At 47.6% G+C, this 57,671-nt stretch carries 51 protein-coding genes and 1 tRNA gene (2 of these 52 only partly in view); 35 read left to right on the forward strand and 17 right to left on the reverse strand.

Translation table 11 applies throughout. The features are described from left to right. The 6 genes from ASG34_RS07690 to ASG34_RS07715 form a co-directional block, all read left to right on the forward strand. A protein-coding gene (locus tag ASG34_RS07690; RefSeq protein WP_055828891.1) for a S1 family peptidase crosses the window boundary here: on the forward strand, positions 1–682 show its 3' portion. Its footprint begins 335 nt before the window's first position; the window shows 682 of its 1,017 coding nt (coding positions 336–1,017); its start codon lies off the left edge, out of view; it ends in the stop codon at positions 680–682. A 71-nt stretch (positions 683–753) separates the two neighbouring features. Beyond that, on the forward strand, positions 754–2,034 hold the full coding sequence (gene hemL / locus ASG34_RS07695) for a glutamate-1-semialdehyde 2,1-aminomutase (RefSeq protein WP_055828894.1): 1,281 nt from the start codon (positions 754–756) through the stop codon (positions 2,032–2,034). A gap of 411 nt (positions 2,035–2,445) precedes the next feature. Continuing rightward, positions 2,446–7,116: a glutamate synthase-related protein gene (locus tag ASG34_RS07700; RefSeq protein ID WP_055828897.1), complete on the forward strand. Its 4,671-nt coding sequence runs from the start codon at positions 2,446–2,448 to the stop codon at positions 7,114–7,116. 87 nt (positions 7,117–7,203) lie between these two features. After that, the gene (locus tag ASG34_RS07705; RefSeq protein WP_055828900.1) at positions 7,204–8,631 is read left to right on the forward strand and encodes a glutamate synthase subunit beta; all 1,428 of its coding nucleotides are present in this window, start codon (positions 7,204–7,206) and stop codon (positions 8,629–8,631) included. A gap of 202 nt (positions 8,632–8,833) precedes the next feature. After that, positions 8,834–9,898 (forward strand): uroporphyrinogen decarboxylase, encoded by a 1,065-nt coding sequence (gene hemE / locus ASG34_RS07710; RefSeq protein WP_055828903.1) that lies wholly within the window; start codon positions 8,834–8,836, stop codon positions 9,896–9,898. A gap of 112 nt (positions 9,899–10,010) precedes the next feature. Beyond that, complete coding sequence (locus ASG34_RS07715) at positions 10,011–11,771, forward strand: IS1/IS1595 family N-terminal zinc-binding domain-containing protein (RefSeq protein ID WP_156376468.1); 1,761 nt, start codon at positions 10,011–10,013, stop codon at positions 11,769–11,771. Here the strand turns inward: ASG34_RS07715 and ASG34_RS07720 are convergent. Then, a complete protein-coding gene (locus ASG34_RS07720) occupies positions 11,768–12,640 on the reverse strand; it encodes a helix-turn-helix transcriptional regulator (protein ID WP_055828908.1) in 873 nt (290 codons plus the stop codon). The two genes, ASG34_RS07715 and ASG34_RS07720, sit on opposite strands and share 4 nt — an antisense overlap. 134 nt (positions 12,641–12,774) lie before the next feature. Here ASG34_RS07720 and ASG34_RS07725 point away from each other — a divergent pair, with 134 nt between their 5' ends. The 5 genes from ASG34_RS07725 (at position 12,775) to ASG34_RS07750 (ending at position 18,938) form a co-directional block, all read left to right on the forward strand. Further along, on the forward strand, positions 12,775–15,831 hold the full coding sequence (locus ASG34_RS07725; protein WP_055828911.1) for an HsdM family class I SAM-dependent methyltransferase: 3,057 nt from the start codon (positions 12,775–12,777) through the stop codon (positions 15,829–15,831). Beyond that, the gene (locus tag ASG34_RS07730) at positions 15,824–16,537 is read left to right on the forward strand and encodes a hypothetical protein (RefSeq protein WP_055828913.1); all 714 of its coding nucleotides are present in this window, start codon (positions 15,824–15,826) and stop codon (positions 16,535–16,537) included. The genes ASG34_RS07725 and ASG34_RS07730 overlap by 8 nt, the downstream gene beginning before the upstream one ends. 449 nt (positions 16,538–16,986) lie before the next feature. Further along, a complete protein-coding gene (locus ASG34_RS07740; RefSeq protein ID WP_055828919.1) occupies positions 16,987–18,045 on the forward strand; it encodes a hypothetical protein in 1,059 nt (352 codons plus the stop codon). Next, on the forward strand, positions 18,023–18,430 hold the full coding sequence (locus ASG34_RS07745) for a hypothetical protein (protein WP_055828922.1): 408 nt from the start codon (positions 18,023–18,025) through the stop codon (positions 18,428–18,430). Before ASG34_RS07740 ends, ASG34_RS07745 begins: the two co-directional genes overlap by 23 nt. A 10-nt stretch (positions 18,431–18,440) precedes the next feature. Continuing rightward, a complete protein-coding gene (locus tag ASG34_RS07750; protein WP_082504838.1) occupies positions 18,441–18,938 on the forward strand; it encodes a hypothetical protein in 498 nt (165 codons plus the stop codon). Here ASG34_RS07750 and ASG34_RS07755 read toward each other — a convergent pair. Together ASG34_RS07755 and ASG34_RS07760 are read right to left on the reverse strand one after the other, a co-directional pair. After that, positions 18,930–20,126 (reverse strand): hypothetical protein, encoded by a 1,197-nt coding sequence (locus ASG34_RS07755; protein WP_055828925.1) that lies wholly within the window; start codon positions 20,124–20,126, stop codon positions 18,930–18,932. The genes ASG34_RS07750 and ASG34_RS07755 overlap by 9 nt on opposite strands. 5 nt (positions 20,127–20,131) lie before the next feature. Further along, positions 20,132–20,659 (reverse strand): ATP-binding protein, encoded by a 528-nt coding sequence (locus ASG34_RS07760; protein ID WP_055828928.1) that lies wholly within the window; start codon positions 20,657–20,659, stop codon positions 20,132–20,134. Positions 20,660–20,794: 135 nt separating this feature from the next. On the opposite strand from ASG34_RS07760, the gene ASG34_RS07765 reads away from it, so the two are divergent. Next, the gene (locus ASG34_RS07765) at positions 20,795–21,304 is read left to right on the forward strand and encodes a hypothetical protein (protein ID WP_055828931.1); all 510 of its coding nucleotides are present in this window, start codon (positions 20,795–20,797) and stop codon (positions 21,302–21,304) included. A 92-nt stretch (positions 21,305–21,396) separates the two neighbouring features. After that, positions 21,397–21,603, forward strand: coding sequence for an MbcA/ParS/Xre antitoxin family protein (locus ASG34_RS07770; protein ID WP_055828935.1), 207 nt, complete (start codon positions 21,397–21,399; stop codon positions 21,601–21,603). A 306-nt stretch (positions 21,604–21,909) separates the two neighbouring features. On the opposite strand, the gene ASG34_RS07780 is transcribed toward ASG34_RS07770, so the two are convergent. Together ASG34_RS07780 and ASG34_RS07785 are read right to left on the reverse strand one after the other, a co-directional pair. Then, the gene (locus tag ASG34_RS07780; protein ID WP_055828940.1) at positions 21,910–23,673 is read right to left on the reverse strand and encodes a hypothetical protein; all 1,764 of its coding nucleotides are present in this window, start codon (positions 23,671–23,673) and stop codon (positions 21,910–21,912) included. 315 nt (positions 23,674–23,988) lie between these two features. Then, on the reverse strand, positions 23,989–24,585 hold the full coding sequence (locus tag ASG34_RS07785; RefSeq protein ID WP_055828943.1) for a cytochrome b: 597 nt from the start codon (positions 24,583–24,585) through the stop codon (positions 23,989–23,991). Between the two features lie 91 nt (positions 24,586–24,676). Here ASG34_RS07785 and ASG34_RS07790 point away from each other — a divergent pair, with 91 nt between their 5' ends. The 4 genes from ASG34_RS07790 (at position 24,677) to ASG34_RS07805 (ending at position 30,093) form a co-directional block, all read left to right on the forward strand. After that, positions 24,677–25,606 carry a quinoprotein relay system zinc metallohydrolase 2 gene (locus ASG34_RS07790; RefSeq protein WP_055828946.1) on the forward strand — a complete coding sequence of 310 codons (930 nt, stop codon included), beginning with the start codon at positions 24,677–24,679 and terminating at the stop codon, positions 25,604–25,606. Positions 25,607–25,865: 259 nt separating this feature from the next. After that, entirely contained in the window at positions 25,866–27,572 is a 1,707-nt protein-coding gene (gene cptA / locus ASG34_RS07795; protein ID WP_055828948.1) for a phosphoethanolamine transferase CptA, read from the forward strand. Further along, positions 27,542–28,282, forward strand: coding sequence for a phosphatase PAP2 family protein (locus ASG34_RS07800; RefSeq protein WP_055828952.1), 741 nt, complete (start codon positions 27,542–27,544; stop codon positions 28,280–28,282). The genes cptA and ASG34_RS07800 overlap by 31 nt, the downstream gene beginning before the upstream one ends. Then, positions 28,279–30,093 carry a phosphoethanolamine transferase gene (locus ASG34_RS07805; RefSeq protein ID WP_055828954.1) on the forward strand — a complete coding sequence of 605 codons (1,815 nt, stop codon included), beginning with the start codon at positions 28,279–28,281 and terminating at the stop codon, positions 30,091–30,093. Before ASG34_RS07800 ends, ASG34_RS07805 begins: the two co-directional genes overlap by 4 nt. Here the strand turns inward: ASG34_RS07805 and ASG34_RS07810 are convergent. Together ASG34_RS07810 and ASG34_RS07815 are read right to left on the reverse strand one after the other, a co-directional pair. Further along, complete coding sequence (locus ASG34_RS07810) at positions 30,067–30,555, reverse strand: hypothetical protein (protein WP_055828957.1); 489 nt, start codon at positions 30,553–30,555, stop codon at positions 30,067–30,069. The two genes, ASG34_RS07805 and ASG34_RS07810, sit on opposite strands and share 27 nt — an antisense overlap. Further along, the gene (locus tag ASG34_RS07815) at positions 30,555–31,577 is read right to left on the reverse strand and encodes a hypothetical protein (RefSeq protein ID WP_055828959.1); all 1,023 of its coding nucleotides are present in this window, start codon (positions 31,575–31,577) and stop codon (positions 30,555–30,557) included. Before ASG34_RS07815 ends, ASG34_RS07810 begins: the two co-directional genes overlap by 1 nt. A 61-nt stretch (positions 31,578–31,638) precedes the next feature. Here ASG34_RS07815 and ASG34_RS07820 point away from each other — a divergent pair, with 61 nt between their 5' ends. Both ASG34_RS07820 and ASG34_RS07825 read left to right on the forward strand, forming a co-directional pair. After that, positions 31,639–33,294, forward strand: a complete 1,656-nt coding sequence (locus ASG34_RS07820; RefSeq protein ID WP_235559704.1) for a sensor histidine kinase — start codon at positions 31,639–31,641, stop codon at positions 33,292–33,294. Between the two features lie 28 nt (positions 33,295–33,322). Continuing rightward, on the forward strand, positions 33,323–34,669 hold the full coding sequence (locus ASG34_RS07825; protein ID WP_055828962.1) for a sigma-54-dependent transcriptional regulator: 1,347 nt from the start codon (positions 33,323–33,325) through the stop codon (positions 34,667–34,669). A gap of 31 nt (positions 34,670–34,700) precedes the next feature. On the opposite strand, the gene ASG34_RS07830 is transcribed toward ASG34_RS07825, so the two are convergent. Both ASG34_RS07830 and ASG34_RS07835 read right to left on the reverse strand, forming a co-directional pair. After that, the gene (locus tag ASG34_RS07830) at positions 34,701–35,471 is read right to left on the reverse strand and encodes a DODA-type extradiol aromatic ring-opening family dioxygenase (RefSeq protein ID WP_055828964.1); all 771 of its coding nucleotides are present in this window, start codon (positions 35,469–35,471) and stop codon (positions 34,701–34,703) included. 24 nt (positions 35,472–35,495) lie between these two features. Beyond that, entirely contained in the window at positions 35,496–35,888 is a 393-nt protein-coding gene (locus ASG34_RS07835) for a DoxX family protein (RefSeq protein ID WP_055828966.1), read from the reverse strand. A 147-nt stretch (positions 35,889–36,035) separates the two neighbouring features. Here ASG34_RS07835 and ASG34_RS07840 point away from each other — a divergent pair, with 147 nt between their 5' ends. Beyond that, entirely contained in the window at positions 36,036–36,944 is a 909-nt protein-coding gene (locus tag ASG34_RS07840) for a LysR family transcriptional regulator (protein ID WP_235559705.1), read from the forward strand. Here the strand turns inward: ASG34_RS07840 and ASG34_RS07845 are convergent. Then, positions 36,938–37,342, reverse strand: a complete 405-nt coding sequence (locus ASG34_RS07845) for a DoxX family protein (RefSeq protein ID WP_055828968.1) — start codon at positions 37,340–37,342, stop codon at positions 36,938–36,940. The genes ASG34_RS07840 and ASG34_RS07845 overlap by 7 nt on opposite strands. 217 nt (positions 37,343–37,559) lie before the next feature. Between ASG34_RS07845 and ASG34_RS07850 the strand changes: the two genes are divergently transcribed. The 9 genes from ASG34_RS07850 to ASG34_RS07890 all read left to right on the forward strand — a co-directional run bounded on the left by ASG34_RS07850 (position 37,560) and on the right by ASG34_RS07890 (position 46,412). Further along, positions 37,560–38,228 carry a TetR/AcrR family transcriptional regulator gene (locus ASG34_RS07850; protein ID WP_235559706.1) on the forward strand — a complete coding sequence of 223 codons (669 nt, stop codon included), beginning with the start codon at positions 37,560–37,562 and terminating at the stop codon, positions 38,226–38,228. Next, positions 38,221–39,300 (forward strand): efflux RND transporter periplasmic adaptor subunit, encoded by a 1,080-nt coding sequence (locus tag ASG34_RS07855; protein ID WP_055828971.1) that lies wholly within the window; start codon positions 38,221–38,223, stop codon positions 39,298–39,300. The genes ASG34_RS07850 and ASG34_RS07855 overlap by 8 nt, the downstream gene beginning before the upstream one ends. Next, positions 39,301–42,489 carry an efflux RND transporter permease subunit gene (locus tag ASG34_RS07860; RefSeq protein ID WP_055828973.1) on the forward strand — a complete coding sequence of 1,063 codons (3,189 nt, stop codon included), beginning with the start codon at positions 39,301–39,303 and terminating at the stop codon, positions 42,487–42,489. A 120-nt stretch (positions 42,490–42,609) separates the two neighbouring features. Beyond that, complete coding sequence (locus ASG34_RS07865) at positions 42,610–43,266, forward strand: protein-L-isoaspartate O-methyltransferase family protein (protein ID WP_055828975.1); 657 nt, start codon at positions 42,610–42,612, stop codon at positions 43,264–43,266. Between the two features lie 16 nt (positions 43,267–43,282). Further along, a complete protein-coding gene (locus ASG34_RS07870; protein WP_055828977.1) occupies positions 43,283–44,620 on the forward strand; it encodes a TolC family outer membrane protein in 1,338 nt (445 codons plus the stop codon). A gap of 1 nt (position 44,621) precedes the next feature. Then, positions 44,622–45,176 carry an isochorismatase family protein gene (locus ASG34_RS07875; RefSeq protein WP_055828980.1) on the forward strand — a complete coding sequence of 185 codons (555 nt, stop codon included), beginning with the start codon at positions 44,622–44,624 and terminating at the stop codon, positions 45,174–45,176. Positions 45,177–45,193: 17 nt separating this feature from the next. Further along, positions 45,194–45,532, forward strand: a complete 339-nt coding sequence (locus tag ASG34_RS07880) for a tRNA-binding protein (protein ID WP_055828982.1) — start codon at positions 45,194–45,196, stop codon at positions 45,530–45,532. 27 nt (positions 45,533–45,559) lie between these two features. Continuing rightward, entirely contained in the window at positions 45,560–46,051 is a 492-nt protein-coding gene (locus tag ASG34_RS07885; RefSeq protein WP_055828985.1) for a GNAT family N-acetyltransferase, read from the forward strand. A 13-nt stretch (positions 46,052–46,064) separates the two neighbouring features. After that, complete coding sequence (locus ASG34_RS07890) at positions 46,065–46,412, forward strand: GFA family protein (protein WP_055828988.1); 348 nt, start codon at positions 46,065–46,067, stop codon at positions 46,410–46,412. Between the two features lie 163 nt (positions 46,413–46,575). Here the strand turns inward: ASG34_RS07890 and pnp are convergent, their stop codons facing one another. The 3 genes from pnp to ASG34_RS07905 all read right to left on the reverse strand — a co-directional run bounded on the left by pnp (position 46,576) and on the right by ASG34_RS07905 (position 50,325). Beyond that, complete coding sequence (pnp, locus tag ASG34_RS07895) at positions 46,576–48,696, reverse strand: polyribonucleotide nucleotidyltransferase (RefSeq protein ID WP_055828991.1); 2,121 nt, start codon at positions 48,694–48,696, stop codon at positions 46,576–46,578. A 288-nt stretch (positions 48,697–48,984) separates the two neighbouring features. Then, positions 48,985–49,254 (reverse strand): 30S ribosomal protein S15, encoded by a 270-nt coding sequence (gene rpsO, locus ASG34_RS07900; RefSeq protein ID WP_055828993.1) that lies wholly within the window; start codon positions 49,252–49,254, stop codon positions 48,985–48,987. Between the two features lie 177 nt (positions 49,255–49,431). Continuing rightward, positions 49,432–50,325 (reverse strand): PfkB family carbohydrate kinase, encoded by an 894-nt coding sequence (locus ASG34_RS07905; RefSeq protein ID WP_055828995.1) that lies wholly within the window; start codon positions 50,323–50,325, stop codon positions 49,432–49,434. Between the two features lie 331 nt (positions 50,326–50,656). Between ASG34_RS07905 and ASG34_RS07910 the strand changes: the two genes are divergently transcribed. The 3 genes from ASG34_RS07910 to ASG34_RS07920 all read left to right on the forward strand — a co-directional run bounded on the left by ASG34_RS07910 (position 50,657) and on the right by ASG34_RS07920 (position 51,351). Beyond that, positions 50,657–50,732: transfer RNA gene (locus ASG34_RS07910), tRNA-Phe, on the forward strand. Between the two features lie 41 nt (positions 50,733–50,773). Further along, complete coding sequence (locus tag ASG34_RS07915) at positions 50,774–51,091, forward strand: rhodanese-like domain-containing protein (RefSeq protein WP_157256770.1); 318 nt, start codon at positions 50,774–50,776, stop codon at positions 51,089–51,091. 26 nt (positions 51,092–51,117) lie between these two features. Beyond that, positions 51,118–51,351, forward strand: a complete 234-nt coding sequence (locus ASG34_RS07920; protein WP_055829000.1) for a sulfurtransferase TusA family protein — start codon at positions 51,118–51,120, stop codon at positions 51,349–51,351. 78 nt (positions 51,352–51,429) lie between these two features. Here ASG34_RS07920 and ASG34_RS07925 read toward each other — a convergent pair whose 3' ends face one another. Next, the gene (locus ASG34_RS07925) at positions 51,430–52,548 is read right to left on the reverse strand and encodes a YVTN family beta-propeller repeat protein (protein WP_055829003.1); all 1,119 of its coding nucleotides are present in this window, start codon (positions 52,546–52,548) and stop codon (positions 51,430–51,432) included. A gap of 152 nt (positions 52,549–52,700) precedes the next feature. Then, positions 52,701–54,212, reverse strand: a complete 1,512-nt coding sequence (ilvA, locus tag ASG34_RS07930; RefSeq protein WP_055829005.1) for a threonine ammonia-lyase, biosynthetic — start codon at positions 54,210–54,212, stop codon at positions 52,701–52,703. An 89-nt stretch (positions 54,213–54,301) separates the two neighbouring features. Between ilvA and rpiA the strand changes: the two genes are divergently transcribed. Beyond that, the gene (gene rpiA / locus ASG34_RS07935; RefSeq protein WP_055829007.1) at positions 54,302–54,970 is read left to right on the forward strand and encodes a ribose-5-phosphate isomerase RpiA; all 669 of its coding nucleotides are present in this window, start codon (positions 54,302–54,304) and stop codon (positions 54,968–54,970) included. 85 nt (positions 54,971–55,055) lie between these two features. After that, complete coding sequence (phoU, locus tag ASG34_RS07940) at positions 55,056–55,760, forward strand: phosphate signaling complex protein PhoU (protein ID WP_055829012.1); 705 nt, start codon at positions 55,056–55,058, stop codon at positions 55,758–55,760. A gap of 50 nt (positions 55,761–55,810) precedes the next feature. Here phoU and ASG34_RS07945 read toward each other — a convergent pair whose 3' ends face one another. Beyond that, entirely contained in the window at positions 55,811–56,083 is a 273-nt protein-coding gene (locus ASG34_RS07945) for an oxidative damage protection protein (protein ID WP_055829014.1), read from the reverse strand. 76 nt (positions 56,084–56,159) lie between these two features. On the opposite strand from ASG34_RS07945, the gene ASG34_RS07950 reads away from it, so the two are divergent. Continuing rightward, positions 56,160–56,555 carry a diacylglycerol kinase gene (locus ASG34_RS07950; RefSeq protein ID WP_055829016.1) on the forward strand — a complete coding sequence of 132 codons (396 nt, stop codon included), beginning with the start codon at positions 56,160–56,162 and terminating at the stop codon, positions 56,553–56,555. Between the two features lie 94 nt (positions 56,556–56,649). Here the strand turns inward: ASG34_RS07950 and ASG34_RS07955 are convergent, their stop codons facing one another. Continuing rightward, a protein-coding gene (locus ASG34_RS07955; RefSeq protein WP_055829019.1) for a TonB-dependent receptor crosses the window boundary here: on the reverse strand, positions 56,650–57,671 show its 3' portion. Its footprint extends 1,018 nt past the window's final position; 1,022 of the gene's 2,040 nt are visible here — the last part of the coding sequence; the start codon falls outside the window, past its right edge; it ends in the stop codon at positions 56,650–56,652.

Consider the following 57,671-nt stretch of genomic DNA (forward strand, 5'->3'; position numbering starts at 1 on the left):
CTCGGCTGACTCACTAAATTATGGAGATGATGTCTTCACCATAGGTTTTCCCGGCGGACCACCCAAACCACAAACCATCGCCGGCAAAGTACGTGCGCTCTATCCTTATGATGGCGGCACCATAGTGCGCTCAGATGCCGCATTCATCATGGGTTCCAGCGGTAGCCCGACTTTCAACCAGGCCGGTGAACTGGTCTCACTGAGTACTTTTAAAAGCCCGGGCAAACACGCGTATTTCTACAGCATTCCGGTCGAGTGGGTACAAGCCCTGATGCAGAAGAATAGTGTGTCTACGCCTGCTCCCGATGGCACGCCGTTCTGGGATTTACCACCGCTTGAGCGCCCTTACTGGATGCAAGTGGTGCAACCCTACCAAAACAGTGACTGGAAAGAACTGGAAGCCATTTCACGCGTCTGGTCCAGCCAGCAGCCCAACTCGGCGGAGGCGGCTTTTTACCTGGCAAGCGCGCTACACGGGCAAGGGCAACTCGATGCTGCCCAGCAAGCTTATCAGCAGTCCGTTGCACTACAACCCGCCCATATTGATGCCTGGATAGGTTTAGCTATCCTCGCCCAGCAGAAGCAGCAAACTCAGGTATCAGCTGATGCCGAAAATCACATCCGGCAACTGGATCCGCAGGCGTTTGCCGATTTGCAGCAGCGCTTGCAAGAGAATCGCTAGTTCCACATCTGCCATCTGGCAACATGCCTCTGATAGAATAACGTTTTTGACGTTTTGATATCCTCAGGCTTATGACTTCTCGCAATCAGCAACTGTTCGAACAATCCCAAAAACTGATCCCGGGCGGCGTCAACTCGCCAGTCCGCGCTTTCCGCAGTGTTGGTGGGACGCCGATTTTCTTTATAAAAGGTGTGGGTTCCAGATTATGGGATGCCGATGGCAAGGAATATATCGATTACATCAACTCATGGGGACCGATGATTCTCGGCCACGCACATCCTGAAGTGGTGGCAGCCGTGCAACAAGCCGCCGCTAACAGCCTGAGCTTTGGCGCCCCTACCGGCCTTGAGCTGGAAATGGCCGAACTGATTAATAAGTTAGTGCCAAGCATGGAGCAAGTACGACTGGTCAGCAGCGGTACTGAAGCCACCATGAGCGCCATCCGCGTAGCGCGCGGTTTTACCAAACGCAATAAAATCATCAAGTTTGAAGGTTGTTACCACGGTCACGCCGATGCGTTACTAGTAAAAGCTGGTTCCGGCTTGCTGACCTTTGGCGAACCAAGCTCAGCTGGCGTACCTGCCGAAGTTGCGGCGCACACACTGACGCTGGATTACAACAATACTCAAATGTTGAAAGACACTTTTGCCAGCATTGGCGATGAAATTGCCTGTGTGATTCTGGAACCTGTGGTTGGCAATATGAACCTGATTGTGCCACATCAGGAATTCTTGCAAACGCTACGCGACCTGTGTACTCAGCATGGCACGGTACTGATTTTTGATGAAGTAATGACTGGCTTCCGTGTGGCACTTGGTGGTGCGCAGGCGTTGTATAACATCACGCCGGATATGACCACATTAGGCAAAGTGATTGGCGGCGGCTTGCCTGTGGGTGCTTTTGGCGGTCGCAAAGATATCATGAGCGTACTGGCACCGTTAGGCCCGGTTTACCAGGCAGGCACATTGTCAGGCAACCCGGTAGCTGTCAGCGCGGGCTTGACCACCTTGAAACTGGTGCAGGCACGCGGCTTTTATGAAAAACTGACTGCGCAAACAACCAAGCTAATGGAAGGCTTCAAAGCTGCAGCGAAAAAAGCGGGTATTACTTTCAACGCACAAAATGTAGGCGGCATGTTTGGACTCTATTTCAGCGAAAACAACCCAACCAGTTTCGCCGAAATCATGCAATCAGATAAAAATGCATTTAATAAATTCTTCCATAGCATGCTGGATAGCGGCATTTATCTGGGACCTTCAGCTTTTGAAGCTGGTTTTGTCTCTGCAGCGCATACTGATCAGGATATTGCTGAAACAATTGCCGCCGCAGAAAAAGCGTTTGCGGCTTTGTAATCCACCTTAGCCTAATCAAATTGAAGTAATTAAATAGTTTTTAAAAAAATATGTTTAGCCCCGCTTCAATGGCGGGGCTAAACATATCTAGCGCCTGAGTGTGTTTAAAGACTTCCCAAGTGATTGGGTAGGTATGCTGAAATGATTTTAGCTAGCAGAAAGGAAGAAGTTAAGTCTTCTTAAGTTTTAAGAAGTACGATCAATTTCCCGACTGTTCATAACCATTTATTTTGAATATTTGACTGAATTTTCATACACACCATTGAACAAATGAAAATCATTCTCAACTGAGAATTAAAAATGCATGCCTGCGTTATTTAACGCAGGCTAAACGATTGAAATTGCTAAACTTTAACGGTATCATTGAAGGTTCCTCCAAATGTTTTGTAAGTGAAGAATCTGGCAATGGATATGCAGCCCGACAACAACCTGATGAGTGCTTCTCAAGATTCCGCAACCGCCCTGGATAGCCAGCTCGGTTTAGCCCCGCAATCGCAGGGTCTATATGACAGACGTCATGAGAAAGATAGCTGTGGCGTGGGCTTTGTTGCCCACATTAAAGGCCAAAAGAGCCATGACATTGTCGCCAAAGGTTTGCAGCTCCTCGACAACCTGACCCACCGCGGTGCAACGGGCTATGACCCGAAACTGGGTGATGGTGCCGGTTTGTTGATGCAAATGCCAGATACCTTTATGCGTGAAGAAGCTACCAAACTGGGCATGACTTTGCCGGTGGCTGGTCAATACGCAGTGGGCCAGGCATTTTTGCCACAAAATGCAGAGAACCGTGCTAAATGCGAAGCCATTTTTGCGCAGATTATTGCAGAAGAAAATCAAACATTATTGGGCTGGCGAGATGTGCCAGTCGACAACAGCAATATTGCTGATGCAGCGCGCGCTGTTGAGCCGGTAATGCGCCAGGTATTTATTGCCAGCACAGTGTCTGACAATAATGCTTTTGAGCGCAAATGTTTTGTGATCCGTAAACGTATCGAGCATGCGATTCGCGCGCTTGCGTTACAGGATAACGCTCAGTTCTACATGCCTTCTTTTTCTTCACGGACAATTGTCTACAAAGGCATGTTGCTTGCGAACGAGGTAGGCGTCTATTACAAAGACCTGAAAGACGCTCGCGTTGTGTCAGCGCTAGCATTGGTACACCAACGCTTCTCTACCAACACTTTCCCTGCCTGGGACTTGGCACATCCATTCCGCATGATTGCGCACAATGGCGAAATCAATACCGTGCAGGGCAACGTCAACTGGATGACTGCACGTCATGAAACGATTAAATCTGTTGTGCTTGGTGAAGACCTGGAAAAACTGTGGCCATTGATTGTTGAAGGCCAGTCTGACTCAGCCTGCTTCGATAACTGTCTGGAATTGCTGGTTGCCGGCGGGTACAGCCTGCCACACGCGATGATGATGCTGATTCCGGAAGCCTGGAACAACAATCCACTCATGGATGAAGACCGTCGTGCATTCTACGAATACCACGCCAACATCATGGAGCCATGGGATGGCCCGGCCGCGGTGGCATTTACCGATGGCAAAATGATTGGTGCAACTTTGGACCGCAATGGTCTGCGCCCTGCACGTTACCTGGTGACTGAAGATGACATCGTCATGATGGCGTCTGAAATGGGTGTAATCACTTTCCCGCAAGAAAAAATTGTCAAAAAATGGCGCCTGCAACCTGGAAAAATGTTGTTGATCGACATGGAGCAAGGCCGCATTATCGATGACGAAGAAGTCAAAAAAGAACTGGCACAAGCCAAACCTTACCGCCAGTGGATTGAACAAACCCGTTTCCACGTGACTGAATTGCCTAACGTAGGTTCCGGTGAAGTCACATTGCAAGCCAGCCTGCTGGATACTCAGCAAGCGTTTGGCTACTCACAGGAAGACCTCAAATTTGTCCTGCAACCAATGCTGGACAACGGTGAAGAAGGTGCTGGCTCCATGGGTAACGATGCGGCTTTGCCGGTGTTATCCAACAAGGCCAAAACTTTATACAACTACTTCAAGCAGTTGTTTGCACAAGTGACCAACCCGCCAATTGACCCGATTCGTGAAGAATTGGTGATGTCACTGGTCACCTTTATTGGCCCTAAGCCTAACCTGCTGGCGGTGGATGAAACTAACCCGCCATTGCGTCTGGAAGGTAGCCAGCCCGTATTGAGTTTGGATGGCCTGGAAATACTGAAACAAATTGATACTTTAACCAAAGGCCAGTTCAAATCCATCGTGTTGGACCTGACATACGATGCGTCCTTGGGTAAAAATGGCATGAAACAAGCGCTGGACACGCTGCATGACCAGGCTGAAAAAGCGGTACATGATGGTTACAACATATTGATCCTGTCAGACCGCACGGTATCAGCTACGCGCGTTGCAATTCCTGCATTACTGGCCTGTTCGGCAACACATGAATTCCTGGTGAAAGCTGGTTTGCGTACCAGCACTGGCTTGGTGATTGATACCGGTTCTGCACGTGAAGTGCATCACTTTGCCTTATTAGCCGGTTACGGTGCTGAAGCAGTATGCCCATGGCTGGTGTATGAAACCATGAAGACCATGACCGGCGATGCGGAAAAAGCTGGCAAAAACTTTATGAAAGCAATAGGCAAAGGCTTGTATAAAGTCATGTCCAAAATGGGTATTTCTACCTATCAGTCTTATTGCGGCGCGCAGATTTTTGAAGCGATTGGTTTGAACAGCCAGTTCGTGAATGACTACTTCACCGGCACAGTCAGCCAGATCGAAGGTATAGGCCTGGAGCAAGTGGCTGAAGAAACCATGCGCATGCATGATCAGGCATTCGGCAATGACCCCACCTTATCCAACTCACTGGAAGCGGGTGGTGAATATGCCTTCCGTGTGCGTGGTGAAGAGCACTTGTGGACTCCGCAATCTATCAGCAAACTGCAAAGCGCTACCCGTACCGGCCAGTACGACACCTATAAAGAATATGCAGCGCTTATCAATGACCAAAGCCGCCGTCATATGACACTGCGTGGCCTGTTCGAGATCAAACCGGCTGCGGCAGCGATTCCGCTTGAGCAAGTTGAATCTGCGAAAGAGATTGTTAAACGCTTCGCTACCGGCGCGATGTCACTGGGCTCTATCTCTACAGAAGCACATGCGACTTTGGCAGTAGCGATGAACCGCATTGGCGGTAAATCCAATACTGGTGAAGGTGGTGAAGACGTTAAACGCTTTATCCCGGTGCAAATCGATTCCAGCATTGCCAAAGTATTGGGCAGCGAATTGATTGAGGCAGATGTGCCATTGAAAGCCGGCGATTCTATGCGTTCACGCATCAAGCAAGTGGCTTCCGGCCGCTTCGGTGTGACGGCTGAATACCTGAGTAGCGCCGACCAGATCCAGATCAAGATGGCGCAAGGTGCCAAGCCTGGCGAAGGTGGCCAGTTACCTGGTCACAAAGTATCTCCATACATTGCGAAACTGCGTTTCTCAGTGCCTGGCGTAGGTTTAATTTCACCGCCACCGCACCATGATATTTATTCGATTGAAGATTTGGCTCAGCTGATTCATGACCTGAAAAATGCGAATCCACAAGCCTCAATTTCGGTAAAACTGGTATCAGAAACCGGGATTGGTACTGTGGCAGCGGGTGTGGCAAAAGCCAAATCTGACCATATTGTGGTCGCTGGCCATGACGGTGGTACTGGTGCATCCCCATTATCTTCAGTTAAACATGCTGGTACTCCTTGGGAGCTCGGTCTGGCTGAAACACAGCAGACTTTAGTTTTGAACCAGTTGCGTGGCCGAGTCGTACTGCAAGTCGATGGCCAGATGAAAACTGGCCGTGACGTACTGATTGGTGCCTTGCTGGGTGCGGATGAGTTTGGTTTTGCCACCGCGCCACTGGTGGTTGAAGGCTGTATCATGATGCGCAAGTGTCATTTGAATACCTGCCCGGTTGGCGTAGCGACACAAGACCCTGAATTGCGCAAGAAATTCACCGGCCAGCCAGAACACGTGGTGAACTACTTCTTCTTTGTAGCTGAAGAGTTGCGTGAGTTGATGGCAAGTATTGGTATCGCCAAGTTTGAAGACCTGATTGGCCGCGCTGACTTGCTGGATATGAAAGCCGGTATCGAGCACTGGAAAATCAATGGCCTGGATTTCAGCAAAATTTTCCATCTGCCAGACATGCCAGCCAGCGTATCGCGTAAAAACAATGACATTCAAGACCATGGCATTGCCAAGGCGCTTGATAATCAACTGATTGCCCTGTCGCAAGCGGCCCTGGAAAAAGGTGAAAAAGTTATCCTGGACCTGCCGATCATGAATACCAACCGTACTGCCGGCACCATGCTATCGCATGAAGTTGCACGCCGTTACGGTAATGATGGCCTGCCACATGACACCATCCACGTTAACTTTACCGGTACGTCAGGCCAGAGCTTTGCTGCTTTCCTGGCTAAAGGCATCACCTTTGAATTGACTGGTGAAGGCAATGACTACGTTGGTAAAGGTCTGTGTGGTGGTCGCATCATTATCAAACCACCAACCACCTTCCGTGGCCTGTCTTACGAAAACATCATTGTCGGTAACACTGTGATGTATGGTGCAACCACCGGCGAAAGCTTCTTGAGTGGTGTGGCTGGCGAACGCTTCGGTGTACGCAACTCAGGCGCGACTGCGGTTATTGAAGGCGTAGGCAACCACGGTTGTGAATACATGACCGGCGGTACTGTGGTGGTGCTGGGTCAAACCGGCCAGAATTTTGCTGCGGGGATGAGCGGTGGTATTGCTTATATTTACGATGTCGACGGCCAATTCTCCAAGCGCTGCAATATGAGCATGGTGTCACTGGAAAAAGTCGAAGCCGCTGAAGCCGATGTCGGTAAGGTACAGCATTTGGGTCAGCCTGATGAAGTGATTCTGAAAGGCCTGATTGAGCAGCATGCAGCCTTGACAGGTAGTCCGCGTGCCAAAGACATCCTGGCAGACTGGCCGGCTGAACGCGCAAAATTCGTCAAGGTGTTCCCGAACGAATATAAACGCGTGCTGACCGAAATGGCTGCGGCCTCTGCCAAACAAGCCGCTTAATCGTTGTTGTTATTGAATGCCCCGCGTCTGCGCGGGGTTTTGTTAAGGTTGTGCCAGACTGGCACAATAGGGAAGAGATAATTTCACATGGGTAAAGTCACAGGTTTTATGGAGTTTGACCGACTGGCAGAAGACAATCTGCCGGTTCCGCAACGCGTCAAAAACTACAAAGAGTTTGTTCTGCATTTGACAGACGACCAGGCCAAGCAACAAGGTGCTCGTTGTATGGATTGTGGCATTCCGTTCTGTACTACCGGTTGCCCGGTCAACAATATTATTCCTGACTGGAATGACCTGGTCTATCACCAGGACTGGCGTAATGCGATTGATGTATTGCATTCCACCAATAACTTCCCGGACTTTACTGGCCGTATCTGCCCTGCCCCTTGCGAGGCGGCTTGTACGCTCAATATCAATAATGACCCGGTCGGCATTAAATCGATTGAACACGCGATCATCGATAAAGCCTGGGAAAACGGCTGGGTCACCCCAGAAATTAATCCGAACAAAACCGGTAAAAAAGTTGCCGTGGTTGGTTCAGGCCCGGCAGGCCTGGCTGCAGCACAACAGCTCGCACGCGCCGGTCATAACGTGACGGTATACGAGAAGAATGACCGTATCGGTGGCCTGCTGCGTTATGGCATCCCTGATTTCAAACTGGATAAATCCAATATTGACCGCCGTATTACCCAGATGGAAGCCGAAGGCGTGACCTTCAAGGTGAATCAATACGTAGGTGAAAACGTCAGCGCCGCTGACCTCGAGCGTGATTACGACGCAGTAGTATTGGCCGGTGGTGCAGAGTTACCACGTGACCTGCCGGTCACTGGTCGCGAACTGGATGGCGTACATTTTGCCATGGATTTCCTGACACCAAATAACAAAATGGTGGCAGGTGACAACGTGCCTGACCAGATCAAAGCCACTGGTAAACACGTGGTGGTAATTGGTGGTGGTGATACCGGTTCTGACTGTGTTGGTACATCCAATCGCCATGGCGCAGCTAGCATTACGCAATTTGAATTAATGCCGCAACCGCCGGAAAAAGAAAACAAACTCATGGTATGGCCAAACTGGCCACTGAAAATGCGTACTTCCAGCTCTCACGAAGAAGGTGCTGCCCGTGACTGGTCTATCACTACCAAAGAGCTGATCGGCGAGAATGGCAAACTGACCGCACTGAAAGGTGCACGCGTTGAATGGAAAGACGGCAAAATGGCTGAAATTCCAGGGTCTGAATTCACCATCAAAGCTGACCTGGTATTTTTGGCAATGGGTTTTGTTTCCCCTATCCAGAAAGTACTGGATGCATTCGGTGTGGAAAAAGACAACCGCGGCAATGCCAAAGCGACTACCGATGGCGAAGGCTGCTACAAAACCAGCAAAGCCAAAGTGTTTGCCGCCGGTGATATCCGTCGTGGGCAATCACTGGTGGTATGGGCAATTCGTGAAGGTCGCCAGTGCGCACGTGAAGTGGATGCTTTCCTGATGGGAAGCTCAACCCTGCCACGTTAATTGCTGACGTAAGTCATTCAACGCCGATGGGTTAAACTCATCGGCGTTTTTATTTGTGCCAGCGCAAAAAAACAGCATTCTTTCAGGTGAAAACTGACTGTGCACTTTATAATGCTATTTTGAATTTTTAACGGTTCAATCACTCACCAGCCAGGCCCGAAAGCTTGCTGTGTTAAATGTGGACCGGGACCTTGTGATCTATATGAGCCAACTGCAAAACGATACCTTTTTACGCGCACTGCTGCGCCAGCCAACCGACTATACACCGGTATGGATGATGCGTCAGGCAGGCCGCTATTTACCTGAGTATCGGGAAAGCCGTAAAACGGCAGGCAGCTTTATGCAGTTGTGCCAAAGCCCGTCGTTTGCCACTGAAGTCACCTTGCAGCCACTGGATAGATACCCGCAGCTGGATGCCGCAATTTTGTTCAGTGACATCCTGACTGTGCCGGATGCCATGGGCCTGGGTCTTTATTTTGAAGAAGGTGAAGGCCCGAAATTTGAGCGTACCTTGCAGGCTGAGGCCGATATCCTCAAGCTTGAAATTCCGGATATGTCTAAACTGCAATATGTGTTTGATGCAGTGAGCAGTATCCGCAAGGCACTGAATGGCCGTGTGCCACTGATTGGTTTTTCCGGCAGCCCGTGGACACTGGCGACCTATATGGTGGAAGGCAAAGGCGGTACGGACTTTTTAAATACGAAGAAAATGGGCTATGCCAGGCCGGAACTGCTACACCGCATTCTGGAGATTACTGCGCAGACAGTAATCCAGTACCTGAATGCACAGATTGCCGCAGGCGCACAGGCAGTGATGATTTTTGATTCCTGGGGCGGCGCGCTGTCACACAACGCCTATACTGAATTTTCACTCAACTATATGCGGAAAATTGTCGCCGGCCTGACCAAAACTGCCGAAGGCCGACAAGTACCTTGTATTGTTTTTACCAAAGGTGGGGGCTTGTGGCTGGAAGCCCAGGCAGCCATTGGTGCAGATGCCCTTGGCCTGGATTGGAGTATGGATGTAGGCAATGCCCGCCAGCGGGTTGGCAACAAAGTCGCACTGCAAGGCAATATGGACCCGGCGATTTTATTGAGTTCACCAGCAGCGATTGAAAAAGAAGTGGCTAGCATTCTGGCCAGTTACGGTCACGGCAATAGCCATGTATTCAACCTTGGCCACGGCATCACGCAATGGACCCCGCCTGAACATGCAGCCTGTATGCTGGAAACCGTGCGCAAGCTGAGCCCGCAATATCACCAGTAAACTGTTAGATTAAAAAAACAATATAAAAAAATCCCGCTACGCAATGAGCGAGGCGTTCAAATAAAGTGTTGGTACTGTTAAAATCCCCCCTAGAACCTTAGGGGGATTTTTTTTGGCTTCACAAAGGATACATAGAGTTCCGATCGCCTACCATGAGCTGCAAGTGAATTGCTGCAGAAATGTGCTGTGTGAAAATTTCGGAAAAATCCCTATTTTTGTTTTATCTGGCAAATATAAATTTGCCAAATCTGAGTCCTATCTAATTATCGGTGATAAGAGTCAAGCTAAGTTGCAATGCAAGTTATGTAAAGCATTCACAAGACTTAAAAGTAACAAGGGTGTTTATGAAGAGTTAATCCGAATTCGCGGAGACTGGTTAGGTGACCAAGCTAGTGAAATGTTAGCCTGTCCTAAACAAGGTTGCGATGCCACTGGAACGGATTTTATTATTCGGCATGGAACAACTAAATCTGGTTCCATTCGCTATAGATGCAAGCAATGTGGTACAACGTTTGTGCCTTCACCGAGGAAGAATCGTAAACAAAAAAAGCCTGAAATTACCGAGCTAGTTTTTCGATTACTGATCAATAAAATGCCCATGAGGCGCATTTGCGAAACTGCGGACATTCAACCTGCAACCCTCTATAGCAAGATTGATTTGATACATAGATGCTGTATTAACTTTGCCTACGCGAAGGAGCTGGTTTGGCGTCAACAACCAGCCGTTGATAGGGTTTATCTTTCCCTAGATCGCCAGGAGTATATTTTTAACTGGGGAACGCAGCTTGACAGGACTAATACTAGTCTTACTTCGATTACGAGTGTAGACAATCGAACGGGTTATGCCTTTTCGTTGACTCTGGACTTTGACCCAACACTTAACGCGGATCAAATAGAGGCGGAGGCCGTCAAGATAAATGACTATGATTTACCATACCCTTATCGCAACTTTGCCAGACTTTGGATGTTAAGAGACTATTCAGATGAATACATTCTATCCAATAGGCTGGAAAGACATAACACACTCGGCACTAGTGGAGGAGAGACGGCGCAAAAATATCGCGACATGCTTAATGCAAAGAATGCATCTGACACTGAAGTCATAGAATTACCTAGTGGCAGGCGTCCGTCGCAAGGGATGCAGGTCCGCTCTGACTACGCCTTGTATGGGCACTTGTTCTTTTTGGAGGAAATGCTGCGAAATGTGTCAAAGGTAAGATTTTTCATGGACAGGGAAACCGGTGTATTTCCTGCATTTGCAGCGGCATTCGGCCCGCGCATTATCGAACGCACTGCTGATGCATTTTTCGTACGCATGAAGAAAAGCTTATCAGTAGACAAGAAAAAACTCCTTAAGGCGGCCGCACAAACAAGACTAAATAAGTGGGTGGACGAGCATCCCGAATTTGATGGCCAAAATGCCGTGCACCATGTTTTGCGTGAAATATTGGATTCAGCGATATCACAAGGTAGCTTGAATGGGGAGTGGATCATGCACCCGCTTTCAGATATGGCGGAGCCTAACAAAGAAGTTGCATACTTAACAGATCTCGGTGGCTATGACCTTGACCACCTCGCTCACCTCTACAATATGGCCAGTTTGAAAGGGGTTGACCGTTTCTTGATGCTAATTCGACGTAGACTATCTCTATTCGAAAGGCCAATTCATACAGCGAATGCACAGAACCGCAGCTGGTATGGTTACAGTGGGTACAATCCAGCGGTGGGTGCGAAGCTGCTAGCCATCTTCAGGACGGCCTATAATTACTGCTTGCCAGGAGATGATGGGAAAACACCTGCGATGCGTGTCGGAACCTGTGACCATGTTGTTACCCTGGGTGAGGTGCTGGGCGAGTTTAACTCAAAACCCTAACTGACTTCCCCACCTATTTTATATCTCTCAGCTAAGGATGGGTTTTTAAGAGCAATAAATGGTGAGTGCGCATCTTTATCCAATCTCAACCAGTACAAAAAATATGGGACGAGACATCGTTTCATAGTGGTTTCCCACACGAACTCATTTTGGATGGCTTTCATGCCATATTCGCTAGCAATGACACGAGCCTGATTGACTGATAACGAAGCTGATGGAATCACTTCGACCAGCTCTTCCTGATGCCATTCGACATCATTTTTAGTGTCCTGGGGGCATTTTACCTTAGAGGCTTTAGCTGTCAGTATCCTCTGCAAAACAAAATCACCAAAACACTCACGTAAACTATCATACGCCCTGACGTGCCATCTTAATCCGGCATAGACCAACGCATGCGGCCATAAAGTGCGTTCTCTTGGCGCTTCATGCGACATGGATTGATAACGAATTTTGAGTCCATGTCCCTGGCGCAAGGCTCTTGTGATTTCTCTGAGGACAGCCGCATCGATTTCGGATTTTGGTACGGGCAATCCAGTTGCTACTATGCCATCACCAATTGCTGATAAAACTGCAGTCGAGTGTCCCTCTACATGGGTGCGCAATAATGAAAGGTACTCATCAGCAGAGCCCGTGCCAATATATGGGCGGAATTTCCTGCTTGGCCGATAACTTCGAGCACTCACATCATAGTCTAATTGATCTGGGAAGGCCTTCCTATATAGGCTAAAGTCCTGCGTGATGTGATTCTCGGAAACATCAAAAACAGAGGATATTCTTTTTCTTCCGACCAATCCCTCCCAATACGCAACAGACTCTATGTACTGTAAACGTTGACGTTGGGCGAAACCTATGTGGTCTATACTGTGCATGCCAAGGCAATATTACACCACATTTTTCATGTGTTACAACTATTATAATTAACACACTATTATTAATTGACCTACATGTTTTATGTAGGTATTATTTACCCTATGAATGCCCCATCCATTAACGGATTATTGGAATGACTGCGCCTCATATCACGCGATGGATTGATGCGCTTGGATATTCTGCCGCAGGAGTTTCGGCTTATCTGCAGCCTGGCGATGCCCCGGCAGATCATCCGTATGGACGCGAGATTGATATATTGCTGGGCGACTTAACATCGACAAGTGATGCAGCAGTCATTGATATTGAACAAACACCAACCATATTATTTGTCGATGCTAGCCAGCAATCCAATCCCCTGGATCATAATCAGATATTAAAATTGCGGCAGCATATCTGGAATCAGAACCTAGTTTCAATCATCATCAGCATCGATGGCGATCATGCCGACGTGTTTCCCGTGACTAATAAACAAAGTGACGGTCAGCGCTACTATTTATCGGATTTGCATGAATCTGGCCCACTTTCCTTCACTGATATTGCGACCGGGAATATCCAGCAACGACTGCCCAACTGGTTCGACATCGATTCAAGAGTAGACCGCGAGTTGCTGCATAACCTTGGCCTGACTTTGCAAAAGATGGAATTGCAAAAAATCCCGCGCTCCGAATCCCAACTTATCCTTGGGCGAGTATTATTCGTGTCTTATCTTGAGCATCGCGGCATTATTGGCAATTACTACAAAAAACAGCGCAATGTTGATTCTTTGCATGCCTTAATTCATCAAAGAAATCGAGAAGGCCTACGGACTTTGTTCAAGTCATTAAAGAAAGATTTTAATGGCGACTTCCTCGAAGTAGAGGGCGAGACTCATATTGAGTGGAATGAAATTGCGGATAGCACTTTCATGTTGCTGGACGCATTTCTTTCAAGAGTCAGTATGGAAACTGGTCAAACCAGTCTATGGAATTATGATTTCCGTTACATCCCAGTGGAACTTCTGTCCGGAATTTATGAGACCTTCCTGAATGAGGAAAAGCGAGCCAATGGGATTTATTACACGCCAAGACACTTGGCGAATCTTGCAGTTGATCTTGCCTTCCTGGACAAGGCTCATCCGGAAAATGAAGTCGTCTACGATGCGGCATGTGGCTCCGGCATTTTACTGACCACGGCCTTTCGCCGAATGCTGCGTTCTGCTGAACACCGGCATGGGGATGTACTACCGATTGATAAACGAATCGACTTGCTTCTGGCGCATATTCGCGGTTCCGATTTGAGTGAAGCCGCCTGCAGAGTGACTGCATTCAGCTTGTACCTCGCCCTGATGGAAGATATTGCACCTGCAGACATTGCCCGGCTTTGTGATGATGCTAACGTAAAGCTTCCGCCACTGCTGGGACGAATATTAATTGGTAGCACTGAAGGCGACTTTTTTAACAAGGGCAATAAGGTCGCTACGAAGGCACCCGAGGACGTCACAATCTTGCTTTCAAACCCGCCTTGGGGCGAACCAAAAGGCAACGACTCCCATTTATACGAAAGTTGGGCTGCAGAGTACAAGCTTAAGTTACCGCACAGAAACATAGCTGCGGCATTCGCTCACAAGGCAATAAAATCTGTCACCGCCAATGGCAGAGTGTGCCTGATTTTACCCGTTAAGTTATTTGCTTCAGATACCAGCCGTGACTTCTTGCATCAATGGATTTCTTCAATCCAAATCAAGCGCATCATCAATTTTTCTGATATTCGTCGGCTTTTATTCCCAAGTGCTATCCATCCCTGCGTTGTCGTTATTGGGGATGTGCGTGACCCATCAAATCTCGGGAGAATTCCAGCCCGTGAAATGATTGAGGTATGGCATGCCAAAGCGGATGTCAGCCTTGCATTTGGGCGATTGAGTGTCCATGGCATTGATCGCCACACCATTCTGGCTTCACGCCTTGCAGATGATCCTGAAACATTCAGGGCTTCGACTTGGGGAATACAGTCAGACAGAGCAGTGATTGGTCGGCTTAGATTGTTTGGTGTACTTTCTGATCTGTTAACTGGAAAGCCAGCCAGATGGCAGCTTATCAAAGGATTCAATCAGACCCGTCATAGCTCAGAAAAACTGGACCCAGGCTTTCTCAAAAGCATGCGGTTTCTTGATACAAGAAACATCAGTAGAGAATTGCCTGTTCTGGATAATTCTATACTTGAAGAGTTTCCGGAGAGCATCACTTCAGTCGTATCACGTGGCAGCCAAAATGGTGCGGCATTCCATGGCGCAAGAGTATTATTTCCAGATGGCGCTGCCAGCAGTTTTAATGCTTATGCCATTTTTGCAAAGGGCGACTTCTGCTTCCGTCACACTTTAGCCGCACTCTGCGGCCCTGATGAAGATGAGGATATCTTGCGCTTTGTCGCAGTTTATCTCCGATCTCCATTGGCGGCATACTGCTTACTACACAATGCCTATGCTCTGACCTCAGAACGCACGCGAATAACCTTGGACGAAATCGAGTCATTGCCATTTGCACTGCCAGAGCGGACTGGTAATCCAGAGAAAGCATGGAAAATCATCCATCACGTTGCGGATTTAACACGTGAAATTGAAACGATTGATTTTGGGCGGGAAGAGTATTGGCAGAATCTCTCTCCGAAGATCAACAAACTGGTATATCAATATTTCGGCGTAAGCGAGAGAGAACTACCGCTAATCGAAGATGCTTGCAATGCATTGATTCCAAGTGTTCAGCCCGGTACATATAAAGACATCCGGACTCCATTATCTGGTAGCCCTAGGCCACATGAAGTATCTGCATATTTTGAGCGCCTGACATCCGAGTTATGTCTATGGCGCGACCGTATGGGTGGTCACGGCCAACTTATGACCTTTAATGATGCATCCCATGCCCAGAATAATGCTGCAATCGGAATAGCTACGGTCGAACTAGTTGGACAATTGGAGCAAACTGAAGCCAAGGTTTCGAGGTCCAGAGTAGTGAATACCATGGAGTCGATTCGTGATGCAGGACTATGGCCAATGCAAGCCACGCGTGATTTGGCGTTATCCTCCGACTTCCTGATTTATGATGGTCCGCGAATTCATATTGTTAAACCTATGGTGAGACGATATTGGCTCGAGAGACAAGCTTTTGATGACGCACGACGTATTGTCGAAGCCATAGGTGTTGCAACTCATGGATAACCAAGATGATAAAATTGCTGCATATGGCAGGCTGGCTCCCGCCTGGAATCAAGTTTATCCTGATGACGAATTCGGCAAAGTAGCTAAGTTTATTCAAGATCAATGGGTGAAAGTAGTCAGCCATAGGCCGGTGCACTTTCATCTAGGCAGCCATGAGAGCAAGCTGACCAAATTCTTTAATAGCATCCTTGAACAATTCAAAAGCGAAGCGGGCTTTATTGGCCATTTCACCAGTGAAGCAGTACATGGGGTTCCTGATCTTGAGCAGGGCTTATTGATGGATGAGCGACGCACGGATATCAGGTATTTATCCTCACGTAGTGACCTGACAGTTACTTTTGAGTTTAAGAAACTAAAAGACAATCGTGATAGCAGACTTAAGTACTATGGTAAGAGTGGTGTATTACGCTTTGTAGAGGGCCATTATTCCAAAGAAAACTCTATAGGTGTGATGGTGGGCCTAGTGGGTAACAATTTCCCAGCTACTGTAACCAGCTTGCAGCGTGCTTTTGCCATGACTGGAACCCATTCGCTTTTGCATATGATTCCTTGCCCACAAGGCAGGTATGTCCGGGACCCTTCAGATGCACTGCCAAGCATTGCTACCTTTGATACTGAGCATTCCAGAGCTGTTTATGATGGGCGGCCTGAAATCCTTCTGTGCCATATGTTTCTCAATACACCGGACGCTAAACCTAAAACCTAAGTATTGACCAGATTTACTGTCTTGCCCATAAATTGCACTGAGCTCTAAGTTGGACGACTTTCGCATTTAGCAAATAATGCAATTGCATCATCGCAATATTTGCAATCGCCCTGGCAACAGTCATGCATTAAAAAAGCCACTAAACAGATAGTGCTGTCACAAGAAGGATTTCAATTATCGTCAACTGAATCATATATCACTTACATAGATGAAGACCTCGAAGACTGGGATGCGGTTTGGGATGGAATGAAGCAACATCTCGAGGCCTTAGACGCGCCAGAGCAATTGGAACTTGCTCTATTGAGTGCAATTTCCTCGTCTTTTGCATAGCATTAAGGGATATACAACTTCATCAAAATGGTGATGACGATTGGGAATTAATTGACCAATAATGGTGTTATAGTGGTAAAAATATCTATCAAATAAAATACAACAAATATGGGTGCTGCATGCGCAATCTTACTTACTGTGAGTTTGGAGATGTTGATTTAGGTGACAAATTTTTTGATTCCTTAAAAGCGGATTACCCAAAATTTGTTGGCTGGTTTAATACTAAAGCCGCCTCTAAAGAAAAGGCTTATGTTTTTTACCGAATCAAAGACAATATTGATGGTTTTTTGTATTTGAAAATCGAAGAAGGTGAGGTTAATGAAGTCATTCCTCCCTTACCCAATGGTAAACATCTTAAGGTTGGCACTCTAAAGATTAACGCTCACGGTACAAAACTGGGCGAAAGATTTATCAAAAAGCTATTGGACTACGCTGTCTTGCAAGATGTAGATGACATATACGTAACAGTATTTGAAAAACATGCTCCGTTAATTGATCTTTTAACCCGCTATGGATTTGTGCAAGTTGGCATTAAGAAAAACGATCAAGGTGAGGAGATTGTTCTTGTTCGTGATATGTCAGTTACAAGTGGGGACATATTAAAAGATTACCCATTCATCTTACCCAATCAGGGTGATCCTTATTTGTTAGCAATTTGGCCAAAATACCACACAAAGTTTTTGCCAGATTCTAAGTTGAATAATGAATCATTTGATATCTTAGAAGATGTCTCACATACAAATAGTATCCATAAAGTTTATATATCTGGAATTCCAGCAACTGGAAAACTAAAACAAGGCGATATTTTAGTACTTTACCGAACCACCGATAAATCGGGAAAAGCTTATTTTAGGTCTGTTGCAACGTCTATATGCGTTGTACAAGAAACAAGAAAAGTGAATAGCTTTGGAACATTTAAGGAATTTATTAAATATGTAAAACCATACAGTGTGTTTAGTCATGAAGAACTGAATGAGTATTACACAAAAAAAGCTAAATATAATGTGATCAAGTTTACGTACAATGCCGCTTTGGTAAAAAGAGTAATTCGTAAGTTGTTGTTGGAAGAAGTTGCTGTTTCGGTCCAACCAAGGTGGGACTTTAGAAAATTGTCAAATAAGCAACTTGAAAAAATTATTAGTATTGGAAGTCTAGATGAAAATTTTATTGTCGATTAAACCTGAGTTTGCCCTTAAGATTTTGAATGGGGACAAAAAATTTGAGTTCAGAAAATCAGCATTTGCGAATGTAGGTGCGACGTGTGTAGTTATATATGCCACTAAGCCACTGGGAATGATCATAGGCGAGTTCGATGTCTCTGAAGTTTTTATAGATGCACCAGAAAATATATGGGAAAGAACAAAAAAATTCGCAGGTATAGGTAAAGTCAAATTTGATGAATATTATTTAGGTAGAGAGACTGCCGTTGCATTAGTAGTCGGTGAGGTGAGAAAGTATGACGTCCCTTTAGAGCTCGGTGACCTAGGCGAAAAGATTACTCCACCTCAGTCATTTAGGTACTTGAATGAATCATTTCAACATGCACAACTCCAACTAATTTAGAATTTACATTGTGAAAACTATTTTTCTAAATCAAGAGTTATTACTTAATGCACCAGAGTACGCAGAATTGCTCGTTGATGAATCGAGAAAGATGCTCCTCGATATGTCTAACTATTATCCGAATTTTACGGATTGGTTTGATCAAACGGTGATTCCTGGGCTTGAGTCTGGTGAACGTACTATCATCTTGCTTAAAGATATGAATAAGCCTATTGCTGGGCTTGGTATTGTTAAAGATACCCTAGAAGAAAAGAAATTATGCTGCCTAAGAGTTAGAGACCAATACAACGGGTCTGGCCTAGGGGTTCGTCTATTCAAACATTCATTTGCTGAGCTTGGTACTGACATGCCGTTATTGTCAGTTTCTTCTGAAAAACTACCAGAGTTCAAACGTGTTTTTGATTATTTCGGGTTTGAATTCGGCGAAGAATATACGGGAATTTACAGGCCTAAGAAAAAAGAGATGAGCTTCAATGGTGAGCTCCTAAACACTAAATACTCATTTTGATTTAAGTTTAGTCAAAATCTGAATAACTTTGTCCAGTGTTGCGTTGTATCGGCTACTACGCTGCAACGCAGCAAAGATACTGGGGCTAAAAATTGCTAGCATTCCAAGTGCTATAACTCCAATTATCAACCAGTAATCTTTGTTGGTAGCCTGATGGGGATCAGATAGTATTTCCCATAGACCATTCCCTGCCATACCAAACCCTAAGCCTAAAAATATAAATCTGCAAATATGTAAAATTCCGGAACTGGTTTCAGAGAATCTACCAAGTGCCACTAAGTCTTTGACTGGATAGTTTTCATCTTGGATGTTGGACTTGGTCCATTGATAACCTAAATAATTCCGTACTGAATCTCTAACATCCTTATCAGAATCGGAATGGCTTTCAACGTAATAATTCCATATTTCCTCATCTGTTAAAGATCTGCAGCCCACAAAGTTCTGGCCTTGAAAAATACACTCCTGATTTCTATTGATTGTTAGAAAGAAATGAATTTTCTTTAGTGGAGGAAATATCACTTTGTCACTGTTGATTAGCAACTCTTTAGGGATGCCTCTTCTGACGTTGATTCGAAAGTCAACTATTCTTGTACTTACGTAAGAGCTCAAAATATTACTATCGGGCTGGCAAAAAATGGACTGATAAAAATTTCTTGGAATGTTGATGATTCGAAAACGGACGTAAAGTCGATCAATATTTTCTTTATAAATCTCATAAGGCTTTAAAGCTGGAATCTTAATTTTTAAATTTGTAATTTCATCTTTAGTGGAGAGATTGGTATAGGAGATAGTGATGTCTTGTGGAGCTAATCTCAATAATAAAAATTTATTTTGAATCGCGGTCGACTGATTCGCTATGTCCTCTGCATTCTTTAACAAGTGAACTAAAGCTATATTGGTATCGGCTCTCCCATTGTATTGAACCGATTCATTAAAAATAGCAGCAATACTTTGCTCACTATTTAACGATGTTCCTAAATCATAGACATTTGAGTCATCCAGTCTCCAAGGAATAGTAATTTCAATTGAATCAATTTCTTTCCACTGAGAAATCATTAGACCCATATCAATAAATGGCTTTCCGATTTCCCATAAATTGATATGAAGCTCATCTAATGGCTTTATAGGCTGTGTGAAGCCATCCTTAAGATGATATCTAATTAAAATTCCGGTGAATGTTTTATCCATGTGATCTATTCTTTTAGAAGATTATTGACCGCTTCATTGAAATCTTTTTGGGATGGGCTATTTAATTTTATAAGTGGTATTTCTATCTTTTTACAAATATATTCGGCACGCGCACGCTCTTTTGAGAAAAATAAGTCTAAATCCACTTCAGCAGAAATACCATCACGGTTCATTAATCTCTCCGTAACTGTCGGTAAATCAGTTTCTATTAATATGCATGCAGAAAATTTGGCTTGAACAAAAATGTTTTCAGGCACACATTCAAACTCATTTGCTGACTTCAATAAAACAAAATGACCATCTAAGAGAAGAAGTTCATTCCCTTGAAATCTTTTCAATGCCTCCAACAAGGCTGTTTGATTACGATCGATATCAGAAACATATTTATCTGCTCCCCAATTTTCAACTTTTAGCTGCTGCTTTATCAATTGGCTGGCTGATGAATGAATCGCATTTTCATGTTCATTTTCAGAATAAGCCTTACATAAATAAGATTTTCCTACTCCATGAATGCCCGCCACAAATATAATCATTTTTATCTTCAATTAATATGTTTTGCAAGTATAGTAATCTAAATTGTTAATTATTGAACCTTTCAAATCAAGGTTGTGTGAAATCTTTTAGCTGATGTTATCGTCAGTCCTTAATTGTAAAAGTTAGAGTATCCAATGCATCGACCAGAAGAGCATGATCACTACTTAGATTTCGAACAGATCAAAAGGAACGCATTTGTCCTTTTGAATCTTGGCTATGGGTTAAATCGGCTTTTAGAAGACGGGGAAGGTGATGTTGCGTACAGAAAAGATTCCGCATTATTTCGTGAGTACGGGAAGATGTATGAAAGCGAGATTTCAACTCGGTTATTGAGCGCTGCCGTAACAGCAAGAGTTTTAGATGACAAGCTGATTAATTCAAAATCAGATGGTACGGCCACCAAATTTCCTCACGGAGAATATATGCTTGGTGATGACGAGAATGGTGAACCTATCAACTTAAGGCAGTGCTTCAATAAAATCATTCACGCCTCCCGGATTTACCACGAGTTAATGCAACTCCCAGAGGTTTATTTGTCTGGCAAACAGCAAAATGAAAAGGAATGGCATATCCGGCTATTCTTATTGCCCTTCTGTACGGCGTTATATCAATGGGTCGATCATTATCAACGCGACCACACTTAACAGAGGTACAATAAAATTTCAACGCTATACTTAGATGACAAGTCTACTTAGTTGCGTAAGGTAGCAACACTCTTTATTTAAGGAGTTCACGGATGAACAGTGAAAGTCTTTCTTTAAGCTGGGGGCGTATACGTTCTTTAGCAATTGATACATTTAGTTCTGAGGCAAAAGCAGATGCATGGCTCAATAAACCTCACACAATATTAGGGAATACTCCGATTGCTACTGCCGAATCATCCTATGGGTACGCAGAGGTTGAGAGAATGCTTCACGCTATTGGCTTTGGTGGAACTGTTTAAGCAATCTACAATCATTTGATTTTGAAATTACGGATGCGTGAAAATGAACTATCAAAGCAAGAAACCTAAATCGCCTTCCATTACGCCCTCGACCGCAAAACTCATGCAACTGCGGGCTGGTAAGGGGCTTGGAATGTTGAGCCAGGAAGAAATCGAATTATTACGAAAAAGTAAGAAGGAGATTTCTGAAATGTGCAGGAAGTATTCAAAATTAATAATCCAGAAATCAGATAAGTTTATCGCTAAAGTTATGCCGCGGTAGTACTCTTTTTCTGAAAAAGCTCATGCTAAACTCCAAAGGAAAACTTATCCTTTAAACCGGTTTTTTTGCACATCTAAAATGTTTGTACCGATCAGGCCAATTGCCTCAGCGTAGTTATGAATCATTTGTTGGCCTTGCTTAAGGTAAGACAAATCTTGGTCTATGCCAGCCAGTTTTATAGCGTCATCAATTTTGGAGCTTGTCGGGTGTGCATCACCATTTCGCATGTCATATACGCCAATAATCACTCCGAAGAGTTCACGTGCTTTATCAGGCCCAATTATTTGCGTCAAAATATCTTCAAGAAGCTTGATCGAGCCCAGTTCCTTATTGCGAGCATGGGTACGAAGTCCTGGAATATTCAATCGATCAGAAAATACCCGAACTAGTTCTTTAGCAAGTCTTAATAATGAGGGCTTATCTTTGCTAGCAAAACGAGAAACGACCTTTAACGTTTCTATTATATTAATGGGATGGTTAAAAAGTGGTGTTTTGTATTTTACTAAAAATGCATGTTCAACCATCTCTAGATTTTCAATCAGCAAATTTTCTGCCGCTTTTGTTTTCGCTGCCCTACCTTGAGCATGAGCTAAAAGTAGCTCTTTTGAAACCTTACCTTCTGGGACGATACTTTGCGCTGCCCAGATTGCTTGTTCCCAGGGTTCAAGACGGGGAATATCGCACCCATAAACTGAAACCAAATCAGAACCATTGAGTCCGAAATGAGTTGCACGATCCGACGTTGAGCAAATACCACCAGTTTCCGCTGTATACCATTGCAATGAAAAGCCCCGGTGTCCCAGTAAGTGATTGATGATTTCCGGCTTAAAAAATAGCCATCTGCCAATATCCTCGTCGTTTAGTTCAGCAGAGGTCATTCTTTTAGCATCTGTCTCTACGACAAATGAAGGAAGTTCCGTATTCACATCTCCACGAACTCGGATACTTTGACCTTTGTGTTCAATCCATTCTTCTCGTCTAAACTGACTTTCAATACGAACCCCTTTGAATCCAGATATATACCCTCTAGTTTGTTCGGACTCGGTGTTGTCATTGGTTTCTGGACCCATCACAGGTGCATCTTCTTCACCATCAACGTCGGTACGCCCCACGCGGAATGTTGCAAAGGTACCGCCATAAACAGAGTCCAGCGACCGAATGATTAGTTCGAAATGCCCTCCGTCCCTTGCTTCCTCAAGTGAAACTAACCCTTGGTAAGGGCTCCCTTTTAAAGAAGGTACATTTTCTACTCGCATGCGAAACGTGGCCATACGAAGTGATAAATTTCTGGCAGCTAGATAATCCATTAAAAATTCTCGTTTGATTTCGATTAAGTAATGATTACCCTCTGAATCGACCCTCTCTCGAGCAACTTCTGTGAAATCTTCTACAGGCCTGACCCAACTATTGCCTTCTTTTATTAGATCTAGTGCGACCACAAGATCCGGGTTAAGTATCCAATGGCGTTTACCGATCACAGACTGAATGTGCTCAAAAACAAGCTCAACTCCGATGGTTTCATCATTGTATTGATAGTGATCAATGGGAGTGTACCTACCATCCGAATGTACATATGGATCCGTACGATGACCACCTAAATCATTAAAATCTAACCGGTTCCCAATCTTTATATATTCAGGATGAATAGCAGCTGTACCTACCCCTAAATATTCCTCTAGATAGCCAATTTTTTGTACATCACCTTCTTGGTCAGGAACGGATGCTCTTAATGGCACCCATGTGGCAGTAGAGTAAACACGTCGTGTCTCACTAGCTTGTAATATCCAGTCTTTATTCTTTTTACACATTTATTAATCTACGTTCTTATTGGAATAAATTTGATGAAAGCAATATAACTTTAAGTACTGAATGTGTATATGTCTAAACAGTTAGAATTTTTTTGAGTGACCTTGTCTGGGTATTAGGCATATCTTTTATGCTAGTTAAAACAAAAATACCGATTATTCAGAACTCTTACAAAACACATTTTTGCAGCTCATGAATGGGTGGCTATGACTTTGGGAAGAAAAAATCCCCTAAAACTCTAGGGGGCTTTAACAAAACCAACACTTTAGTTGAACGCCTCGCGCAATGAGCGGGATTTTTTTATACTGTGCAGATGATTATTTGAGCGTCATACGCGACAGGGTTTTATCTTTATCAATAAAGTAATGCTTGAGTGCGCCGACAATATGCAGGGCAATCACAGCGAGCAAGATCGTCGCAAACAACTCGTGTGAGTCTTTGAAAATATCGCGCAAATCTGCATTATCCAGTCCACCAAAGACTTCCAGCCCAAACCACTTCAATCCATATTTGCTATAGAGGGTCATTAACACACCACTCAACGGCATTGCCACCATCAACACATACAGGAAGTGATGTGCAGCAGTCGCCAGTTTACGTTCCAAAGTCGGATAGCTGCTCAGCATGGCAGGTGGCGTATGGCTCACGCGCCAGAACACGCGGAATACCACCAGCCACAACAAAGTGAAGCCTAGTGATTTGTGCAAATTGAAATACAGGGTGCGGGCACTGCCCGGCTCATCCATCTGCCAGGTATAGATACCCCAGCCAAATAAATCGAATTGCGTTTCTTTAGGGCCATCTTTCGGTAGCCCGGTCATATACCACCCCAGTGCAAACATCCCGGCGATGGCCAAAGCAATCAGCCAATGCAAAATAACGGCAACTTTGGTATATCGTTGCGTAGAACTCATGTCTTCTCCTTGAAATCCCTTGTGACAACGATCACTTTGTCATCACGAATGTATTGATTATGATGTATGAAACATTCATGGGTGAGTCAGCATGTTATCAAAAATAAAGCTATCGTGTGTTGGTGTTACATTCGGGTTTGTAACGTTTTGTAGTCATGTGTGGGCAGACACCTTTGAATTAAAAAAAGTTGCTGAAGGGATTTATGTACATCACGGCCAGCATCAGGATATTGACGACGGTTACAAGGGAGATATCTGTAACCTGGGCGTCATTATCGGCAACCAGTCGATTGCAGTGATTGACAGTGGTGGCAGCAAACACACCGGCGAGCAATTGCTGCAAGCTATCCGCAATATCAGCAAGTTGCCGATAAAATATGTGATCAATACCCATGTGCACCCAGACCATACTTATGGTAATGCTGCTTTTCAGGGAGAGCCTGTCCACTTCGTCGGCCATGAAAAACTGGCCAACACCATGTTGCTACGCAAAGAGCAGTACGAAAAACTTAATGCCAATCTGCTGGGCGAGGCAGGCAAAGCCAGCACCACTATTCCTCCCGATACCGCTGTGCATGACCAATTATCACTGGATTTAGGCGACCGCGTATTACAACTGAAATCGCAAACGGTCGCGCATACGCATACCGACCTGACCGTACTAGATGTGAAAACCAACACCTTGTTCACCGGCGACCTGGTATTTGCGCAACGCACGCCGGTGCTAGAGGGGGATATTAAAGGCCTGATTGCTGCATTGGAGAAAATCAATCAGACTCAATACGCACTGATTGTGCCAGGTCACGGCTTGGAAAGCCCTGACCAGAAAACGATTATTGGTGATGAATTGCGTTACCTCAACCTGTTGTTAGCCGACGTCCGCGCCAGCATCAAAAAAGGTATCAGCATGGAGCAAACCATGGACACTGCTGCCGAATCTGAACGCCAAAAATGGCTATTGTTTGGTATTGCCAACCGCCGTAATGTGAATGTGATTTACCCGCAGCTCGAATGGGAGTAAGGCATTACCTTATAACAAGAGATATTCACTTACCTTTAAAACCCTGCAAAATTTGCAGGGTTTTTCTACTTTGAGTCTGTCGTTTCTGCAAATCATGCATAAAGCTGCATGCTGCCTTTATGACATCAACACAGACAAAAAAACAAAAAACCAATTAAATATCATATAGTTAAAGACGAATCACTTTTAAATAATCTTCTATGGCATAGCGCTTGCAAAGATACCCCTGAATTTATCAAAAATACTTAGGGAAGTCTTTGTGAAGCATCCATTCTTACGCGCCTATGGCCTGTTTCTGCTGCTGGGCGGTTTAACACAATTCCTGCTTTGGTTATTTGGCGCATCATCCCTGGAAGGATTCAAGGATGCCGTCATTGTTTCCACTTTGTGGTTGATTCCGCTGTGGTGGCAACCGCAACGGTTGCGCTTTTGGAGCGCAGCGATTGCAATTTTTATCGGTATCTCTGCCTTACCTGGTATCGCTTACTTTTTAATTTATCGTCAAGAGCTGACCCAGAGCTTGATGATGATTTTGTTTGAATCAAACAAAAGTGAATCTCAGGAATATCTGCACAACTATTTTTCCTGGTGGATCTTGCTGGTACTGCTGGCTTGTATTGTCATTCCCGCGCTTTACTGGCGCACATTAAAACCGGCGCAACTGTCGAAATCACACGCAGCGGTTTATTCATTAATTACTGTGTTGATCGCTTTTTCCTCCCCGTTAAAACATGTGGTTAACAATCAATGGATGTACGCTTACAAGAGCTTTAACAAGCATTTCAGCGGCGTGCCACCTTACCAGTTAGCACTCGGTTACCTGAATTACCAGCAGCAGTTGGATGAAGTTAACCATACCCTGCTGACCATGAATAAGATTCCGCCTCTGGCGCAATTATCTGAACAAGCCAAGCCGGGGCCAACCACTGTGGTGCTGGTGATTGGTGAATCTACTTCGCGTTTGCATATGGGTTTATATGGTTATGGCCGCGATACCAATCCTGAACTCAACAAAATCAAACATGAGCTGACAGTGTTTGAAAATGTATATTCTCCACGCCCGAACACCATTGAAAGCCTGCAGCAGGTGCTGACATTTGCCAATCAGCAGCATCCTGACGATTACAAGACTAAGCCATCACTGGTGGCGATGATGAAACAGGCTGGCTACCACACTACCTGGATCACCAACCAGCAGACCCTGACTGGCCGCAACACCATGCTGACGACGTTCGCCAAACAGGCAGACAAACAATATTTCCTGAATAACGAGCGCCGGCAGAATGCTTACAGCTTTGATGAAAAGGTATTGGCACCGTTTGCTGAAAGCCTGAACGATCCGCATCCGAAAAAACTGATCGTGGTGCACCTGCTAGGCACACACATGAAGTACAGCTACCGCTATCCGGAAAAGTTTGATGTGTTCAAAACCACCCAAGGTTTGCCTGCCACCGGGCTGGATGAAGAGAAAACTGCATTGATTAACAGCTATGACAATGCTATCCGCTATAACGACTGGATCATGTCACAGCTGATTTCTACACTGAAAGCCAAGCAACAACATAGTCTGCTGGTTTACTTCTCCGACCACGGTGAAGATGTGTACGACACTGCGCCGCACGACTTCCAGGGACGTAACGAAGCCGCGCCTACCTTACCTATGTACAGCATACCGCTGATTATCTGGCATTCGGATAACTGGTTTAACGCCAAGAAAGTGTTAGCTAATGTGGATACGCATCAGCAATATGACAATGCCGACCTGATATATACACTGGCCGACCTAGTTGGACTGTCATTCGATGGTTTTCGCCCGGATGAGAGTATCGTCAACGCGCAATTTCTACCTGACAGCATCCTGGTGGGCGACCCCTATATCGGCAAATTGCAAACGTTACCGGGCACAAAACATTTCCCTGACAGTGAGGTCGCCACGTGGAACGCTGGCTTACCAACAAGGGATTAGCCGGGTTATGGCTGCTGCTGGGTGCAAGTGCCATGGCGATTTTCGCCATGGCGAATTACACCCCGCTCGACTTGATGCTTGCAGACTGGATGTTCGACTTTAGCCGCGGCCAGTTTACTGACCAGCACGTATTTTTCTATGACACGGTCATGCACAGTTATGCCAAATATTTGCTACTGAGCGTGTGGCTGGTGCTATTGGTGTTTGCCATGTTTCCGGCAAGATTGCGTCCAAGCTGGTTATCTCCTGCACAACAATACCGCTTGCGTTGGGTAACCGCACTGGCCATCGCGCACAGTAGCCTGGTGTCATGGCTTAAACATCAGATGCCGCATGCCTGCCCGTGGGATATTACGCGTTATGGCGGCACTGTAGACTGGTTTCCTGCATTTGCTGCACACACTTCCCAAATGGCTGGCCATTGTTTCCCCGCCGGGCATGCCAGCAGTGGCTTATGGCTTTCTGCCCTGTGTTTATGCTGGTTACCGCACCACCCACGTAAAGCTTTGGCGGTGATGGTAGCCGGACTATCGGTTGGTTTTATGCTCGGCTGGAGCCAGCAACTTCGCGGGGCGCATTTCCTCTCGCATACGCTGACATCCATGTGGCTGATGTGCGCTTTGCTGTTGTGCGTATTGTCATTTTCCAGCAGCAATTACCTCATTCGTATTTACCCGAATAACGCTTACTCTAAACGCAGTTGCCCATGAAAAAATTTTCCTTGTCCGCGGTATTCCGCCACTTATTCACCCCACAGATATTAATGATCTGGGGTGTGACGTTGTGGCTGATGGCCTTTGACAACTATGCTCTGGTTTCACATTTAAGCCAGCTGTATCCGCCACTAGGTGGCCAAAGCGGTTTGCTGCTCAGCCTGTTGCTGTTTTTTACGCTGGTTACCGCCATCTGGCTATTGCTGATCAGCCATGGCCGCAGTGCGCGCTGGCTATTGGCATTGATACTGTTAAGCAGTGCATTCGCCGGTTTCTACATGCAGGAGTTTGGCATCATCATCGATACGGTGATGCTGGACAACTTGCTACAAACCGACAATAAAGAGATTGTCGGTCTGCTCTCCTGGGATATGATCTTTTTTGTCATTGCAATTGGAGTAGTGCCTGCTTTATGGATGCTGTTCAGAGCGCCGCAAGAATGGTTTCAACGTGATAGCCTGCGAATTCGCGCTCTGCACCTAGGGTTTTTAGTGGTGGTGATGGTGGCGACTGTGTGGCCGAACTCTGCAGGATACGCCAGCTTTATCCGTGAGCACAAACTGGCCCGCATGTATGCAAACCCCAGCTTTATGCATTACTCATTAATTAAATGGACTAACCAGCACCTCAGCATTCCCGAGAGTCAGGCGCTGGAACAGGTCGCCACAGATACACAAAGAGTTGGCGCTAACACTAAACACGAGCTGGTCATCATGGTGGTCGGTGAAACCGCGCGCTATGACCGCTTCTCGCTGAATGGCTACCATAAACTGACTAATCCGCGCTTGCAGCAGGAAGATGTAGTCAGCTTTAAACAGGTGACTTCGTGCGGTACTTCTACCGGTGTATCGGTACCTTGCATGTTTTCCATGCTGGGCAGGCAGCAGTATTCGGCGAAAAAAGCCAGACATATGGAGAATGCGCTGGACATTTTGAAAGAACATAATGTCAATGTGTTATGGCGTGATAACAATTCAGACTCAAAAGGTGTGGCTACGCGTATGGCTTACCAGGATTTTCAATCACCGGCACAGAATACAGTCTGCGATACCGAATGCAGGGACGTTGGTATGTTAAATGGCCTGGACCAGTACATCCAGTCTCACCATGGCCAAGACATCATGATCGTATTGCACCAGATGGGAAATCATGGGCCGGAGTATTATCGTCGTTATCCGAAAGCATTCGAAAAATTCACTCCGGTGTGCCGCAGCAGCGATTTATCCAAATGCAGCCAGCAGGAAATCGATAATGCCTATGACAACGCTATTTTATATACCGATTACTTCCTGAGTGAAGTCATACAGCTTCTGAAAAAATACGACAACAGTCATGAAACCGCCATGTTATATGTAGCTGACCACGGAGAATCTCTGGGAGAGCATGGGCTTTACCTGCATGCAGCACCTTATATGATTGCGCCTAAGGAGCAGACTCATGTACCGGCCATTTTATGGCTGGGCAAACAGTTTGATTATTCGATTAACCAGATCAGGCCTTACCAAAATTACCCGCTTAGTCATGATGACGTGTTCTGCACACTCTTGACAGCCTATGAACTCAAATCCAGCACTTGCCATTCGCATTACAGTTGGCTGGTCGCAAACCCGGTGGTGCGTGCAGAGCTCAAATTGCCGCCGCTGCCATTAAAGCCGGAGCAGCCACTTGCGCCACCTGCTGTCGTTATCCGTGAGCAGCCAGGTGGGAATCTACAGACAAAGCTGGATCAACCACCGGCGCCGGAACAGGCAGGCAGAATGAAGGCGATAAAAAATGCCGCATTAAGGCGTAGCAGTACTGCAACGTAAAGCGGGCGCTTCACCCAGTATCTTATTGGCCGTGACCCATATGACCGGCTTCACTCGCTCATCGACCTTACAGGCATCTATGTAGCCGATAGCGCTTTCGGTGTAAGCGACGTAACGGATCATCGCTTCTTGTGATTCCACGGTATACGGCGGCTGGATACCGTGGAAATACTGCTCATTCCAGTAACCTACCTGCGACCTGGGACTACTGTGCAATACCTGCTGCGAAAAGCGCAAGCGTAACGGATGGTCACTGGACAAATTGGCCGGATGTAAAGGTTTACCATGGTTGTCATACAGCTTCTTGCGCCAATAAACGGATGCCAGATCATTGGTAGCCACCGGCACCGTATAGGCAGCCTGAGCTGACACAATCACCGCAATCACCGGCTCGTCAGCCAGGGCGAGGCCGGGCAAAAAGCCAGCGACTATGATCCAGATGCTGAGCAAATAGAAACGCATCAATACATCATCGCAAACGAAGTAGTGAATCCGCGCGGTATATCCTCATATTCGCCATTACCGCCTACGACTTCAAATTTTAGTAACTGGTTTGGTTTTAGCCTTTTGGTTACCCCTATGATCCAGCGCTCGGCGTTGGAGGTGTCAGGCTGATGCAGGCTTTCCAGCCGGGTGATCCAGTACCAGTCATTTTTGATCAGGTAGGCACTTTGCAGGTAAAAACCACTGCCGCCACCCTGGCCATGGTCAATCTTGCGGGTATACGCTTCGCCACTCAGTTCCCAGCGGTTAAACTCGATCAGGAAATCCACACCGAGCAGGCTGTATTTAGGTCCAAACGACTGTTCTTCGCGATACGTGGCGTAATTCAGGCCTATGGTATTCAGGCCGGCATTTTCATCAGTGAAATTGAATACATTATTGAGGGCAACCCGTGCACCACGCATGTCCTTGTACTGCGTTTCACCGCGGCTTTCCGGTTGCGCATTCATAGTCGCGCTGTAAATCTGGTAATCCAGCGAGCGCTCCTGAAAAGGCAATGTGCCAAAAAACTGTATGCCGCTGGTAAAGGTGGGAAACAGCTCAGTAGTTGCCAGAGGCCGGCTAGCTGTCCATACCAGTGGCGATGCATGCAACTGGTTCCATCGGCCTAACGGTGTGAGGAAACGGCCCAGTCGTACGTTGGCACGTTCGGTTAGATTCACATCAAAATACAGACGCTCGGGATTGATATAGGCATCGCGGAAATCCAGTCCCTGGCGGTGGTTATAACTGGCTACATCTTCCAGGTCCAGTTCGCCGAAAAACTTGATACGGGTGTTTTTATCCCAAGTCACGATCATCGCCAACTCGTTCCAGTTCAGCCGGGTGGTTTCTGTGCGTGGTATATGCAAATCCACACTGGTATATCCCCCAATGCGGAAGCCATCCCAGAAAGAGGAATCTTCCTCCGCCAACAGTGGCTTGCACATCATGCACAGGCTGATTACACTGACCGCGCAACGCAGTAAAATAGTGGACATACACACTTTCCGATTAAGCTAATGCAACGCCAATAGTAGAAACCGTATTTTCTCATATTCCATGCAAAAACATTCGCCTTTAACCATCCGAAAAATGCTGCTAATCGCATTTTTGCTGGCAGGATTATTGCCGGCACTATTGGTGAGTGTGCTCAGCTTTTACCAGGCACGCACCGCGTTGCGCACCGAAATAAAACATGACCTGAAAACGACAGGTAAAGCAGTAGGCGAACACATAGACCGCGTGCTGTTTGAACGTGTGCAAAACGTGCGCAGCTGGAGCCAGCTGGCGATTATGCAAGACATGCAAATTGGTGACATTGATAAGCGGCTATCTGTCTTTCTCGAAGAAACCCACTTAAGCTATGCCGCTCAATATATTTCGATTGACGTGGTCGACCTGCAATCCATCATTGTTGCCTCCAGTAATCCGCAGCACATCAACCAACGGCTTACCAGCCCGCCAGTCTGGTTCTCGTTTAAAGATGACGATCAGCCAATCACCATCTATCATTTGCAAAATGATCAGTTGATGATTGCTACGCCCGTTTATTCTGATTTGACCCTGCAACCTATCGGCCACCTGATTGCCACGTTTAACTGGTCAGTGATCCAGAACTTGCTTAACCATGCCGCTCAACACTCCACTGAGCTTGCCTTGGTAGATGAACATGGCCGACTGCTGGCACAGTCCAGAAACTGGTCACAACCACGCTACAACCTGCATACGCATATCCCCATTGAAAGCACACTGCCAATTTACGGCTGGGAAGTAAAACTCAACAAAGAACATGATGTTGCCGTCGCTCCGGTACACCGCCTGGGGCTTATTTTCATGATCCTTTTAGTGGTGATCCTGTTTTTCTCTTTACTGCTGGTGCGGCCGATTGCAAAGCGCATCACGCAACCGCTGGAAGAACTGATCCGCTTTGTACAGCAATTGCGGCGTCCGAATGTGGTTGCCCCGCCGCTGAGTGGCCCTGTGGAGGTACAGGCACTGCATCAGACATTCACTAAAATGGCCGCCGAACTGGCCGAGTCTGAACAACAATTGACACGCGCAGCCAAACTGGCAGTGGTTGGGGAAATGGCCGCGGCCATGAGTCATGAGGTGCGTACACCATTAGGCATCATGCGCTCATCGGCTGATGTACTGAAACGCGAACCTACACTGAGTGAAGATGGCCGCGAAGTATTGGGATTTATTATTTCCGAGACCGAGCGCCTGAACAAACTGGTGACGTCGCTGATTGATTCGGCCAGGCCGCGCTTGCCGAGCAAAACGCCACTGGAGCTGCAATCTCACTTGCAACATGTTTGCGATATGTTGCAAAAACAGGCACAGGATAAACATATCCAGCTGTCGTTAAATGCACCCGAACCAGTGACCATTGCCGCCGACCAGGACCAGATGACCCAGGTACTGGTCAACCTGATTATCAATGCCATTCAGATATTGCCCGAGCATGGCCAGGTAGCCATTTCTTTATCTCATGACCCGCTTTATGCCTATCTATCGGTGGCAGATAATGGGCCTGGCGTGCCACCAGCGCAGCAGGCACATTTATTTGAAGCTTTTTTTACCCAGCGTGCCGGTGGTGTAGGGTTGGGCCTGGCGGTGGTCAAACAAATCGTCGAAGCGCACGGTGGTACAATCACCTACAGCACCAGTCCGTGGCAAGGCGCACAATTCAACCTTGCCTTTCCGTTTGAATAAAGTCCTGGAATTTAAGTCAGAATAAGGCATGACAACCCCAATCACTATCCTCGCCGTTGATGATGAGCCGAATATGCGGCGCCTGCTGGAAATCAGCCTGCGCCAGGCCGGTTATCGTGCCCTTTCAGCTGGCAATGGCCGCGAGGCGATGGCGTTTATCCAGCAACAGCAGATAGACCTGGTAGTCAGTGATTTACATATGCCAGGCATGAATGGCCTGCAATTGCTGGAAACCTTGCGCAAAGAACATGAGCATTTGCCCTTCATTATGGTGACTGCACAAGGTGAAATTAAGACCGCAGTTGCAGCGATGAAACTGGGTGCCAGCGATTATATTTTGCGCCCGTTTGAGCTGGAAACACTGGAAGTCGCCATTGATAAAGCCCTGACGCTCAAACGTATCAAGCAGGAAAACAGGTTTTTCAAAGAAACCCAGCAACCGGATATTACCGGCCTGGTAGGCAATAGCCCGGCCATGCAATCACTGAAACAGATGATTCAACAAGCCGCGCCGGAAAAGGCAACGGTATTTATCGTCGGTGAAACCGGCACTGGCAAGGAGCTCGTTGCCAAAGCCCTGCACGAAGCATCTCCCCGCAATTCGGCGTTATTTGTAGCCATCAACTGCGCAGCTATCCCGGCAGATATTCTCGAATCCGAATTGTTTGGGCATGAGAAAGGCGCTTTCACCGGCGCAGTGAAAGAACGCATCGGTAAATTTGAACTGGCCAATGGCGGTACGCTTTTTCTGGATGAAATTACCGAAATGCCTATTCAATTACAGTCAAAATTACTGCGGGTATTGCAGGAAAATGTCGTCGAGAAACTAGGTGGTAACCGGCAGGTTGCGCTCGATGTGCGGGTAGTTGCCGCAACCAATCGCGACCCGATACAGGCGGTCAAGGAAGGCAAGCTACGCGAAGATCTTTATTACCGCCTGAACGTGCTGCAATTGCAGATTCCGCCATTGCGTGAACGTAACGACGACATAGGATTACTGTCGGAGTTTTTTCTTGGTAAACGTCAGTGCCGGCTGAGTGAGAGCGCCAGGCTTTGCCTGCAACATTATGCATGGCCAGGCAATGTCCGTGAACTGGAAAACATTCTCGAACGCGCCGCGATTCTGGCAGCGAACCAGACCATACAGCCACAACATTTGCCAGCGGATATTGGTAAACAACTCCCTGAGTCATCAAGTGAAGTAGCATCAGATAGCAATGCGCTTTCCATCCCCCGCACCACGGAAGCCATGGAAAAGCGACTGATTTCACAGGCTCTGGAAGCTTGTCAGGGCAATAAAACCAAAGCGGCGAAGCTGCTAGAAATCAGTGAGCGGTCACTCTGGAATAAACTCAACCAATATGGGCTCCGTTAAGTGATTTCACATTCTTTACTAGCTGTTTAAATCAGTCTTCCCACACATAAGCATCCATAGCCAGAATGCCGTAAGTGGTTTCCGGCGTAAATCTTTTTGGTACACCCTGCCCACTGCCTGCCGCGACAAACAAAGGCATCAGGTGATCTTCGCTCGGGTGCGCTCGTATGCCTTGACGATTCTCCGTGCGGTAATTTAATAATGTTTGTGCTTGTTCTCCAGCCAGCTGATCGGCAATCCAGTCGGCAAACGTATTCACATAAGCTAACGGTGCTGCATCTCGCTGCCCGGTAAAAAAGTCTGACAAGTTGTGCGTGATAGCACCCGAAGCAAGGATCAGCACATTCTCATCATGCAAATCCTGTAGTGCCCGGCCCAGCGCGAATTGCGCTGCCGGTGTACTGCGGCTCTGTATCGATAGTTGCGTCACCGGAATATCGGCTTCGGGATACATCAGCGCCAACGGTACCCAGGCACCATGATCCAGGCCACGATCGGCTTGCGTTTGCGCTTGAATATCATGTGCCGCTAATAACTCAACCACTTTGTTAGCCAATGCGGGTGCGCCAGGAGCCGGGTAATGAATGGCATATAATGCCGCCGGAAATCCGGCAAAATCATGAATGGTTGGTGGATGCACTGCCAGACTGACCATAGGCACGCGCGTATCCCAATGTGCAGAGATGACCAGTATAGCGTCCGGCCTCGGCAAGGATGCTGCCAGGGTTGACAGCATTTTGCCGGTCTCCCCTGGTTCCAGCGCCAGCGTCGGCGCCCCATGCGAAACGAACAAGGTCGTCATCTAGCAGCCCCCGGCTTTGTGACTTTATGAACGACGGCGATTATCCAGACTGTAAGCACCGGCGCCGAACGCGACTACCAGCAATAAACCACCCACAATCGTCAAGTTTTTCAGGAACATGATCTGTTGCATCTGGTCAGCCAGATTGAAATGGAACAGAAACGCCGTTGCCAGCGTAAACAGGGCAATACCGGCAGCAGCCCAACGTGCTTTAAAGCCCACCAGCAAAGCAATACCTAGCACCAGCTCTACAAACAATGCTATGCCATAAGCGACTTCCGGCATAGGTGCGCCTACACTTTGAATGTAGCCTATGGTCCCTTCAGGATTGGCTGCTTTACCAAGGCCGCTGATAATAAAAATGTGTGATAACAAAACACGGCCTAAAACGCTGACTGCTGATTGAAATGAATTCATGTTCTACTCCTCCTGTGAATGAGTGGGCATTAGCCATTGAAATAATCTTGTCATGCTGATGACTAATACGATGTATTGTATTCCTGAATGGAAAAATTGATAATCCCTGTTATTTAAGTATCACTGTCTCATTTAAGTTGACAATATATGCCTTCATTTGAAGAAATGCGCTTTTTTATTGAAGTGGTCAAACATGGCAATTTCACCAGTGCAGCTAAAGTGCTGGGGATTTCCAAACAGCTGGTCAGCCGTCGTATCATTGCGCTTGAAGCGCGCTTGGGTGTGCGTTTATTGCAACGCACCACGCGCAAGTTATCACCCACAGAAACGGGAAAAGTTTTTTTCCAGCGTGCTCAGCATATTTTGCAAGCCATGCACGACGTAGAAGTTGAAATCAGTCATCGTTCGGATAAATTACGCGGCTTACTCAAAATCTCCACCCCGCTTTCATATGCCAACTTGAGGTTGGCGCCTGCGCTGACCTCCTTTATGCAATTGCATCCCATGCTTGAAATCTGGCTGGATGCAGATAACCGGCAAGTGGACATCGTCAGTGAAGGTTATGACATGGTCATTCGTGTCACTGACCAGCCGGAAGAAGGGATGGTGGCGCGCAAACTGGAAGATGCTGCCATGCGTTTTTGTTGCAGCCCGGACTACATCGCGCGTCATGGCGCCCCCCTATCTCCACATGCATTAACATCACATGCGTGCCTGACACACCGTGCCAGCGAGTGGATATTCAATGAAAACGACCAGCTGCAACGCATTCATATACAACCACGCTTAAGATCCAACCATGGTGAGGTGTTGCGCGATGCCGCGATTGCAGGACTGGGTATCACAGGCTTACCCGCATTTTATGTGATGGAGGCGCTGCAAACCGGAAAGCTGGTAGAGGTGCTGGCTGATTACACCATACAACAGGCGGGTATTTATGCCATGTATCCTTACCATAAGCAGGTTTCTGCGAACGCGCTGGCATTGGTGGCACATTTGCAGCAATGGTTCGGATCAGGTGAAACCAGATCCGAACTATTGAGCGCTGATCACTGATTAAGAACCAATCGCTTGCCGTGATCCACGCTGTAACCGCCAGGCCCAAAGGCGATGACGACAAGTAGCCCGCCAATAATAGTGATGTTTTTCAGAAACATGATGACCTGTACCGGATCGGCCATATTGCTATGAAACGTCAGCGCCGTGACAAAGGTAAAAATGGCGATCCCCGCTGCCGCCAGTTGCGACCGGAATCCGACTAATAACGCTATGCCTAATCCCAGCTCCACGAACAATGCCACCGCATAGGCTATCTGCGGTAATGGTAAATGAGCACTTTCAATATAGGCGATAGTACCCGCAGGATCCAACAATTTAGTAATGCCGCTGATAACAAAAATTAAAGACAATAAAACACGCCCCATAAAACTAACCCAACGCTGCCGAACATTCATACTGAATCGCTCCTAATCGTTTTTGGACTCGCCGCCCGCTCGATTCTTTGATCGCTACGGACATCGGTATGATGCATGCCGGTGAAAGACAGAGTTTGTTACCACTCAGCTAATCAGCCTCCCTGAACACCGGTGTATCACATTTGTTACTCTGCACCATTCTTGGCTGAAATGCCAGCATGATTTGACTTTGTTATTTAACGATGTTAAGTTAACGATGTTAACAATAAATTCCGCTATCGAATTCATGCCCCCAAAAGTAAAAACAGATGCTGAAAAACTGGCTATCCGCACTGTCATCATTGATGCGGCACGAGACTTGTTTATTCATCACGGGGTAGATGCAGTGACCATGCGAGGCGTGGCTAACAAGATCGGCTATTCAGCCACCAGCATCTACCTTTACTTCAGTGACAAGGAACAATTACTACGTGCAGTAGTGGATGCCGACGCCCTTAAGCTGGCACAGGCGCTGCACTCAACTTTAGCCATCAGCGATCCGCTGGAACGGTTTTTGCAGTTTGCCCAGCATTATGTGCAGTTTGCGCTGGCTAACCCCAATCATTACCGCATGATGTTTATGACGCCACATCTTCCTTGCGACCCGGCCTTGTCAAGCATTGAACAACATAACCCTGAACAGGATGGCTATGCCCAGCTCATAGGTGTGGCTACCAGCGCTTGCGCAGCCGGCATATTTAAAGATGAATTTAATCATCCTGTTCTCCTGGCACAAACCGTATGGGCATCCATGCATGGGTTGTGCGCATTGCAGATCAACATGGCCGATGATGCCTGGATCAATTGGCAGCCAATCGAAGCCCGTATCGATTTCATGATGCGCATGTGTTTACAAGGATTGTTGAAAGTTACTCCACATGAATAACGCTTTTTTACTTACGTTATGCTTCAGCCTTCTACTGGGTGCCTGCCACAAGGAAAACCAGGAAGTTGCCGCCCCACGCCCGGTATGGGTGATGAAGGTGGGTACTACAGATACTCATGCAAGTGGAAGTTACACCGGTGAAGTTCGCTCGCGCTACGAATCCAGCATCGGCTTCCGCATTGCCGGCAAGATTACTTCTCGTGATGTGAATGTGGGAGACATGGTTAAGAAAGGCCAGTTGATTGCACGGCTGGACCCGAATGATTCCCGGCTTAACGCGCAGGCAGCCAGTGCCGAGGTGCAGACTGCGCAGGCCAACCTGTCACTGGCAAAATCAGAACTAGCCCGTCGCGAGCAGCTTTACCAAAAACAATTCATTTCCAAATCCGCACTGGAAAGCTACGAGACCCAGGTCAAAACCTCGCAGGCTCGCCTGGCACAAGCCCAATCGCAAGCGGCAGTCAGCCAGCACCAAACCGCCTACACACAATTACTCGCTGATCGTGAAGGGGTAATCGGCATGATTCAGGCAGAGCCCGGACAAGTGGTTGCCGCCGGGCAGACCGTTGCGCAGATTTATGATTTGCAGACACTTGAAATCCAGATTTCTGTACCGGAAACCACCATAGCGGAGCTGAAGATCGGGGATACGGCACTGGTCACGCTTAAGGAATCAGCACAGCCATATACCGGACGTATCCGTGAAATTTCACCAGCGGCTAACAGCCAGACACATGCTTTTGATTTACGTATCCAGCTACTCAATATTGATCATCGCATCAAGCTGGGAATGACTGCAGACGTAATGTTCTCTGAGGCGAATACCGCGCAAAAAATTATCGTCCCTTCCACCGCGGTGACGCAAAATGGTCAACAAGCAGCAGTCTGGGTAATTGATCCGCAACAGCAAGTACATCTGCGCCCGGTCACGACCGGCTTACTCAGCGAACAAGGGATAGAAATTACTTCTGGCCTGCAAGCAGGCGAAATTATCGCTACTATCGGCGTGCATACATTGACCGAAGGCATGCAAGTACAAGCGGTGACGCCTGCACCCGAGGTGCTTCGCTAAATGACTGCACCTAATATGCCGGATAACCAGCAGCACCCAGAGCTACACCAGCGCTTTAACCTCTCGACCTGGGCATTGAAAAATCAGGCCTTGGTGCTGTATTTTATTATCCTGACGCTGATAGGCGGTGTACTGGCGTATACCCACCTCGGGCAATCTGAAGACCCGCCATTTACTTTCAAGGTCATGCTGGTCCGCGCCAGCTGGCCAGGGGCCTCAGCCCAGGAAGTCGAGCAGCAAGTCACTGACAGGATAGAGAAAAAACTGCAGGAAATTCCCTCTATCGATTACACCAGCAGCTATTCAAGACCTGGTGAATCGGTGGTTTTCATTGTGATCCGTGATAATACTTTCTCGGAGAAGATTCCCGAATTATGGTATCAAATACGTAAAAAGATAGGCGATATCCGCCACACTTTTCCCGGCGACCTGCAAAGCCTGACCTTTAACGATGAGTTCAGTGATGTCTACGGCACTATGTACGCCATCACGGCCGATGGCCTTAACCCGCAGCAACTGAAACGGCAGGCTGAATGGGTACGGTCACGCCTGCTCAAACTACCAGATGTGGAAAAAGTCGATCTCTTCGGTGAACAGCCACAGAAAATTATTATCGAGATCTCCAACCAGAAACTGACCTCGCTGGGAATCAGTCCGGCCCAACTGGCGCAGATGCTGAAACAGCAAAACACAGTCATCGGTTCAGGCACATTTGATGCAGGGCCGGAACGCATCAGGCTCAGCGTGAGCGGGCGCTTACAAACACTGGAAGATTTGCGACAGTTTCCTATTCGCGCCGGTAATCAAAACCTGACCCTGGGGGAGATTGCTACCATCAAACGCGGTTACGCTGACCCGCCTTCGCAACGCATACACTTCAACGGTCAGTCGGCATTATTGATTGGTGTCAGCATGCAGCAAGGCGGCGATGTGATTGCACTGGGTGAAGCGTTGCAACAAAACATCACCAGCGTACAAAAACAGCTTCCGGTAGGTGTGCAACTGCACTCTGTGACGTCACAGCCGGATATTGTCCAGCACTCGGTACAAGACTTTGTACATTCCCTGACCGAAGCCTTGATCATTGTGCTGGCTGTCAGCCTGCTCTCTCTAGGCTGGCGGACCGGCATCGTGGTCGCGGTGGCAATCCCGATCGTACTCGCAGGCACTTTCCTGATGATGGACTGGTTTGGCATAGGCTTGCACAAAATCTCGCTAGGGGCCTTGATTCTGGCATTGGGCTTGTTGGTGGATGATGCCATTATCGCGGTAGAGATGATGGCATCGAAAATGGAACAGGGCTGGGCGCGTATGGACGCGGCCTCATTTGCATTCACCTCCACCGCGATGCCTATGCTGACCGGCACGCTGGTCACTGTAGCCGGTTTTTTGCCTATTGCTATCGCGGTGTCCTCAACCGGAGAATATACCCGTTCCATTTTCCAGGTATCTGCAATCGCGTTGACTTTATCGTGGGTGGCTGCGGTGATCGTCGTGCCGTTTTTAGGCTATCACCTGTTACCTGATGCTGCACAACAAACCAGTGCGCCTGGCGGAGTAATGCAAAAAATAAAGTATTTCCTGGGTTTTAAAAACAAGCCTGAAAGCGAAGCAAGCGCTCACCACCACGATATCTATGAGACCAAATTTTACAAGCGCCTGCAGGGTATTGTCAGCTGGTGTGTGATGCACAAAGGTATTGTGATTATCGCCACTATCATTCTGTTTGTAGTGTCCATGTTCAGTTTTGGCAAGGTACAACAGCAGTTTTTCCCAGACTCCACCCGGCTGGAAATTGTGGTCGATTTGCGCCTGGCCGAAAATGCCAGTGACCAGTCCACCGATGAGGCGGTGAAAAAGCTTGAGCATTGGTTACAGCAATGGCAAAAAAATCATGCGCCGGTACAAAATGTAGTGTCTTATGTCGGCTCAGGAGCCCCGCGTTACTATTTGCCCCTGGATGTGCAACTGCCTCATCGCGCGTTTGCGCAACTGGTGATTCTCTGTGACAACTTACACCAGCGGGAATCTTTACGTAACGACCTGCTGACATTGTTCGAACATGACTTCCCGCAACTGCGTGCGTCTATCCTGCGGCTGGAAAATGGTCCGCCAGTGGGTTTCCCGGTGCAATTTCGTGTCGACGGCCAGAATCTGCAGGCAATCAGGGAGGTTGCACACAAGATTGCCGATGCCATGCGCGCCAACCCACATTTGCGTAATGTACAGCTAGGCTGGGAAGAGCCAAGTAAAGTGATTCATGTGGATATCGACCAGCACAAAGCCAGGCTGTTAGGGGTGAGTTCGCCCGATATCGCGCAATTGCTGAATACGCAGTATTACGAACAAGTAGTCAGCGAATTCAGGGAAGGCAATGAACGGATAGACCTGGTGATGCGCAGTACCGGGGCAGAACACAGCAAGCTCTCGCAACTGGCGCAACTCACGGTATTAAGCCAGCGTGGCGAGCGTGTCCCCCTGGCGCAGGTTGCCAATATCCATGACGGGTTTGAAGAAGGCGTGATCTGGCGGCGTAATCGCGTGCCTTCGCTCACGGTGCGCGCCCACTTGCGAGGCAATATGCAAGCGCCGGTAGTGTCTACACAAATCACGCAAGCGATTCAGCCCATATTGCAGAAGCTGCCTGCTGGCGTGACTGTAGAAACTGGCGGCGCGATAGAAGAATCAGCCAAAGGTGCCAAATCAGTGGCCAAAGGTGTGCCCTTGTTTTTCGCGGCGGTTTTTACTTTACTGATGCTGCAGTTACGCAGTATCTCGAATGTTTTACTGGTGGTGCTCACTGCCCCATTAGGGATGATAGGCATCACCTTCGCCCTGTTGTTGTTTAATATGCCGTTTGGCTTTGTGGCCATGCTCGGCAGCATTGCATTATCCGGCATGATCATGCGCAACTCGGTGATTCTGGTCGACCAGATTAACCAGGATATCGAAGAAGGTGCTTCGCTGGAACAGGCAGTTGTGCAATCTACCGTACGCCGCTTCCGACCTATCGTGCTCACTGCCGCCGCTGCCATTTTGGCGATGATTCCGCTGACACGCAGTGTGTTCTTCGGACCGATGGCTGTCGCCATTATGGGCGGCTTGGCAGTGGCTACTGTGCTTACCATTTTGTTTGTACCAGCCCTGTATACATTCTGGGCAAGGCTTACCGCAAGAACCGCGAAATGATGACGCAATAAACTATAATACTGAGACCAGACAGGCATTAAATGCAGGGCAGGATTTAAAAGGTAATTGCCTTGAATTCTGCAACTAGATGGACATTGAACTTACACACAGGACTAGACCATGACAGACCAGGCAACCGCACGTTTTAACATGATTGAGCAACAGATCCGCACCTGGGAGGTGCTGGACCCTAAAGTACTGGCAACACTCAACAGTATCCCGCGTGAAAACTTTGTCCCGGATGCTTATCGCGGGCTGGCCTTTGCCGACATTGAGATTCCCTTGGCGCATGATCAGCAAATGCTGAGCCCTAAAGTGGAAGGCCGTTTTTTACAGGCTTTGCAATTGCAGGCGACGGACAAAGTATTACTGATAGGCGCTGGCAGTGGCTATTTGGCAGCCTTGATGGCGCAACACGCTGCGCAAGTGACCGCGCTTGAGATATTCCCTGACTTGTGTGAATTAGCCAGCCAGAACCTGAGCAAACAAGGCATCCAGAATGTGCAGGTGATAGAAGCTGATGGTCATAGCGGATTGGAATCCAATGCGCCGTTTGACGCGATTGTGTTTACTGCCTCAAGCCCTGTAGAGGCTGAAGGCGTCCGTCGCCAGCTGAGCATAGGTGGTCGCATGTTGATTGTGCTGGGTAAAGCCCCGGTCATGCAGGCAACCTTGATCCAGCGCCTGGCAGAGCACAGCTACAAACAGGACGTGCTGTTTGAGACCAGCCTGACTGAAATGCAGAACGCACCGCAAGCACAAGCATTCTCTTTCTAAGCTACATTAACGCGCTATGAATATCTTGTCACGGGTTTTGCTACTGACCGCCTTGTGCATACCGCAAGCCATTCTGGCAGCGTCACAAAGCTTGATGGACGTGTATCAGGAAGCCAAAGCCAATGACCCGGTGCTCGCTTCTGCTGGGAGTGCGAATCAGGCCGCGCAGGAAATCATAGAACAAGCCAAGGCCGGCTATCGGCCTTCAGTTAATTTTCTGGCGGGCGCCAATGCCAACCGTACCGATTTAAAGATTATTGGTAGTCCGGCGCCTTTCCCCGGCGGACGCAATAACTTTGAAGGCTACCAGGCCCAGCTGCAAGCCAGGCAACCAATCTTTCGCAAAGAAAACCTGGAACGCATAGACCAGAGCAAAGTGCAGGTCAGCATTGCAGACAAGCAATATCACCTTGCCCAGCAAGGGCTGATGTTGCGCACTACGCAGGCTTACTTTGATATGTTGCTTGCGCAAGATCGCATCACCTTGATCGAAGCGCAGAAAAAAGCCATTCAACGCCAGTTGCAACAGGCGAATGCGAATTTTGAAGTAGGTACCGCCACCGTGACCGATGTCAATGAAGCGCAGGCGCGTTATGACCTGATTGCCGCACAAGAACTTTCTGCGCTAAATGACATGGAAATTGCCAGACGCAGCCTGCAGGCGATCACAGGCAAACTGCCGGAGCAACTCGCAAGCGTTCGCGAAGATATACAGGTCACACCCAATCTGAAAGCCATGCAGGAGTGGCAGGATGTCACCAATGCCAGCAACCTCAATATCCAGATCCAGCAGGAAACCGTGCAGGTCAGTGAAAAAGACATTGAAATTGCGCGGGCCGGACATTACCCGGCAGTAGATGCGGTTGCCAGCTACCAGGATAGTTACAGCAATGGCGGCCAGTACGGGTTTGGCGGCGACCTGAAAAGCGCCAGTATTGGTGTGGAAGTCTCCATGCCACTATACCAGGGCGGCGCCATTACCTCCCGCGTGCGACAGGCCGCTTTAAACCGGCAAAAAGCACTGGATGACTTGCAGAATGCATTGCGCCAGACCACACTGGAAACCCAGCGCGCCTATTTGAACCTGAATACCAGCATCGCCCAAGTGAAAGCGCTGGAGCAGGCGCTCAAAAGTAGCCAGAGCCAGATGGACTCCACCCAGCTAGGTTACGAAGTCGGTATACGCACCAGCGTAGATGTGCTCAACGCACAACAGCAATATTTCAGCGCCAACCGTGACTTATTGCAGGCGCGCTACAACTATCTGGCCAATATCATCCGCCTCAAAACCGCCAGTGGCATTGTATCGGAAGCGGATTTGCGGGATATAGACCAGCAATTGGCAAGGAAATAGTATGAATACCATCATAGCAAGCACGGACGCCGTCTGGATGCTGGTCGATGTGCAAACACGCTTATGTGCAGTCATGCAAAAAGACGCCATGTCAGCCGTGGTGAATAACATTCAGCGCCTGATCCAGGGCGCACAACTCCTCAATATTCCCCTATGGGTGACTGAGCAGTATCCGGAAAAACTGGGCGAAACGCTGCCGGAATTGCAGGCTTTGTTACCAGAGTACACACCACGTTTCGGCAAGCTGGCTTTCTCCGCCTGGCATGAAGCAGCCTTGCAGGAATCTTCCGTCAGCGTCGCACCACAAGTTGTACTGTTTGGCTTGGAAGCCCACATCTGTGTATTGCAAACCGCATTAGATGCACTGGCTTCCGGCAAGCAGGTATTTGTGGTTGAAGACGCAGTGATCTCACGCAATGAAGCCCATCGTTTAAATGCGTTGGCGAGATTACAGGCAGCAGGTTGCATCATTACCAATACTGAATCTGTGTTATTCGAGCCTATGCAAGGTGCAACGCATCCGCAATTCAAAGCGATCTCTGGGCTGATTCGCTAACTAGACTTACTGCAAAAATGAATCAAATCGAATGGAGTGACTTCACCAAAGTAGAGTTACGCGTGGGACGCGTACTTTCTGCAGAGATATTTCCCGAAGCGCGTAAACCCGCCTATAAGTTACAAATCGATTTTGGTGCTGAGATTGGTATCCGCAAATCCAGTGCCCAAATCACAGCGCACTACACCCCGGAAGTACTGGTAGGAAAACTGGTCGTCGCGGTGGTCAATTTCCCCCTTAAACAAATTGGGCCGTTTATGTCTGAATGCCTGGTCACTGGCTTTCACGATGCGGAAGGCAATGTCACATTGTGCATGCCGGAACATGAAGTGCCTTTAGGTAGCAAATTGCTGTAACACAAGACTTACAGAAGAAAGTCATCGATGCATATCCGTGAAGCAACTCTGGAAGATTTTGAGCAGATCTGGCCATTTTTCCATGAGATCGTTTCTGCTGGTGAAACCTATGCCTACCCGCGTGACACAACCCGGGAACAGGCGATTACATTATGGATGGAGACGCCAAGAAAAACCTTTGTCGCAGAAGAAAACGGGCAGATATTAGGTAGCTATTACATCAAAACCAACCAGCCTGGTGGCGGTGATCATGTCTGCAATTGCGGTTATATGGTGTCATCCACTGCGCGTGGTTTAGGTCTTGCGACAACCATGTGCGAGCACTCGCAGCAATTGGCAAAATCATTGGGTTACCAGGCCATGCAGTTCAACTTTGTTGCCTCCAGCAATGAAGGTGCTGTGCGCTTATGGACCAAACTGGGATTTGAAACAGTAGGCAGGTTGCCAAAAGCATTCAGACATCCCAGCAAAGGCTATGTCGATGCACTGGTGATGTACAAATGGCTATCAGAACGATGAAAGGAGAAAGGTCATGACCTATAAAGGCAGCTGCCATTGCGGCAATATTGCATTTGAGGTGCAAGGTGAAATCACCAGCGCGTTAGCCTGTAACTGTTCCCTTTGTCAGCGCAAGGGGTCTTTGCTCTGGTTTGTACCCTTCACAGAATTAAAGTTGCTGACTCCTGAGTCCGCTATCAGCACTTACACATTCAATAGACACGTCATCAAACATCATTTCTGTCCTATATGCGGCATTCACCCTTATGGTCAGGGTATGGATGCGAAAGGTAATGCCATGGCTGCTATCAATATCCGCTGCATTGAAGATATCGATCTGGGCAGTATCCCTGTGCAACATTACGATGGTCGTTCCGCTTAACAAAGTGCTCCTCATAAGGAATGGCCCTGAAATTTCCTTGCTCGTGTGATTACGATCCTCAACAGTTGGCGACATTATCTGCTCAGGATATCAGCGCGATTGCGCAAGCTTGTAAACTCAATAAAAAAAGCCCGCTTGCGCGGGCTTTTTACTTCACTGCTAATTACTCAGCAGCTGGTGTTTCTTCTCTTGCAGGCGGGTCGATCAAGGCTTTGATGCTTAAGCGCACTTTACCTTTGTCATCTAACTCAACCACTTTAACTTTCACGATGTCGCCTTCTTTGAGGTAATCACCTACTGCTTTCACACGCTCGTGTGCAATTTGTGAAATATGTACCAGGCCATCTTTACCTGGCAACAATGTCACCACAGCACCGAAATCAAGGATCTTGACCACTGGGCCCTCGTAAACCTGGCCAATTTCGACTTCAGCGGTAATCGCAGCAATACGACGTTGCGCTTCAGCACCTTCTTCTGCACTGGTGCAGGCGATTTTCACGGTACCATCTTCTTCGATATCGATGCTGGTGTTGGTTTCTTTAGTCAGCGCCTGGATCACGGAACCGCCTTTACCAATCACGTCACGGATTTTGTCCGGATTGATTTTCATGGAGATGATACGTGGCGCAAATTGTGACATTTCGGTGTTTACACCAGACACAGCCTCTTTCATCAGGCCCAGGATATGCGCGCGGCCTTCTTTGGCCTGTGCCAGGGCTACTTGCATGATCTGTGCTGTGATGCCGGTGATTTTGATGTCCATTTGCAGTGCAGTAATCCCTTTATCGGTACCTGCTACTTTAAAGTCCATATCACCCAGGTGATCCTCGTCACCCAGAATGTCAGTCAGCACCGCGACGCGGTTGCCTTCTTTAATCAGGCCCATCGCCACACCGGCAACATGCGCAGTCAGTGGCACGCCAGCGTCCAGCATGGACAAGCAACCGCCACAGACAGAAGCCATAGAGCTGGATCCATTAGATTCAGTGATCTCAGAAACGACACGGATGGTGTAATCAAAATCACCTTTGGCTGGTAATACTGCTTTCAATGCGCGCTTAGCCAGGTTGCCATGGCCGATTTCGCGGCGTTTTGGCGTACCTACACGGCCAGTTTCACCAGTGGCGAACGGAGGCATGTTGTAGTGCAGCATGAAGCTGTCGTAGTACTCGCCACCCAAGGCATCAATGGTTTGCTCATCTTTACCGGTACCCAAAGTAGTTGCTACCAGCGCTTGTGTTTCACCACGGGTAAACAGGGCAGAACCGTGCGTGCGTGGCAATACACCGGAGCGGATCACGATAGGACGCACGGTGCGGGTGTCACGGCCATCAATACGTGGCTCGCCATTCAGGATCTGGCTACGTACGGTTTTCGCTTCCAGCTTGAAGAATTCGTCTTTAATCTTGTTGGCTTCGAGTGTAGAAGTTTCTTCGGTGATTAAAGTGCTCATCACGCGGGATTTCACTTCATCCAGCTTGGCAGAACGCTCGCCTTTGGATTTGATTTTGAATGCCGCATTGATGTCATCAGAAGCAATTGACGAGATTTTTTCGATCAATGCAGTGTCTGGTTCTGGTACTGTCCAGTCCCAGGCATCTTTACCAGCTTCGTTAGCCAGTTCGTTAATGATTTTAATCACAGATTGCATTTGCTCGTGACCGTAAACAACGGCGCCTAGCATGACATCTTCCGGCAACTCTTTAGCTTCGGATTCAACCATCATTACAGCGGTTTCAGTCGCAGCCACTACCAGGTCCAGTGCTGACTCGGTCAGTTGTGAAGCGGTTGGGTTTAAAACGTATTCGCCGTTAATGTAACCCACGCGAGCAGCACCCATAGGGCCGTAGAATGGGATACCGGACAATGCGATCGCAGCTGAAGCACCAATCATGGCTGGAATGTCAGCATCGATTTCAGGATCGTAAGACAATACGGTGGCTACGATTTGCACTTCATTGTAGAAGGCGTCAGGGAATAAAGGACGCATAGGGCGGTCGATCAGACGCGCGGTCAATGTTTCTTTTTCAGAAGGGCGGCCTTCGCGTTTGAAGTATCCACCCGGGATGCGGCCTGCTGCATAGGTTTTTTCCTGGTAATCCACAGTCAGAGGAAAAAAGTCCTGGCCCTCTTTGACTGTTGTTTTCGCAGTAGCTGCAACCAGTACCACAGTATCTCCGTAGCTCACCATCACGGCGCCATCCGCCTGGCGTGCCACTTCACCTGTCTCAATTGTCAGGGTGTGCGCACCAAACTGGATGCTTTTTTTAGTAATTTCAAACATTAGTTTTCCTTTTCTACCATGGCTATTCACTACCTAATAGCCAATCTCAACAATAGAAACTTGGAATAAGCATTTATTCCGCGTTTCGCGATATGCGGTGACTTCTGTCAGTGCGCTTTTGTTTTAATGAACAAAACATACCCACAGAAGCCACCCCAGTGGTGATTTTTATCCCTGATTATTTCGAACATTCCAGGGATTTTAAAAACAAAAAAGCCGAGGCAAGCACCATGCCATCGGCTTTTATTTCGTTAAAAGTGAGCTGTAATTTTCGTCACTTTAACCAAATTATTTACGCAGGTTCAGACGCTCAATCAATGTCTGATAACGACTAACGTCTTTACCTTTCAGGTAATCTAACAGGCTACGACGTTGGCTAACCATTGCCAACAGACCACGACGTGAGTGGTTGTCTTTTTTGTTAGCTTTGAAATGCTCAGTCAGGTATGTAATACGGTTAGTCAACAAAGCAACTTGTACTTCTGGGCTAGCCGTGTCGCCTGGACTGCGTTGGAATTCTTTAATAATCTTTGCGGATTGTTCTGCGGTAACAGCCATCTTTATTTTCCTAATTAGCGTCAATATCGCTGCAGCCAGACAACCTATTTGCCTACCGCGTCGACATTCAATTTACTCGAACCGAGCATTATAGAGACAAAGACTCACCTTGCAAAGAAATTTGTTTAAGTAAGTTTCTGTTTTTGCTAATTTTTTAGGCGTTTGGTACTGATGTTACTAAGCAAAATCTTTATAAAACGCTGCGCTTTCAGGCACTGCGCCACGGATACCACAAATAGCGGCGGCAAATTTGGCCGCATCCGCAAGCATGGTTTGCCTAGGCATATCGGCTAGCAGGCCACGTATCACAATGGCGGTGTAAGCATCTCCTGCACCCACGCTATCGACGAATGCTGTTTTTAATGGCACTGGCGCCTCACGGAAACTGCTACCATTTTCATCCAGCCAAAAACTGCCCTGCTCGCCACAAGTGACAAACATTTCACTTAGCTTAAATGTATCCAGCAACTGCCTGGCTTGCGAATCCAGGTCTGGCGCTTGCGGTAAACCTAGCAATCTGGATACTTCTGGCAATTCTTCATGATTAATCTTCAGCACATCCGCCGCCTGCAAGGCTAACGCCACATTGGTTTTGTCGTACCAGGGCTCACGCAGATTAATATCGCAAAACACCATGGCGCTATCACAGAGCTTTAACCATTGTTCCGCCACGCCCTGCATAGGCGCGTGCCTGAGTGCCAGGGTGCCAAAATAAATCAGCTGGGGTGTGTATTGCTGGGTTAATGCCTCTACCGGCAGCCAATCCAGAGCATCATAAGCCTGATTATCCAGGATTTCGAAGCGATGCCCGTGTTGCTCAAAATGTACGTGCACCTGCCCGGTTGGCAATGCGGCATGCTGCTGTACGCCTTTGGTAGACAAGCCCTTACGGTGCATTTCATCTAATATACGTTGACCCAGAGCATCCTTACCTACTGCGGTTAAGAGATGCACATCCAGCCCGAAGGCATGACAGTGCCGTGCTACATTGTAAGGCGCGCCGCCGATAATGGTTTGCTCGGGAAAAACATCTCCCAATACTTCACCTAGAATCATGACTGAATTTGACATACATTTATCCTGTTTTTATTTGACCAACTTATGAATGCTGAGATGAAGCAACCTTAAAATACCTCAAAAGCACTCTGTTAAAAGGTGTGACCGCAATCACAATCCATTGTTGCACTGAATAATTCATCACTGATGATTAAGATGGAAGAAGCTGAGACCAGGATGATTTCAATAGATTGCATACTTCTAAACAAACCCTGCTATCGCTTTAAAACCGGGCACAGCAAAAGCATGACAGGCATGTCAGTAATTTTTTTATCTTTTGTGTGCATACGCGAATAACTTTGCTATAATGCGCCTCTTGCAATTCGGGGCGACCTGAATTGTTGTTGGCCAGATAGCTCAGTCGGTAGAGCAGAGGATTGAAAATCCTCGTGTCGGCAGTTCGATTCTGCCTCTGGCCACCACTTCTTCCATGCCTCTCGGCATATTACTCCTGGGTTTGTTGATGTCATTAAAACACTTAACACCGGATGATTTACACCCCTTATTAAATGACCCTTCGGTATTGCTGATTGATATCCGCAATGATCACGAGCTGGTCTCCGGCATATTACATGGTGCGCTACATGTACCTTTGGGCAATCTAACCACCGCGTTTAGTCAACTGCCGCAAGATAAAAAACTGGTGTTTTATTGCCGCAGTGGCGTACGCTCCATATCTGCAGGTGAATTCGCACTTGCGCAAGGCTGTGCTGACGTTTCTCACCTCGCGGGTGGCATATTGGCATGGGCAGGCGCCGGCTTGCCGATTGAACCTGCGTAGTTAAATATTCATTCCAGGACATTCAAATGGTAAGCGATAAAGAAGTAGATGCACGTAACTTGAATTGCCCTTTGCCTATTTTGCGCTGTAAAAAGGCCTTGAATGATTTAGCCCCGGCGCAAGTACTGAAGATCATGGCGACTGACCCTGGTTCAAAAAAAGATTTCGATGCGTTTTGCCGCCAGACCGGCCACACCTTACTTGAATTGCAAGAGAGTGATGGCATTTTTACTTTCTGGATTAAAAAACGCACTGCATAACTACTGTCAGCATCAATAAAAAATCAATGAATAAAAAAGCCCGCAAAATGCGGGCTTTTTTCTTTCCGGAGTTAGCGATTACTTCGCGTTTTCCAGGCTACCCATGGCTTTCGGATAGGTCACTACGCCCCAAGGCATATTTTTAACAGCGATCTGCTTGGTGACTTCAAGTTTTTCTGCATCAATCACCAGCACTGCATCAGATTTACCGCACGCCAACAGAATGTCTTTGTTATTTGGCGTAAAGCTGAAATGCCAGCAACGGTTACCGGTAGGTACTTCTTTGATTTTCTCAAAAGTTTTGGCATCAAACACTTGCAGCAATTTAGCTTTGTTTGTCGCAACAAAAATTCGCTCGCCTTTTGCATCATAGGCAATCCCATACGGCGTTTCGGCAGTGTCTACTGTGCGTACCACGTTAAACTCTTTATCCAGCACCAGGAATTTATTACCGAACTCCAGCGTTGCCAGGTAGGTATTTCCGTCTGGCGAAACCTTGATGCCGCGAGGGCGATCACCATGGCTATGCGTCTGCACGGTTTTGATCAATTCGCCGGTTTCGATGTTGTGTACGGTGACAGTATTGTCAGCCTCGTTGGTGATGACCAGTTGCTTGCCATCGGCTGAAAATTCAATCCCTTCAGTTTCTGGTCCGCCAGTGATTTCGCGTACTTTTTCACCTTTGGTTAAATCAACCACAGCGATTTTTGCCGGGATTTTTTCTTCGTCATCATCGTCATCGTCTTCTTCACCCGCTTTTGGTGGAGGCCCGCCTTTAGCGCTAGGTTCTGAAGACACGAAAGCATAGTTTCCACTCACGCGTACGAACTCAGGATTCTTGCCCACATTGATTTGCTGCAACACTTCACCGGTCGCAGTATCAATTACAGAAATGCTTTCGTTATCTTTAGTGGCGACAATCAGTTTCTTGCCGTCGTCAGTCACCGCCAAACCACGCGGACCTTCAGCTTTGACGTCCAACTGTTTGGACACTTGCATGGTCACCAGGTCAATCACGTCTACACCAGCATCTTGCGTAGATACATAAGCTACCGGGCCGGCGCTCAGATTATCAGAGGCCGGCGCTGCAGGTTCAGCAGCAGGCTCTTCCGGTTTGTTACAGGCAGCCACAGTGGCGACCAATGCCAGCAACAGCAAACTGGTACGCGCGCGACGCACTAAAGGTGAATTCAACATGCAATCTATCTCCTGATTATTATTTAAGTTTAATGACACCAGCAAAATTCATTCTCAGCTAGCAAGGCACTGCATACCGCCAATTTCGATCTAACGCCAATATGAAATGGTTGATATAAACCACCACATTGGCTGATAAAGACCAAAAATATTTAGCCCAAGAATAACTGATAAGCAGGATTGTTACTTTCATCCCAGTAGGGATAGCCAAGCTGCTTCAGAAATTGCTCGAAAGCCGCTTTGTCTTCCTGTGGCACCTGCATGCCGACCAGCACACGGCCAAAGTCGGCGCCATGATTGCGGTAGTGAAACAAGCTGATGTTCCAGTTGTGACCCATAGATTCAAGAAAGTTCATCAATGCGCCGGGTTTTTCCGGAAACTCAAACCGGTAAACAACTTCGTTGCGCGCCTGTGGCGCATGTCCGCCGACCAGGTGGCGCAGATGCAATTTGGCCATTTCATTGCCAGTCAGGTCCAAAGCTTTCAGGCCTGCAGCATCCAGCGCGCGGGTAATTTCAGCCGGCTCATTCGGATTTTGCACCGACACACCAACAAAGATATGCGCATTTTTTGCGTCGGAATAACGGTAATTGAATTCAGTAATGTTGCGGTTGCCCAGCAAGCGGCAGAAGGATTTAAAAGCACCAGGTGTTTCGGGAATCGTCACTGCAAACACCGCTTCGCGGTGCTCACCCAACTCGGCCCGCTCGGCAATAAAACGTAGGCGGTCAAAGTTCATATTGGCGCCGGAAGCAACGGCTACCAGGCTTTTGCCTTGCAGTTGATGCCGTTCAGCATAGGCTTTCAATCCCGCTACAGCCAGTGCGCCAGCGGGCTCCAAAATACTGCGCGTGTCTTCAAACACGTCTTTGATCGCGGCACAGATCTCATCGTTATCGACCACGATCATCTCATCGACATATTGCTGCACCAGTGCAAAGGTATGCTCTCCAACCTGCTTTACAGCGGCGCCATCGGCAAACAAGCCGACCTGCTCCAGCATGATGCGCTGGCCAGTTTTGAGAGATTCGGTCATGGCTTCGGCATCTTGCGCCTCCACCCCAATGACCTTGATTTCAGGGCGCAATGCTTTGACATAGGCGGCAATACCCGCCAGCAAACCGCCACCACCCACGCAACAGAAAATCGCCTCGATAGGTTCAGGATGGTCCTTCAAAACTTCCATGGCAATCGTGCCTTGCCCGGCAATCACATCCGGGTCATCGTATGGGTGTACAAAAGTCAGACCTTCGCTTTTTTCAACTTCGAGCGCATGCGCATACGCGTCAGAATAGCTATCGCCAAACAACACTACCTCGGCACCACGCGCCCGTACCGCATTGATCTTGATTGTTGGAGTTGTGGTCGGCATCACAATCACGGCACGACAGCCCAGTTTTTGCGCGCTCAGGGCGACGCCTTGTGCATGGTTACCGGCACTCGCGCAAATCACACCGCGAGCGAGCGATTCCTGCGGCAGATTGGCCATTTTGTTATAGGCGCCGCGCAATTTGAATGAGAATACCGGCTGCATATCCTCACGCTTGAGCAAGACCTGATTTCTAAGTCTTACAGACAGGTTTGGCATGATATCCAGCGGCGTGTGGCGGGCCACGGCATAGACTTGGGAGTGTTCGATTTTTTCGCGGTAGTCGGTGGTCATCAAATGCTTTAAGGTTTTAAAACCGCAAGGTTGCAGTGTATGATAGGGAATTGTTTGTATTATAAAGAATTAATCAAGGATTGAAGCAGATGGCATTGGATAAAGCACAACAAGACGCACTTAAACTCGAAGTAGCAAAAGCAGCAATTACCTATGTAAAAGATGGCATTATCGGCGTGGGTACAGGTTCAACCGCCAACTTTTTTATTGATGAATTAGCCAAAGTTAAACACAAAATCGAAGGTGCTGTCGCCAGCTCGGAAGCGACGGCCAAACGTTTGCGCGACCATGGCATTGAAGTGTTTGATTTAAACAGTGTCGACAGCCTGGATATTTATGTGGATGGCGCGGATGAAATTACCGAGCATTTGCATATGCTTAAAGGTGGTGGCGGTGCGCTGACCCGTGAAAAAATCGTGGCAGCCGTGGCTAAATCCTTTATATGTATCTGCGATGAAAGCAAATTTGTACCCGTGCTGGGTAAATTCCCGTTGCCAGTTGAAGTGCTGCCTATGGCGCGTAGCCAGGTAGCGCGTGAATTGGTCAAACTCGGCGGTCAGCCAAAATTGCGTGACTTTACGACCGACAATGGCAACATCATTCTCGATGTGCACGGCCTGACAATCAGCGATCCAATCGAACTGGAAAGCAAAATCAATCAAATTGTGGGTGTAGTTACTAATGGTCTGTTCGCGGCACGTCCTGCAAACGTTTTGCTGCTGGCGACGCCAAATGGTGTTAAAACCCTGACCAAATAATTGAAACAACCCCCGCCAATCACTATCATAAAGTTGTCATATTGTACTGATAACCTAGCGGGCACAATAATTAGGAAATTACGTCATGCAATTTGAACACACCTCAAAACAATATGATGTTGAACTGGAATCGGTACGCGCCAAGGTTCTGGAAATGGGGGGGTTGGTCGAACAGCAAATTGTGAATGCGCTGGAATCACTGACGACAGCGGATGTTAATCTGGCCAAAGATGTGATGGCACGTGATGCACGCGTCAATGCACTGGAAGTGCAAGTCGATGAAGACTGTAGCCATATCATTGCCCGCCGCCAGCCTGCGGCACGTGACTTACGCATGATTATGATGATGGTGAAAACCATTACTGACCTGGAACGCATAGGTGATGAAGCCACCAAGATTGCCCGTACCGCTCAGCGTATTTATGAGCAGGACCGCATGTACAAACCTCGTTTCAACGAGATTAAATCCATGGTTGGCCTGGTGCGTGAAATGCTGCGCACTTCACTGGACTCATTCGCGCGCCTGGATGTCAGCCAGACTGTTGAAGTCGCCAAGCAGGACGAGCAGGTGGATGAGCAGTTCCGTGCAGCCATGCGTCAGCTGATTACCTTTATGCTGGAAGATCCACGCACAATCTCGATGTCACTAGAAGTGCTGTTTGTGGCAAAAGCGATTGAGCGTATTGGTGACCATGCCAAAAATATCTCTGAATATGTGGTGTATATGGTTAAAGGTAAAGATATCCGCCATACCAGCCTGGAAGACATCAAGCGCGAAACCATGTCTTAATTATTAAAACAAAAAGCACTCCGAAGAGTGCTTTTTTTATGCCCGGCTAATTAAGCACTGGGTGGAACATAACCAGTGGCCACATCCGCACCATCCCCAAAGAAATACTTTTCAGTTTGCTCAGCAAGATATTTCCTGGCACTGGCATCGGCCAGGCTCAGGCGGTTCTCGTTGACCAGCATGGTTTGCTGTTTCAGCCAACCTGCCCATGCTTCTTTAGACACATGCAGATAAATCTTTTTACCCAGCTCACCAGGATATGGCGGGAAATCCATCCCCTCCAGCTCTTTACCCAGTTTCACGCACTGCACCATTCTTGCCATGTTAACCCTCATTACACTGCTAAAAGCGTTATCATAGCGCATGTTAAAATGTGATGTAGATTTTTAGAGATAATCCATGCAAAACAAACCCTCCCCGTCACATGAAGAAAGCCCGTTTAAGGGCAAAACCGGCATCCGTCGCCTGGTGAATGCATTCGGTTACTCCATGGATGGATTCAAAGCCGCCTACCAGCACGAAGATGCCTTCCGGCAAGAGGTCTGGTTATCCCTGGTGCTGATTCCACTGGCGTTTTACCTGGAAGCTGAAGCTTTGCACCGCATTCTGATGGTAGGCAGCGTCATGCTGGTTCTGATCGTAGAATTACTTAATTCTGCGGTCGAAGCCGTAGTTGACCGTGTCTCGATTGAGCGCCACGCGCTGGCCAAACGTGCCAAGGATATTGGCAGTGCCGCCGTTTTACTCGCACTGATCAATCTCGGCATCGTCTGGGGACTGATCCTGTTTGGTTAATGGATTAACTAAATAAAATGGATTAACTAAATAAAATGGATTAACTAAATAAAAAGGGTTGGCAATTGCCAACCCTTTTTATTGCCTTTAACTTTTAGAAATCAGCCCTTGCCCCTATCAATATCGAACGTGAGCCTGCCGGAGAAATATCCTTTAGGAAAGAAGCATGCTCGCGAATTTCATCATTCAGCAGGTTATTTGCTTTGGCAAATAATTCTACGTGATATTTTACTGGCAGCTTGTAAGCCAGTAACGCACTCAGGTTGGTATAGCCATCCGTTTTCAGTTCATTTTCAGCGACATCATTTTGTTTGAATGCATGCAACACATCCATGCGCGCATTCCAGTTACCTAACCGGTAATCCAGTCCGCCGCCTAGGCGTAATGGCGAAATGCGCGGAAGATACTCGTTGTTGCGCGTATCTTTGGCGTGCACATAATCGCCGCGCATTTTGAGTGTCCATTCGTCGTTAAGGGCAAACTTTCCTTCCAGCTCCAACCCTTTAAACATGGCCGGCACGGCAGTGAAGTTGGCAATCGCCAGACCTGTGCCGGGATCAGTCTCGCCTGTATTCAACAGACCAATGAAGTTCTGAAAACGTGTCGCGTAGGCACCCAGCGTAATACTGTGGCCGTTGGCCTTCCACTTTAATTGCGCTTCAATACCGTTGGAAACTTCTTTATCAAGGTTGGCGTTACCGACTTCAAACTGCCCGGTTGCCACGTGCTCGCCATTGGCATACAGCTCAAAATAGCTAGGTGCACGTTCGTTATGGGACAGGTTTGCTGTCGCACTCCATGCGTCATCAATGGTATATAAACCACCTAAGGCAAAACTGTTGGGATTAAAGCGATTGTTAAATGCCTGAGTGAAGACAGCATCAGCACTGGAAGCCACCGAGGTTTCACCGACGCGGCCACCAAAGGTAATTTTATGCCTATCAATCGGCAACTCTTCGTATACGTAGAGTGCCTGTGTTTGTGTCACCACGCTCGGGACAAATGCCTCTTCACCCAACGCCTGGAAACGGGTGTTCTGGAACTGATAACCGACGACGCCATTGACGTTTGCCCAAGGGATGTGGGTCGCTTCCAGGCTACCCTCCATACCACGGT

The sequence above is a fragment of the Methylophilus sp. Leaf416 genome (assembly GCF_001424665.1).
In the GTDB taxonomy this organism is placed as follows: Bacteria; Pseudomonadota; Gammaproteobacteria; order Burkholderiales; family Methylophilaceae; genus Methylophilus.

Coding starts and splice junctions, on each gene's coding strand:
- hemL (WP_055828894.1), top strand. CDS start 754: ATGACTTCTCGCAATCAGCAACTGTTCGAACAATCCCAAAAACTGATC.
- ASG34_RS07700 (WP_055828897.1), top strand. CDS start 2,446: ATGCAGCCCGACAACAACCTGATGAGTGCTTCTCAAGATTCCGCAACC.
- ASG34_RS07705 (WP_055828900.1), top strand. CDS start 7,204: ATGGGTAAAGTCACAGGTTTTATGGAGTTTGACCGACTGGCAGAAGAC.
- hemE (WP_055828903.1), top strand. CDS start 8,834: ATGAGCCAACTGCAAAACGATACCTTTTTACGCGCACTGCTGCGCCAG.
- ASG34_RS07720 (WP_055828908.1), bottom strand. CDS start 12,640: ATGCACAGTATAGACCACATAGGTTTCGCCCAACGTCAACGTTTACAG.
- ASG34_RS07725 (WP_055828911.1), top strand. CDS start 12,775: ATGACTGCGCCTCATATCACGCGATGGATTGATGCGCTTGGATATTCT.
- ASG34_RS07730 (WP_055828913.1), top strand. CDS start 15,824: ATGGATAACCAAGATGATAAAATTGCTGCATATGGCAGGCTGGCTCCC.
- ASG34_RS07740 (WP_055828919.1), top strand. CDS start 16,987: ATGCGCAATCTTACTTACTGTGAGTTTGGAGATGTTGATTTAGGTGAC.
- ASG34_RS07745 (WP_055828922.1), top strand. CDS start 18,023: ATGAAAATTTTATTGTCGATTAAACCTGAGTTTGCCCTTAAGATTTTG.
- ASG34_RS07755 (WP_055828925.1), bottom strand. CDS start 20,126: ATGGATAAAACATTCACCGGAATTTTAATTAGATATCATCTTAAGGAT.
- ASG34_RS07760 (WP_055828928.1), bottom strand. CDS start 20,659: ATGATTATATTTGTGGCGGGCATTCATGGAGTAGGAAAATCTTATTTA.
- ASG34_RS07765 (WP_055828931.1), top strand. CDS start 20,795: ATGCATCGACCAGAAGAGCATGATCACTACTTAGATTTCGAACAGATC.
- ASG34_RS07770 (WP_055828935.1), top strand. CDS start 21,397: ATGAACAGTGAAAGTCTTTCTTTAAGCTGGGGGCGTATACGTTCTTTA.
- ASG34_RS07780 (WP_055828940.1), bottom strand. CDS start 23,673: ATGTGTAAAAAGAATAAAGACTGGATATTACAAGCTAGTGAGACACGA.
- ASG34_RS07785 (WP_055828943.1), bottom strand. CDS start 24,585: ATGAGTTCTACGCAACGATATACCAAAGTTGCCGTTATTTTGCATTGG.
- ASG34_RS07790 (WP_055828946.1), top strand. CDS start 24,677: ATGTTATCAAAAATAAAGCTATCGTGTGTTGGTGTTACATTCGGGTTT.
- ASG34_RS07805 (WP_055828954.1), top strand. CDS start 28,279: ATGAAAAAATTTTCCTTGTCCGCGGTATTCCGCCACTTATTCACCCCA.
- ASG34_RS07810 (WP_055828957.1), bottom strand. CDS start 30,555: ATGCGTTTCTATTTGCTCAGCATCTGGATCATAGTCGCTGGCTTTTTG.
- ASG34_RS07815 (WP_055828959.1), bottom strand. CDS start 31,577: ATGTCCACTATTTTACTGCGTTGCGCGGTCAGTGTAATCAGCCTGTGC.
- ASG34_RS07820 (WP_235559704.1), top strand. CDS start 31,639: ATGCAAAAACATTCGCCTTTAACCATCCGAAAAATGCTGCTAATCGCA.
- ASG34_RS07825 (WP_055828962.1), top strand. CDS start 33,323: ATGACAACCCCAATCACTATCCTCGCCGTTGATGATGAGCCGAATATG.
- ASG34_RS07830 (WP_055828964.1), bottom strand. CDS start 35,471: ATGACGACCTTGTTCGTTTCGCATGGGGCGCCGACGCTGGCGCTGGAA.
- ASG34_RS07835 (WP_055828966.1), bottom strand. CDS start 35,888: ATGAATTCATTTCAATCAGCAGTCAGCGTTTTAGGCCGTGTTTTGTTA.
- ASG34_RS07840 (WP_235559705.1), top strand. CDS start 36,036: ATGCCTTCATTTGAAGAAATGCGCTTTTTTATTGAAGTGGTCAAACAT.
- ASG34_RS07845 (WP_055828968.1), bottom strand. CDS start 37,342: ATGAATGTTCGGCAGCGTTGGGTTAGTTTTATGGGGCGTGTTTTATTG.
- ASG34_RS07850 (WP_235559706.1), top strand. CDS start 37,560: ATGTTAACAATAAATTCCGCTATCGAATTCATGCCCCCAAAAGTAAAA.
- ASG34_RS07855 (WP_055828971.1), top strand. CDS start 38,221: ATGAATAACGCTTTTTTACTTACGTTATGCTTCAGCCTTCTACTGGGT.
- ASG34_RS07860 (WP_055828973.1), top strand. CDS start 39,301: ATGACTGCACCTAATATGCCGGATAACCAGCAGCACCCAGAGCTACAC.
- ASG34_RS07865 (WP_055828975.1), top strand. CDS start 42,610: ATGACAGACCAGGCAACCGCACGTTTTAACATGATTGAGCAACAGATC.
- ASG34_RS07870 (WP_055828977.1), top strand. CDS start 43,283: ATGAATATCTTGTCACGGGTTTTGCTACTGACCGCCTTGTGCATACCG.
- ASG34_RS07875 (WP_055828980.1), top strand. CDS start 44,622: ATGAATACCATCATAGCAAGCACGGACGCCGTCTGGATGCTGGTCGAT.
- ASG34_RS07880 (WP_055828982.1), top strand. CDS start 45,194: ATGAATCAAATCGAATGGAGTGACTTCACCAAAGTAGAGTTACGCGTG.
- ASG34_RS07885 (WP_055828985.1), top strand. CDS start 45,560: ATGCATATCCGTGAAGCAACTCTGGAAGATTTTGAGCAGATCTGGCCA.
- ASG34_RS07890 (WP_055828988.1), top strand. CDS start 46,065: ATGACCTATAAAGGCAGCTGCCATTGCGGCAATATTGCATTTGAGGTG.
- pnp (WP_055828991.1), bottom strand. CDS start 48,696: ATGTTTGAAATTACTAAAAAAAGCATCCAGTTTGGTGCGCACACCCTG.
- rpsO (WP_055828993.1), bottom strand. CDS start 49,254: ATGGCTGTTACCGCAGAACAATCCGCAAAGATTATTAAAGAATTCCAA.
- ASG34_RS07905 (WP_055828995.1), bottom strand. CDS start 50,325: ATGTCAAATTCAGTCATGATTCTAGGTGAAGTATTGGGAGATGTTTTT.
- ASG34_RS07915 (WP_157256770.1), top strand. CDS start 50,774: ATGTCATTAAAACACTTAACACCGGATGATTTACACCCCTTATTAAAT.
- ASG34_RS07920 (WP_055829000.1), top strand. CDS start 51,118: ATGGTAAGCGATAAAGAAGTAGATGCACGTAACTTGAATTGCCCTTTG.
- ASG34_RS07925 (WP_055829003.1), bottom strand. CDS start 52,548: ATGTTGAATTCACCTTTAGTGCGTCGCGCGCGTACCAGTTTGCTGTTG.
- ilvA (WP_055829005.1), bottom strand. CDS start 54,212: ATGACCACCGACTACCGCGAAAAAATCGAACACTCCCAAGTCTATGCC.
- rpiA (WP_055829007.1), top strand. CDS start 54,302: ATGGCATTGGATAAAGCACAACAAGACGCACTTAAACTCGAAGTAGCA.
- phoU (WP_055829012.1), top strand. CDS start 55,056: ATGCAATTTGAACACACCTCAAAACAATATGATGTTGAACTGGAATCG.
- ASG34_RS07945 (WP_055829014.1), bottom strand. CDS start 56,083: ATGGCAAGAATGGTGCAGTGCGTGAAACTGGGTAAAGAGCTGGAGGGG.
- ASG34_RS07950 (WP_055829016.1), top strand. CDS start 56,160: ATGCAAAACAAACCCTCCCCGTCACATGAAGAAAGCCCGTTTAAGGGC.